The sequence below is a fragment of the Streptomyces sp. NPDC048353 genome (genome assembly GCF_055587165.1).
In genome coordinates this window covers 452,851-498,489 of record NZ_JBVJGU010000006.1, presented here as the reverse complement: position 1 = coordinate 498,489, position 45,639 = coordinate 452,851, and the positions used below count along the sequence as shown (strand labels likewise).

Annotated in this window: 37 protein-coding genes (1 of these 37 only partly in view); 17 read left to right on the top strand and 20 right to left on the bottom strand. The window is 71.4% G+C overall.

Features of this window, described 5'->3' with window-relative positions:
- Nucleotides 1–361: 361 nt before the first annotated feature.
- From ACZ6RC_RS24160 to thyX, 3 genes are all read right to left on the bottom strand, one after another.
- On the bottom strand, nt 362–2,047 hold the full coding sequence (locus tag ACZ6RC_RS24160) for a ribonuclease J (RefSeq protein WP_391138611.1): 1,686 nt from the start codon (nt 2,045–2,047) through the stop codon (nt 362–364).
- 153 nt (nt 2,048–2,200) lie between these two features.
- Nucleotides 2,201–3,100: a 4-hydroxy-tetrahydrodipicolinate synthase gene (gene dapA / locus ACZ6RC_RS24155; protein WP_391138613.1), complete on the bottom strand. Its 900-nt coding sequence runs from the start codon at nt 3,098–3,100 to the stop codon at nt 2,201–2,203.
- Nucleotides 3,101–3,278: 178 nt separating this feature from the next.
- Nucleotides 3,279–4,016 (bottom strand): FAD-dependent thymidylate synthase, encoded by a 738-nt coding sequence (thyX, locus tag ACZ6RC_RS24150; protein WP_391138615.1) that lies wholly within the window; start codon nt 4,014–4,016, stop codon nt 3,279–3,281.
- A 186-nt stretch (nt 4,017–4,202) separates the two neighbouring features.
- Here thyX and ACZ6RC_RS24145 point away from each other — a divergent pair, with 186 nt between their 5' ends.
- On the top strand, nt 4,203–4,442 hold the full coding sequence (locus ACZ6RC_RS24145) for a hypothetical protein (protein ID WP_391138617.1): 240 nt from the start codon (nt 4,203–4,205) through the stop codon (nt 4,440–4,442).
- 94 nt (nt 4,443–4,536) lie between these two features.
- On the top strand, nt 4,537–5,094 hold the full coding sequence (locus ACZ6RC_RS24140; protein ID WP_469586712.1) for a hypothetical protein: 558 nt from the start codon (nt 4,537–4,539) through the stop codon (nt 5,092–5,094).
- Here the strand turns inward: ACZ6RC_RS24140 and ACZ6RC_RS24135 are convergent.
- The 6 genes from ACZ6RC_RS24135 to eccD form a co-directional block, all read right to left on the bottom strand.
- Nucleotides 5,084–5,536: a hypothetical protein gene (locus tag ACZ6RC_RS24135; protein ID WP_469586709.1), complete on the bottom strand. Its 453-nt coding sequence runs from the start codon at nt 5,534–5,536 to the stop codon at nt 5,084–5,086. The two genes, ACZ6RC_RS24140 and ACZ6RC_RS24135, sit on opposite strands and share 11 nt — an antisense overlap.
- A 5-nt stretch (nt 5,537–5,541) precedes the next feature.
- The gene (gene dapB, locus ACZ6RC_RS24130; RefSeq protein WP_469586706.1) at nt 5,542–6,294 is read right to left on the bottom strand and encodes a 4-hydroxy-tetrahydrodipicolinate reductase; all 753 of its coding nucleotides are present in this window, start codon (nt 6,292–6,294) and stop codon (nt 5,542–5,544) included.
- 16 nt (nt 6,295–6,310) lie between these two features.
- Nucleotides 6,311–7,690 (bottom strand): M16 family metallopeptidase, encoded by a 1,380-nt coding sequence (locus ACZ6RC_RS24125; protein ID WP_469586704.1) that lies wholly within the window; start codon nt 7,688–7,690, stop codon nt 6,311–6,313.
- Nucleotides 7,687–9,909, bottom strand: coding sequence for a polyribonucleotide nucleotidyltransferase (locus ACZ6RC_RS24120; RefSeq protein WP_391138627.1), 2,223 nt, complete (start codon nt 9,907–9,909; stop codon nt 7,687–7,689). The genes ACZ6RC_RS24125 and ACZ6RC_RS24120 overlap by 4 nt, the downstream gene beginning before the upstream one ends.
- Before the next feature lie 275 nt (nt 9,910–10,184).
- Complete coding sequence (rpsO, locus tag ACZ6RC_RS24115) at nt 10,185–10,475, bottom strand: 30S ribosomal protein S15 (protein ID WP_147979976.1); 291 nt, start codon at nt 10,473–10,475, stop codon at nt 10,185–10,187.
- Nucleotides 10,476–10,703: 228 nt separating this feature from the next.
- The gene (gene eccD / locus ACZ6RC_RS24110; protein WP_453620088.1) at nt 10,704–12,182 is read right to left on the bottom strand and encodes a type VII secretion integral membrane protein EccD; all 1,479 of its coding nucleotides are present in this window, start codon (nt 12,180–12,182) and stop codon (nt 10,704–10,706) included.
- A 171-nt stretch (nt 12,183–12,353) separates the two neighbouring features.
- Here eccD and eccCa point away from each other — a divergent pair, with 171 nt between their 5' ends.
- The 6 genes from eccCa to ACZ6RC_RS24080 all read left to right on the top strand — a co-directional run bounded on the left by eccCa (nt 12,354) and on the right by ACZ6RC_RS24080 (nt 20,833).
- Nucleotides 12,354–16,307 carry a type VII secretion protein EccCa gene (eccCa, locus tag ACZ6RC_RS24105; protein WP_469586699.1) on the top strand — a complete coding sequence of 1,318 codons (3,954 nt, stop codon included), beginning with the start codon at nt 12,354–12,356 and terminating at the stop codon, nt 16,305–16,307.
- Nucleotides 16,308–16,599: 292 nt separating this feature from the next.
- Nucleotides 16,600–17,034, top strand: a complete 435-nt coding sequence (locus ACZ6RC_RS24100) for a hypothetical protein (RefSeq protein WP_469586696.1) — start codon at nt 16,600–16,602, stop codon at nt 17,032–17,034.
- Between the two features lie 11 nt (nt 17,035–17,045).
- A complete protein-coding gene (locus ACZ6RC_RS24095; RefSeq protein WP_469586692.1) occupies nt 17,046–19,217 on the top strand; it encodes a hypothetical protein in 2,172 nt (723 codons plus the stop codon).
- A 130-nt stretch (nt 19,218–19,347) separates the two neighbouring features.
- Entirely contained in the window at nt 19,348–19,863 is a 516-nt protein-coding gene (locus tag ACZ6RC_RS24090; RefSeq protein ID WP_469586691.1) for a hypothetical protein, read from the top strand.
- Nucleotides 19,864–19,874: 11 nt separating this feature from the next.
- Nucleotides 19,875–20,519, top strand: a complete 645-nt coding sequence (locus ACZ6RC_RS24085) for a hypothetical protein (protein ID WP_469586689.1) — start codon at nt 19,875–19,877, stop codon at nt 20,517–20,519.
- Between the two features lie 80 nt (nt 20,520–20,599).
- On the top strand, nt 20,600–20,833 hold the full coding sequence (locus ACZ6RC_RS24080; protein ID WP_453620093.1) for a DUF397 domain-containing protein: 234 nt from the start codon (nt 20,600–20,602) through the stop codon (nt 20,831–20,833).
- A 95-nt stretch (nt 20,834–20,928) separates the two neighbouring features.
- Here ACZ6RC_RS24080 and ACZ6RC_RS24075 read toward each other — a convergent pair whose 3' ends face one another.
- The 7 genes from ACZ6RC_RS24075 to eccB all read right to left on the bottom strand — a co-directional run bounded on the left by ACZ6RC_RS24075 (nt 20,929) and on the right by eccB (nt 27,684).
- Nucleotides 20,929–21,237 (bottom strand): WXG100 family type VII secretion target, encoded by a 309-nt coding sequence (locus tag ACZ6RC_RS24075; protein WP_453620094.1) that lies wholly within the window; start codon nt 21,235–21,237, stop codon nt 20,929–20,931.
- 19 nt (nt 21,238–21,256) lie between these two features.
- Nucleotides 21,257–21,583 (bottom strand): WXG100 family type VII secretion target, encoded by a 327-nt coding sequence (locus ACZ6RC_RS24070; protein ID WP_365721481.1) that lies wholly within the window; start codon nt 21,581–21,583, stop codon nt 21,257–21,259.
- Nucleotides 21,584–21,632: 49 nt separating this feature from the next.
- Complete coding sequence (locus ACZ6RC_RS24065) at nt 21,633–22,856, bottom strand: S8 family peptidase (protein ID WP_469586684.1); 1,224 nt, start codon at nt 22,854–22,856, stop codon at nt 21,633–21,635.
- Between the two features lie 13 nt (nt 22,857–22,869).
- On the bottom strand, nt 22,870–24,231 hold the full coding sequence (locus ACZ6RC_RS24060) for a WXG100 family type VII secretion target (protein ID WP_469586682.1): 1,362 nt from the start codon (nt 24,229–24,231) through the stop codon (nt 22,870–22,872).
- Between the two features lie 18 nt (nt 24,232–24,249).
- Nucleotides 24,250–24,720, bottom strand: a complete 471-nt coding sequence (locus ACZ6RC_RS24055) for a hypothetical protein (protein ID WP_469586680.1) — start codon at nt 24,718–24,720, stop codon at nt 24,250–24,252.
- A 92-nt stretch (nt 24,721–24,812) separates the two neighbouring features.
- Nucleotides 24,813–26,114, bottom strand: a complete 1,302-nt coding sequence (mycP, locus tag ACZ6RC_RS24050; RefSeq protein WP_469586676.1) for a type VII secretion-associated serine protease mycosin — start codon at nt 26,112–26,114, stop codon at nt 24,813–24,815.
- A 13-nt stretch (nt 26,115–26,127) separates the two neighbouring features.
- The gene (gene eccB, locus ACZ6RC_RS24045) at nt 26,128–27,684 is read right to left on the bottom strand and encodes a type VII secretion protein EccB (protein ID WP_391138656.1); all 1,557 of its coding nucleotides are present in this window, start codon (nt 27,682–27,684) and stop codon (nt 26,128–26,130) included.
- A 192-nt stretch (nt 27,685–27,876) separates the two neighbouring features.
- Here eccB and eccE point away from each other — a divergent pair, with 192 nt between their 5' ends.
- The 8 genes from eccE to ACZ6RC_RS24005 all read left to right on the top strand — a co-directional run bounded on the left by eccE (nt 27,877) and on the right by ACZ6RC_RS24005 (nt 39,566).
- A complete protein-coding gene (gene eccE, locus ACZ6RC_RS24040) occupies nt 27,877–29,193 on the top strand; it encodes a type VII secretion protein EccE (RefSeq protein ID WP_391139641.1) in 1,317 nt (438 codons plus the stop codon).
- Nucleotides 29,193–29,906 carry a hypothetical protein gene (locus ACZ6RC_RS24035; RefSeq protein WP_469586674.1) on the top strand — a complete coding sequence of 238 codons (714 nt, stop codon included), beginning with the start codon at nt 29,193–29,195 and terminating at the stop codon, nt 29,904–29,906. The genes eccE and ACZ6RC_RS24035 overlap by 1 nt, the downstream gene beginning before the upstream one ends.
- 235 nt (nt 29,907–30,141) lie before the next feature.
- Nucleotides 30,142–33,468 (top strand): SCO5717 family growth-regulating ATPase, encoded by a 3,327-nt coding sequence (locus tag ACZ6RC_RS24030; protein ID WP_469586671.1) that lies wholly within the window; start codon nt 30,142–30,144, stop codon nt 33,466–33,468.
- A gap of 178 nt (nt 33,469–33,646) precedes the next feature.
- Nucleotides 33,647–35,521 (top strand): ABC transporter substrate-binding protein, encoded by a 1,875-nt coding sequence (locus tag ACZ6RC_RS24025; protein WP_469586778.1) that lies wholly within the window; start codon nt 33,647–33,649, stop codon nt 35,519–35,521.
- Between the two features lie 4 nt (nt 35,522–35,525).
- The gene (locus ACZ6RC_RS24020; RefSeq protein ID WP_469586667.1) at nt 35,526–36,587 is read left to right on the top strand and encodes an ABC transporter permease; all 1,062 of its coding nucleotides are present in this window, start codon (nt 35,526–35,528) and stop codon (nt 36,585–36,587) included.
- Nucleotides 36,584–37,480, top strand: a complete 897-nt coding sequence (locus ACZ6RC_RS24015) for an ABC transporter permease (protein ID WP_391138664.1) — start codon at nt 36,584–36,586, stop codon at nt 37,478–37,480. The genes ACZ6RC_RS24020 and ACZ6RC_RS24015 overlap by 4 nt, the downstream gene beginning before the upstream one ends.
- Entirely contained in the window at nt 37,477–38,442 is a 966-nt protein-coding gene (locus tag ACZ6RC_RS24010; protein ID WP_391138666.1) for an ABC transporter ATP-binding protein, read from the top strand. The genes ACZ6RC_RS24015 and ACZ6RC_RS24010 overlap by 4 nt, the downstream gene beginning before the upstream one ends.
- Nucleotides 38,439–39,566 (top strand): oligopeptide/dipeptide ABC transporter ATP-binding protein, encoded by a 1,128-nt coding sequence (locus ACZ6RC_RS24005; protein ID WP_391138668.1) that lies wholly within the window; start codon nt 38,439–38,441, stop codon nt 39,564–39,566. Before ACZ6RC_RS24010 ends, ACZ6RC_RS24005 begins: the two co-directional genes overlap by 4 nt.
- A 99-nt stretch (nt 39,567–39,665) precedes the next feature.
- Here ACZ6RC_RS24005 and ACZ6RC_RS24000 read toward each other — a convergent pair whose 3' ends face one another.
- Complete coding sequence (locus ACZ6RC_RS24000) at nt 39,666–40,799, bottom strand: hypothetical protein (protein WP_469586662.1); 1,134 nt, start codon at nt 40,797–40,799, stop codon at nt 39,666–39,668.
- A gap of 95 nt (nt 40,800–40,894) precedes the next feature.
- The gene (locus ACZ6RC_RS23995; protein WP_469586659.1) at nt 40,895–42,031 is read right to left on the bottom strand and encodes a type III polyketide synthase; all 1,137 of its coding nucleotides are present in this window, start codon (nt 42,029–42,031) and stop codon (nt 40,895–40,897) included.
- 204 nt (nt 42,032–42,235) lie between these two features.
- Here ACZ6RC_RS23995 and ACZ6RC_RS23990 point away from each other — a divergent pair, with 204 nt between their 5' ends.
- Complete coding sequence (locus ACZ6RC_RS23990) at nt 42,236–43,456, top strand: cytochrome P450 (RefSeq protein WP_469586656.1); 1,221 nt, start codon at nt 42,236–42,238, stop codon at nt 43,454–43,456.
- A gap of 151 nt (nt 43,457–43,607) precedes the next feature.
- On the opposite strand, the gene ACZ6RC_RS23985 is transcribed toward ACZ6RC_RS23990, so the two are convergent.
- Together ACZ6RC_RS23985 and ACZ6RC_RS23980 are read right to left on the bottom strand one after the other, a co-directional pair.
- Entirely contained in the window at nt 43,608–44,573 is a 966-nt protein-coding gene (locus ACZ6RC_RS23985; RefSeq protein WP_391138676.1) for a bifunctional riboflavin kinase/FAD synthetase, read from the bottom strand.
- A gap of 31 nt (nt 44,574–44,604) precedes the next feature.
- Nucleotides 44,605–45,639: the 3' end of a trypsin-like peptidase domain-containing protein gene (locus ACZ6RC_RS23980; RefSeq protein ID WP_469586653.1), read on the bottom strand. The gene runs 3,180 nt beyond the window's last position; only the last 1,035 of its 4,215 coding nucleotides appear in the window; the start codon falls outside the window, past its right edge — the gene reads right to left on this strand; the stop codon is at nt 44,605–44,607.

The following is a 45,639-nucleotide window of genomic DNA, read 5'->3' as shown; positions in this document are numbered from 1 at the left end:
GTTGATTTTTGGCACGCTGTTGAGTTCTCAAGGAACGGACGCTTCCTTCGTACTCACCCTCTCGGGCTTTCCTCCGGGCTTTTCCCTTCGGTCTTTCGTGTTTCCAGCTTAGCAGATCCGATTTCCGTTTCCGCCACCCGCTGGAGCGGGTTTCGCCTTCTTGGAATTCGCTTTCGCGCTTTCCTTTCCGGCGGTTCCGACTTTATCAGAAGTTCTGAGTCGGAATTCCCGCCCCTCCCGGTTCACCCGTTCGTGCACACGAAGGTGCCGGGCTTCCCGTTCAGGCGGAGCCGTAAACGTACTGGAGCGGGGCGCCCCGATGCAAATCGAGGCGCCCCGCTCCTGGTTGGGGGGTCGAGGGTCAGACCTCGACGACCACCGGGAGGATCATCGGACGCCTGCGGTAGGTGTCCGAGACCCACTTGCCGACCGAGCGGCGGATGAGCTGCTGGAGCTGGTGCGGCTCGACCACGCCGTCCTGGGCGGACTTGTTGAGGGCTTCCTCGACCTTGGGGACCACGGCGCTGAACGCCGAGTCCTCGATGCCGGAGCCCCGGGCGTGGATGTTCGGGCCGCTGACGATCTTGCCGGTGGAGGAGTCCACGACCACGAAGACCGAGATGATGCCCTCGTCGCCGAGGATCCGGCGGTCCTTGAGGTGGACCTCCGTGACGTCGCCGACCGAGAGGCCGTCGACGTAGACATAGCCGGCCTGGACCTTGCCGACGATCTTGGCCTTGCCGTCGATCAGGTCGACGACCACGCCGTCCTCGGCGATGACGATGCGGTCCTTGGGGACACCCGTCATCGCGCCGAGCTCGGCGTTGGCGCGCAGGTGGCGCCATTCGCCGTGGACCGGCATGAGGTTCTTCGGCTTGCAGATGTTGTAGAAGTACAGCAGCTCGCCGGCCGAGGCGTGGCCCGAGACGTGGACCTTGGCGTTGCCCTTGTGGATGACGTTGGCGCCCCATCGGCTCAGGCCGTTGATCACGCGGTAGACCGCGTTCTCGTTGCCCGGGATGAGCGAGGACGCCAGGATCACGGTGTCGCCCTGGACGATCCGGATCTGGTGGTCGCGGTTGGCCATCCGGGACAGGGCCGCCATCGGCTCGCCCTGGGAGCCCGTACAGACGAGGACGACCTCGTCGTCCGGAAGGTCGTCGAGGGTCTTGACGTCGACGACCAGGCCGGCGGGCACCCGGAGATAGCCCAGGTCACGGGCGATGCCCATGTTGCGGACCATCGAGCGGCCGACGAAGGCCACCCGGCGTCCGTACTCGTGGGCCGCGTCCAGGATCTGCTGGATGCGGTGCACGTGGCTGGCGAAGCTCGCCACGATGATGCGCTTCTGGGCGTTCGCAAAGACGTTCCGCAGGACGTTGGAGATGTCCTTCTCCGGCGGGACGAAGCCCGGGACCTCGGCGTTCGTCGAGTCGGACAGCAGGAGGTCGATGCCCTCCTCGCTGAGCCGCGCGAAGGCGTGCAGGTCGGTGAGCCGGCCGTCCATCGGGAGCTGGTCCATCTTGAAGTCGCCGGTGGCGACGACCAGACCCGCGGGGGTGCGTACGGCGACCGCGAGCGCGTCCGGGATGGAGTGGTTGACCGCGATGAACTCGCAGTCGAAGGGGCCCAGGTTCTCCCGGTCGCCTTCCTTCACCTCGAGGGTGTAGGGGCGGATCCGGTGCTCCTGGAGCTTCGCCTCGATCAGGGCGAGGGTCAGCTTGGAGCCGATCAGCGGGATGTCCGGCTTCAGGCGGAGCAGGTACGGGACCGCTCCGATGTGGTCCTCGTGACCGTGCGTGAGCACGATGCCCTCGATCTGGTCCAGACGGTCCCGGATCGTGGTGAAGTCGGGCAGGATCAGGTCGATGCCGGGCTGCTCCTCCTCGGGGAAGAGGACGCCGCAGTCGACGATGAGCAGGCGGCCGTCGAATTCGAAGACCGTCATGTTGCGGCCGATCTCGCCGAGCCCGCCCAGCGGGGTGACGCGAAGGCCGCCCTTGGGGAGCTTCGGCGGGGCGCCGAGTTCAGGATGCGGATGACTCAAAAGACTCTCCTCACCACACGCGCCACGTACCGCTTCGGCACGTGGCGCGCATGACATTCGTGCACTTGCTGTTGTCTGTCGGAAGATCACGTCGGACGTCGGGTGTCGCTCGTCGCGTCGGACGGATCGGGTATTCAGTTGTGAAGTCCGTTGTCAGATCTGTACCCCGCCGGCGGCGAGATCGACCTTGAGCTGGGCGGTTTCCTCCGGGGAAAGCTCCACGAGCGGCAGGCGCAGGGGGCCGGCCGGGAGGCCCTGGAGGGCGAGGGCGGCCTTGGAGGTGATGACGCCCTGGGTGCGGAACATGCCGGTGAAGACCGGCAGCAGCCGCTGGTGGATCTCGGTGGCCTTCTGGACGTCGCCGTTCAGGTGGGCGTCCAGGAGGGCGCGGAGCTCGGGCGTCACCACATGGCCGACGACCGAGACGAAGCCGCAGGCGCCCACGGAGAGCAGCGGCAGGTTCAGCATGTCGTCACCGGAGTACCAGGCCAGGCCACTGCGTGCGATGGCCCAGCTGGCGCGTCCGAGGTCGCCCTTGGCGTCCTTGTTGGCGACGATCCGGGGGTTCTCGGCCAGCCGGACGATCGTCTCGGTGTCGATCGGGACGCCGCTGCGGCCAGGGATGTCGTAGAGCATCACCGGAAGCTCGGTGGCGTCGGCGATCGCCGAGAAGTGCCGGTACAGGCCCTCCTGCGGGGGCTTGTTGTAGTACGGCGTGACGGCGAGCAGGCCATGCGCGCCGTCACGGGCGGCGGTACGGGCCAGCTCGACGGAGTGGTGGGTGTCGTTGGTGCCGATCCCCGCGATGACGTGGGCGCGGTCGCCGACCGCCTCCAGTACCGCTCGTACGAGCTCCGATTTCTCCGCGTCGCTGGTGGTCGGGGACTCGCCGGTGGTGCCGTTGATGACGAGGCCGTCGTTGCCTGCGTCCACCAGATGGGCGGCCAGTCGCTGGGCACCGTCGAGGTCGAGTGCGCCGTCCGCCGTGAGGGGCGTGACCATGGCGGTGAGGACCCTCCCGAAGGGGGTCTGCGGAGTGGAGATCGGAGCCATGGGTCACACGCTACTCGTTGCTCGGCGTCCGGTGTCCCCTAGGGGGACGTGAGAAGAGGAGCCCGGCACTGCCTGCTCGGGGGTTCAAGCAGTGCCGGGTCCGTTTGATCAGCCTAGATGAACTTCGTGAAACGTCGCAATACGGACACTTCGCGCGAGGTGTTCGTACATCTGTGCCTCATGGGGCCATACGGCCGTTCTTGTTGAACGCGTCGTAGGTCAGCGGCATGAGCCGGGACCAGTGCTGCTCCATCTTCTCGCCGACCATCTCGATCTCCCGCTGCGGGAACGACGGCACCTTCGCCAGCTCGTGCTGGGTGCGCAGACCGAGGAAGTGCATCAGCGAGCGGGCGTTGCACGTGGCGTACATCGAGGAGAAGAGTCCGACCGGCAGGACCGCACGGGCGACCTCGCGGGCGACCCCCGCGGCCAGCATCTCCTGGTACCGCTCGTACGCCTGGATGTACGCCTCCTCCATGGCGGCGCCTGCGGTCTTGTACTGCTCCTCGGTGCCCTCGACGAAGACGTACTTGCCCGGGCGGCCCTCCTGGACCAGCTTGCGGTCCTGTCCGGGGATGTAGAAGACCGGCTGGAGCTCGCGGTAGCGGCCCGACTCCTCGTTGTACGACCAGCCCACGCGGTGGCGCATGAACTCGCGGAAGACGAAGATCGGGGCGCTGATGAAGAAGGTCATCGAGTTGTGCTCGAACGGGCTGCCGTGCCGGTCGCGCATCAGATAGTTGATGAGCCCCTTGGACCGCTCAGGGTCCTTGCTCAGCTCCTCGAGGGACTGCTCGCCGGCGGTGGAGACACGGGCCGCCCACAGCACGTCGGTGTCGGCGGCGCTGTGCTTCACCAGCTCGACGGTCACATCGCTGCGGAAACTGGGCTTCATGTCCTCGGGGGTGTCGCTCACCGGCGGGTGTCCTTCCATCGCGTCGCACGGGCGGCGCCCACTTTACGGGGAGCCACCGACAGTGGGCCCCGTGCACCCGCCCGGACGGCTTTGTTCGGTCGATTCGGGGAAAAGGGGCACCAAGACGTCGCTTTCGTCGTCTGTATCTGTGACACCGCCCACCACAGACCCAAGGAGTGCTTCCTCATGTTCAGCCGGCGAGAGCCCGTTCCGTTCGCGTTCGTGGCCGAGGCCGACCGCTTCCGCAGTAACGTCACTCCCCCGCCGAGGGAGCGCCTCAGCGTCTCCCAGCTCGCGGGCCGTACGCTGGTCGGGCTGACCGTCGTGGCCGGTCTCGTCGGGTCGCTGCTCTTCGGCATGCCCGCCATGGAGTCGGGCGCCGCCGAGGGCCACCGGCAGCACTCCGAGGCCTCCGACGGCCGCTGATCGTTTCGGCCCCCTGGGGTGGCCCGGTCGAGACCCCCTGGGTAGCCTCACCGGGCACAGCCCCTTCGAGCGTGCTTGTAAGTGAGGACCTGTCGTGCCCCTGCCCTTCCTGACGGCCGACCGCGCCTATGACGCGACCGACGATGTCGCGCTGCCGTTCGACGACCACGACCAGTGGCGTCGTCCGTACCGGCCAGGGCCCTGGCGGGTGGGGGCGGCGGCGCTCGCGCTGCTCCTCGCGTCGTTCGTGCTCTTCGCCGCGGTGATCGTCGCGGCGGCGGGAGCCCTGCCCGGGGCGGGGGCCACCTTCACGCTGGCCGCCGTGATCATCCTCTGTGCGCTGCGCATGCTGCGCGTGGGCACCTGGGTGAGCCGCCACGGCCTGCGGCGCGTCGGGTTCTTCTCGACGAAGACTCTGGAGTGGCGGCAGGCCGGCGACGTGCGCACGGTGCAGCAGCCGGTGCGCTGGCTGGGGCTCCCCCGCACCGTCCAGGGCCAGGCCCTCATCCTCGTACGGCAGGGCGGTGAGCGGATCACGCTGCTCACCGACCACAATGCCGACTTCCTGTCCCGCGTCGAGGCCTTCGACCGCGCCGCGGACACCATCGAGGCGTGGAACGCGGAGTACGGCGCGGTGACCGCTACGCGCTGACCGCGCGGCCCTCGTGGAGGGCGATGGCGCGCTGCATCGCCTTGCGGGCGCGCGGCGTGTCGCGGGCGTCGTGATAGGCGACGGCGAGCCGGAACCAGCAGCGCCAGTCGTCCGGGGAGTCCTCGGTCTCGGCGCGGCGCCTGGCGAACACCTCGTCGGCCGAGTCCCGGTCGATCCGGCCGCCCGCGGTGCGCTTCAGGTCGTCCACCGGCAGGCCGCCCTCGGCCTCCAGCTGCTGGGCGAGCCGCTGCGCGCGGCGGGCGAAGCGGGTGTTCTTCCAGAGGAACCAGCCGCCGACGCCGGGCAGCAGGAACGCCACCACGCCCATGCCCATGGCGGCCGGTTCCCCGGTCAGCACGAGCAGGACGCCCTCCATCGCCACCACGCCGAAGACGAGCACGAGGACTGTGGCGAGGAAGAAGTACGTGATCTTTCCGCCCATGGCCGTCAGCCCAGGTCCAGGAAGTGTTCCAGGCCGAAGGTGAGGCCCGGGGCGGTGGTCACGCGGCGGGCGCCCAGGAGGATGCCCGGCATGAAGCTGGAGTGGTGCAGCGAGTCGTGACGGACGGTCAGCGTCTCGCCCTCGCCGCCGAGCAGCACCTCCTGGTGGGCCAGCAGGCCCCGCAGGCGTACGGCGTGGACCGGGACGCCGTCGACGTCGGCGCCGCGGGCGCCGTCCAGGGCGGTGGCGGTGGCGTCCGGCTGGGCGCCGAGGCCGGCCTCGGCGCGGGCCGCGGCGATCAGCTGGGCCGTCCGGGTCGCCGTGCCGCTGGGGGCGTCGACCTTGTTCGGGTGGTGCAGCTCGACGACCTCGACCGACTCGAAGTACGGGGCCGCGATCTGGGCGAACTTCATGGTCAGGACGGCGCCGATGGAGAAGTTCGGCGCGATGAGCACGCCGGTCTCCGGGGAGGCGTCGAGCCAGGTCCGCAGCCGCGCGAGGCGCTCCTCGGTCCAGCCGGTGGTGCCGACGACCGCGTGGATGCCGTGGTTCACGCAGTAGTCGAGGTTCTCCATGACCGAGGCGGGGGTGGTCAGCTCGACGGCGACCTGTGCGCCCGCCTCGGCGAGCGTCTCCAGCTTGTCGCCCCGGCCGAGGGCCGCGACCAGTTCCATGTCCTCGGCGGCCTCGACGGCCCGGACGGCCTCGGAGCCGATCCGGCCCTGGGCTCCGAGGACCGCCACGCGCAGCTTGCTCATTGCTCTGAAACTCCCTCTAGGAGACGGATTCGTGCAGGCGTGCCGCCTGCTTGTCCTTCAGGGGCCCGATGACGGACAGCGAGGGGCGCTGTCCGAGCACCTCGCGGGCGACCTCCCGGACCTCGTCGGGGGTGACCGCGGCGATCCGGGCGAGCATGTCGTCCACCGACATCTGGCTGCCCCAGCACAGCTCGCTCTTGCCGATGCGGTTCATCAGCGCGCCGGTGTCCTCCAGGCCGAGGACGGTCGAGCCGGAGAGCTGGCCGATCGCGCGGCCGATCTCGTCGTCGGTCAGGCCCTCGGAAGCCACCTTGTCCAGCTCTGTCCGGCAGATGCCGAGCACGTCGTGGACCTGGCTCGGGCGGCAGCCGGCGTAGACCCCGAAGAGGCCGCAGTCGGCGAAGCCCGAGGTGTACGAGTACACGCTGTAGGCCAGTCCGCGCTTCTCCCGGACCTCCTGGAAGAGGCGGGAGGACATGCCGCCGCCGAGGGCGGTGTTCAGGACGCCGAGCGCCCAGCGGCGCTCGTCGGTGCGGGGCAGCCCCGGCATGCCGAGGACCACGTGGGCCTGCTCGGTCTTGCGGCCCACGACCTCGACCCGGCCCGCGGTGCGCAGGGCGCGGCGGCCCTCGCGGGGGCCGACGGGGACCGCGTCGGTACGGGTGAGGGCGCCGGCCTTCTCGAAGGCGCGGCGGACCTGGCGCACCACGGTGGCGTGGTCGACGTTGCCGGCGGCCGCGACGACCAGGTGGGTCGGGTCGTAGTGCTTCTTGTAGAAGCGGGCGATCCGGCCGCGGTCGAGGGCGTTGATGGTGTCGACGGTGCCGAGGACCGGGCGGCCCAGCGGGGTGTCGCCGAACATCGTCTGGGCGAAGAGGTCGTGCACGACGTCGCCGGGGTCGTCCTCGGTCATCGCGATCTCCTCGAGGATGACGCCGCGTTCGGCGTCCACGTCCTCCTGGAGGATCAGCGAGCCGGTGAGCATGTCGCACACCACGTCGATCGCCAGCGGCAGGTCGGTGTCGAGGACCCGCGCGTAGTAGCAGGTGTACTCCTTCGCCGTGAAGGCGTTCATCTCGCCGCCGACGGCGTCGAGCGCGGCGGAGATGTCGAGGGCGCTGCGTCGCGCGGTGCCCTTGAAGAGGAGGTGCTCGAGGTAGTGCGTGGCGCCGTTGAGGGTGGGCGTCTCGTCGCGGGAGCCGACGTTCGCCCAGATGCCGAAGGTGGCGGAGCGTACGGACGGCAGGGTCTCGGTGACGATGCGGAGGCCGCCGGGGAGGGTCGTACGGCGGACCGTGCCGATGCCGTCCCTGCCCGGGAGAAGCGTTTGGGTACGGGCGACGGCCCGCCCCTCCGAGGAGGGGCGGGCCGTCGTCGCGGAACTACGGGACGTCACTGGTCGGTGTCGTCCTTCGTGTCCTCGGCGGCGTTCTCGTCGTCCGCCATGACGGGGACGAGGGAGAGCTTGCCGCGCTGGTCGATCTCGGCGATCTCGACCTGGACCTTGGCGCCGACCGCGAGCACGTCCTCGACGTTCTCCACGCGCTTGCCACCGGCGAGCTTGCGGATCTGCGAGATGTGCAGCAGACCGTCCTTGCCGGGCATGAGGGAGACGAAGGCACCGAAGGTGGTGGTCTTGACGACCGTACCCAGGTAGCGCTCGCCGACCTCCGGCATGGTCGGGTTGGCGATGCCGTTGATCGTGGCGCGGGCGGCCTCGGCCTGCGAGCCCTGGGCGGCACCGATGTAGATGGTGCCGTCGTCCTCGATCGTGATGTCGGCGCCGGTGTCCTCCTGGATCTGGTTGATCATCTTGCCCTTGGGGCCGATGACCTCACCGATCTTGTCCACCGGGATCTTGACGGTGATGATGCGCGGCGCGTTCGGGGACATCTCGTCCGGAACGTCGATCGCCTCGTTCATCACGTCGAGGATGTGCAGACGCGCGTCACGGGCCTGCTTCAGCGCGGCGGCCAGGACCGAGGCGGGGATGCCGTCGAGCTTGGTGTCGAGCTGCAGCGCGGTGACGAAGGTCTTCGTACCGGCGACCTTGAAGTCCATGTCGCCGAACGCGTCCTCGGCGCCGAGGATGTCGGTGAGTGCGACGTAGTGCGTCTTGCCCTCGATCTCCTCGGAGATCAGGCCCATGGCGATACCGGCGACGGGGGCCTTGAGCGGCACACCGGCGTTCAGCAGCGACATGGTGGAGGCGCAGACGGAGCCCATGGACGTCGAGCCGTTGGAGCCGAGGGCCTCGGACACCTGACGGATCGCGTACGGGAACTCCTCGCGCGTCGGCAGCACCGGCACGATGGCGCGCTCGGCGAGCGCGCCGTGGCCGATCTCGCGGCGCTTGGGCGAGCCCACGCGGCCGGTCTCGCCGACGGAGTACGGCGGGAAGTTGTAGTTGTGCATGTAGCGCTTGCGGGTCACCGGGGAGAGGGTGTCCAGCTGCTGCTCCATACGGAGCATGTTGAGGGTGGTGACGCCCAGGATCTGGGTCTCGCCACGCTCGAAGAGCGCCGAGCCGTGCACGCGCGGGATGGCCTCGACCTCGGCGGCGAGCGTACGGATGTCCGTGATGCCGCGGCCGTCGATGCGGACCTTGTCCTTGATGATCCGCTCGCGGACCAACTTCTTGGTCAGCGCGCGGTAGGCGCCCGAGATCTCCTTCTCGCGGCCTTCGAAGGCCGGGAGGAGCTTCTCGGCGGCGAGCTCCTTGACGCGGTCGAGCTCGGTCTCGCGCTCCTGCTTGCCGGCGATGGTGAGCGCCTGGGCGAGCTCGCTCTTGACGGCGGCGGTGAGCGCCTCCAGGACGTCGTCCTGGTAGTCGAGGAAGACCGGGAATTCGCCGGTGGGCTTGGCGGCCTTGGCGGCGAGGTCCGACTGGGCCTTGCAGAGGGCCTTGATGAAGGGCTTCGCGGCCTCGAGACCGGCGGCGACGACCTCCTCGGTCGGCGCCTCGGCGCCGCCCTTGACGAGCTCGATCGTCTTCTCGGTGGCCTCGGCCTCGACCATCATGATCGCGACGTCGCCGTCCTCGAGGACGCGACCGGCGACGACCATGTCGAAGACGGCGTCCTCGAGCTCGGTGTGCGTCGGGAACGCGACCCACTGGCCCTTGATCAGGGCGACACGGGTGCCGCCGATCGGGCCGGAGAAGGGCAGGCCGGCCAGCTGCGTGGAGCAGGAGGCGGCGTTGATGGCGACCACGTCGTACAGGTGGTCGGGGTTGAGCGCCATGATCGTCTCGACGATCTGGATCTCGTTGCGCAGGCCCTTCTTGAAGGAGGGGCGCAGCGGGCGGTCGATCAGGCGGCAGGTGAGGATCGCGTCCTCGGAGGGCCGGCCCTCACGGCGGAAGAAGGAGCCGGGGATCTTGCCGGCCGCGTACATCCGCTCCTCGACGTCCACCGTCAGGGGGAAGAAGTCGAGCTGGTCCTTGGGCTTCTTGGACGCGGTGGTGGCCGAGAGGACCATCGTGTCGTCGTCCAGGTACGCGACGGCGGAGCCGGCGGCCTGCTTGGCCAGGCGGCCCGTCTCGAAGCGGATGGTGCGGGTGCCGAACGTGCCGTTGTCGATGACGGCCTCGGCGTAGTGGGTCTCGTTCTCCACTATGGGTTTCTCCTACGTGTTCGTCTTTTCGTCCGTCGGCCCGTGTGGCCGGGGACGGTCATGGAGGAGAAGCGCGCCTTCGGTGCGGGCCGGTCTTCGATCGAAGCACCCGGGGGTATGGGTCCGGGGGCCACTACCGAGGACCGGCGGCGGGCCGGCGGCTTCTCGCTCGTGTGTGGCGTTGTGTGACCAGACTAAGTGCCGGTCGGCACATCGCGCACGTACAGCAAAGGGAGCGGCCCCCTAAAGGTGGGAACCGCTCCCTTCACGGCGTCTTACTTGGCGCCGCCGGCCGCACCGCGGCGGATGCCGAGGCGGTCGACCAGGGCGCGGAAGCGCTGGATGTCCTTCTTGGCCAGGTACTGCAGCAGGCGGCGACGCTGGCCGACCAGGATCAGCAGACCACGACGGGAGTGGTGGTCGTGCTTGTGCTGCTTGAGGTGCTCGGTCAGGTCGGAGATACGGCGCGACAGCATCGCGACCTGGACCTCGGGGGAGCCGGTGTCGCCCTCCTTCTGACCGAACTCGGCGAAAATCTGCTTCTTCGTAGCGGCGTCGAGAGACACTCGGTACTCCTCTTGGTGTTCGTGCGCCGACGAGTGCCCCTGGTCTTGGTCTCAGGGGAGCTTCGGTGACTCGACAGGCGAAGGTCCGATGGGCGCAGCTTCCAGAGGAGGTCCTGATCCGGGGATCCGGGTCGATTCCGGGAGCGCGTACACAAACGGCCGTCACCCAGCGTACCAGCCCGGGGGAGGCCCCCTGGCCGGGGGGCCCGGGGCGTCCGGCCGGGCTCCCTACTTGCTGGTGAGGGAGCGGGCCGCCATGAAGACGTCGAGGACCGCGAGGCAGAGCGGGACCAGGGAGAGCAGGACGAAGCTCTCGGCCAGGTCGAGCAGCCGGCCCCAGAAGGGCGAGAGGCCCTTCCTGGGGATGATCAGGCCGATGGCGGTGACCAGGGCGGCGCCGGCGGCGACGGCCGCGGTGAGCCAGATCGTACGGATGTCCAGGCCGCCGCGGTCCCCGTACATGAGGAGGTCCTTGACCAGGTCGGCCGGCGGGTTCAGGGAGAGGCCGAGGATCAGCAGGGCGATCGCGGCGATGCCGGCGACCAGGACGCAGGCGACCTGCGAGGTGTAGCGGAAGAGACGGGCGCGCAGCAGCATCGCGAGGCCGGCGGCCAGGGCGAGGAGCTGGCCCCAGACGTTGCCGGCGAAGCCGAGGACGGCCGCCGAGCCGACGACGACGGCGGCGCAGCCGCCGACCAGGCCGAGCAGCATCTCGTGGCCGCGGCGGGCCTGGAGCGCGATGCGCTCGCCGTCGACGGGCTGGGCCTCATCGGCGGCGGGCTGGTTCGGGTCGGCGTGGAACTCGTCGTCGGCGGCGCTGCGCGGGGCGGCGTAGCCGATGGGGAGCCGGGCGAAGCGGGCCGAGAGGCCGGGCAGGAAGGCGACGAGTCCGATGGCGACCGGCGCGCAGACCGCAGCGGTCTCGGTGGCGGAGGCCTCGGTGAGGATCGCGAGGAAGGTCGCGAGGGTGCCGACGGCGGCGAGGAAGGTCGCGGCGACGAAGGGCGCGTCCCCGCTGGGGGTGAGCGCGACCAGGGCGACGGAGGCGACCAGGACGGTCACGCAGCCGAGCAGGAACTGGAGGCGTCCGGGGCCGTGGCCCGCATCGGGGCCGACGATCCCGGAGCCCGCGATCAGCAGCAGCGGCAGGGCGCCGAGGCCGAGGGCGACGGCGGTGGCGCGGTCGGCGTAGACCCGGGCGCGCACTCCGGCGAAGGCGGTCAGCAGCACGCCGGCGGCGCCGGCGACGATGCCGGGAAGGCTGTGCATGTCGTGGCGGACCGGGTCGGCGAACCACAGCACGAAGCCCATCAGGACCAGGAGCAGCACCCCGCCGACGAGTCCGGCGCCGCGCAGCAGGTCGTCGCTCCACAGGTGCCGGTCGCGGGTGACGGCCGAGGCGACGGCGTCGGAGACGTCGTCGAAGACGGCGGGCGGCAGCGACTGGGCGAAGGGGCGCAGCGAGAGCACCTCGCCGTCGAGGATCTGCTGACCGGCGAGGGTGCGGGCGCCGTCGAGGACCGATCCGTCGCGGCGGACCAGGTGGTAGCCGGTGGGAGCGCCGGCGGCCTGGGTCTGGCCGGTGAGCCGCAGGATCTCCGGATAGACGTCGGCGACGGCGATGTCCTCGGGGAGTGCGACGTCGATGCGGCTGTCCGGCGCCACGACGGTGACGCGGCAGAAGCCGGTCGCTGCGGTCGTACTCACGTGTCTGGACCCCCTGATTCGCGGTTGCGCACAATGCGCGGGCCACCCTACCGGGGACGGGTGGGAGTGGCTGCACGTAGGATCGCCGTCCTGGGGGAGGCCGTCGCCGACGGGGGCGCCGGTGCGGAACTCCCGCACGAAGTCGGCCCGTAACGAGGGATTGATGCGCCGGTGAGCCAGATCGTCGTCAAACGCCCGCCGAGGTCCCTTCCTCCGGAAGTGCCCAGCGAGGAACTGGTCCTGGAGCCTCCGCCCGAGCTGCCGAGAGGTCAGCAGGAGGGCATGCTGATGCAGCTCCTGCCGATGCTCGGCATGGGGTCGTCGGTGGTGTTCTTCTTCATGCCGGGCGCCCATCCGTTCATGCGGATCATGGGCATCCTGATGCTGGTCTCGACGGTCGGCATGGTCATCGCCCAGCTGGTGCGATTCCGTCGGGGTACGCAGGGGCAAATTGCCGATGTCCGGCGCGACTACCTCAAATACCTCGCGCAGACGCGGCGTACGGTCCGGCGTACGGCGCGCAAACAGCGGGACGCGCAGCTGTATCTGCACCCCGCGCCCGAGCAGTTGTGGTCGGTGGTGGCCGAGGGCTCGCGCGTGTGGGAACGCCGGGTCGGCGACACGGACTTCGGGCAGGTGCGGCTCGGTCTCGGCGCGCAGCAGCTGGCGACGCCGCTGGCCGCGCCCGACACGGCTCCGGTGGACGAGCTGGAGCCGCTGTGCGCAGGCGCGATGCAGCAGTTCCTGGCCGTGCACGGTTCGTTGGACGGGCTGCCGATGGCGGTCTCGATGCGCGCCTTCTACCACGTGACGGTCTCCGGTGAGCCGGAGGCGGCCCAGGCGGCGGCGCGCGCCCTGGTCTCCCAGCTGGTGACGCTGCACTCCCCCGACGACATCATGCTCGCGGTGGTGGCGGCGCGCGGTGCGCAGGAGCGCTGGGACTGGACGAAGTGGCTGCCGCACACGCAGGTGCTCGGGCAGGTCGACGGGGCGGGCAGCCGACGGCTGATCGGCGACGACCTCGGCGAGCTGGAGCAGTTGCTGCGGGCGCGGCTCGACGGGCGGCCGCGGTTCAGCCGGGACAGCCAGCCGGTGCTCGACCAGCCGCACGTGGTGGTCGTCCTGGACGGCGGGATGGTGCCGCCGGACTCGCTGTTCGCGGCGCCGGAGGGCGTGCAGGGCGTGACCATCGTCGAGGTGGTCTCCGGTGAGCTCGACGAGCCGCGCGGCGGACTGTCCGTGGTGGTACGGCCAGGGCGGCTGCGCCTGGAGTCGGGTGGCGGTTTCGCCTACGAGGGCGTGCCGGACGGGATCTCGCTGCCGGCCGCCGAGGCGCTGGCGCGGCAGCTCGCGCCGCTGCGGATGGGCGGCGGGGACGACGACGAACCGCTGCTCGCCAACCTGGACTTCACGGATCTGCTGAATCTCGGCGACGCCGCGTCGGTGGACGTGGCGCGCACTTGGCGGCCCCGTTCGACGGCCGAGCGGCTGCGGGTGCCGATCGGTGTCGGCGAGGCCGGCGAGCCGGTCATGCTCGACCTCAAGGAGGCCGCGCAGGAGGGCATGGGCCCGCACGGGCTGTGCGTGGGCGCGACCGGTTCCGGCAAGTCGGAGCTGCTGCGGACGCTGGTCCTCGGTCTGGCGGTGACGCACTCATCGGAGACGCTGAACTTCGTCCTCGCGGACTTCAAGGGCGGCGCGACCTTCGCCGGGATGTCGCAGATGCCGCACGTGGCGGCCGTCATCACCAACCTCGCCGACGACCTCACGCTGGTCGACCGCATGGGCGACGCGATCCGCGGTGAGCTGCAGCGCCGGCAGGAGCTGCTGCGGTCGGCGGGCAACTACGCCAACATCCACGACTACGAGAAGGCCCGGGCGGCCGGCGCGCCGCTCGAACCGCTGGCCTCGCTGGTCCTGGTGATCGACGAGTTCTCCGAGCTGCTGACCGCGAAGCCGGACTTCATCGACATGTTCATCCAGATCGGCCGGATCGGCCGTTCGCTGGGTGTGCACCTGCTGCTGGCCTCGCAGCGCCTGGAGGAGGGCAAGCTCCGCGGCCTCGACACGTACCTCTCGTACCGCATCGGTCTGCGGACCTTCTCGGCGGCCGAGTCGCGTACGGCGATCGGTGTCCCGGACGCCTACCACCTGCCGTCGGTGCCGGGTTCGGGCTACCTGAAGTTCGGCACGGACGAGATGACCCGCTTCAAGGCGGCGTACGTCTCCGGCACGTACCGCACCGGCGGTCCCCGGCTCACGGCCGGTCAGATGCCGATCGAGCGGCGGCCGGCGCTCTTCACGGCGACGCCGGTGCCGGTGGTGTACGCGGCGCCCGACCCTGCGTATCTGACGGCACGGCGCGAGGAGGAGGACGACGCGCTCGCGGACACCGTCCTCGACGTGATCGTGCGCCGGCTGGAGGGGCAGGGCGTGCCCGCCCACCAGGTGTGGCTGCCGCCGCTGGACCAGGCACCGTCGCTCGACCAGTTGCTGCCGGGGCTGGCGCAGACCGCGGACCGGGGGCTGACGGCGACGGAGTACACGCGTCCGGGCGGTCTGACCGTGCCGCTGGGCCTGATCGACAAGCCCTTCGAGCAGCGGCGCGAGGTGCTGTACCGGGACTTCTCCGGCGCGGCCGGCCACATGATGGTCGTCGGCGGTCCGCAGTCCGGCAAGTCGACGCTGATGCGGACGCTGATCTCGTCGTTCGCGCTCACCCACACCCCGCGCGAAGTGCAGTTCTACGCCCTGGACTTCGGCGGCGGCGGCATGGTGTCGCTGGCCGACCTGCCGCACGTCGGCGGGGTGGCGTCCCGGCTGGACCCCGAGCGGGTGCGGCGGACGGTCGCGGAGGTGCTCGGCGTACTGAACCGGCGCGAGGAGTTCTTCCGCGCGAACTCCATCGACTCGATCGCCACCTACCGGCGCAAGCGGGCCGCGGGCGAGCTGCCCGGCGAACCCTGGGGCGACGTCTTCCTGGTCATCGACGGCTGGGGCGGCTTCCGCAACGAGTACGACATGCTGGAGGGCGTCGTCTCCGACATCGCCGCGCGCGGTCTCGGCTACGGCATCCACGTCGTCATCACGGCCGCCCGGTACATGGAGGTCCGCGCCGCGATCAAGGACCAGATGCTGAGCCGTCTGGAGCTGCGCCTGGGCGACGTCATGGACTCGGAGTTCGACCGGAAGGTCGCGGCCAACGTGCCGACCGGGGTGCCCGGCCGCGGGCAGGTGCCGGAGAAGCTGCACTTCATGGGCGGCCTGCCGCGGATCGACGGGGCGGGATCCGCCGGGGACCTCTCGGAGGGCACGGCGGCCTTCGTGGAGGCTGTGCGCGGCGCCTGGAACGGTCCGGCCGCGCCCGCCGTCCGGCTGCTGCCGCACAAGGTGCCCGCGGACCAGCTGCCGAAGGGCTTCGAGTTCCCGCAGCACGGCATCGCGATCGGCATCGACGAGACGCGTCTTGAGCCGGTGTTCGTCAACTTCGAGACGGACCCGTTCTTCCTGATCTTCGGCGAGAGCGAGTCCGGCAAGACGAACCTGCTGCGCCTGATCGCGAAGCAGATCGCGGAGCGGTACTCCCCCGACGAGGCGAAGTTCGTCGTGGGCGACTACCGCCGGGCGCTGCTCGGCGCGCTGCCGGAGGAACACCTCCTGGAGTACGCGCCGATGGCCAGCTCGATGCAGATGCACATGGAGGCCCTGGCGGGTGTCTTCTCGCGCCGCCAGCCGCCGCAGGACGTGACCCCGCAGCAGCTGCGGGACCGCAGCTGGTGGTCGGGGCCGCAGGTCTTCATCATCGTGGACGACTACGACCTGGTGGCGACCAGCTCGGGCAATCCGCTGGCGGCGCTGGCGGAGTACCTGCCGTTCGCCCGGGACACGGGCGTCCGCTTCATCATCGCGCGCAACTCGGCGGGCGCCTCCCGCTCGATGTACGAGGCCTTCATGCAGCGCATCAAGGAGCTGGGCGCCCAGGGCGTGGTCCTCTCCGGCGACCCGAACGAGGGCGACCTCCTCGGCAACGCGCGGCCGCGGCCGCTGCCGGCCGGGCGCGGCTACTTCGTCTCCCGCCGGGGCGCGGCGTCGCTGGTGCAGACCGGGCGGCTGCCGGGGCTGTGAGGGCGCCGGGGCTCGTCGGCGGGGCTTTTGTAGGCGGGCGCCGGTCTCGTGGACGGGGCGCCGGTCTCGTAGAAGGGCGCCGGTCTCGTAGACGGGCTTCGGTTTCGTGGTCGGCGCGGGGCTCGTGGGCCGGGCGCCCGGTCACGTGGTCGGCGCCGGTCTCGTCGGCGGGCGCCCGTCTCGTGGGCCGGGCGCCGGTCTCGTGGCCCGCGCCGACGGAGACGTGGCTCTGCCGATGGACGTGAGCACTTCAAAACTGCAAACATCGCCGTAATCCAGCAAGGGGGAACGAATGTCCTTCAAGGACGAGTGGGCGCAGGACAAGAGCGCCGCGATGGAACGCCAGTCCTCGAGCATGCAGCTCAACCAGGTCCCCAGCGACCCCGGTGGCGGCGGTGGGCCGGGCAATCCTGACCTGGCGACCACGCCCGCGCGGAAGAAGAAGGCCGCGAACACCATCGAGACGACGATCCAGCCGGACGTGAAGTCGGCCGCCGACTCGGCCGACGAAGGCACCAACGGCGCCGTCACCGAGTTCAAGGGCTGGGACACGGCGGCGGGCCTGAAGAAGGCCCACGAGCACTGGGACAGCCAGGTGAAGCGGCTGATGGCGCGGCTGGACGGGGAGAAGGTCGCGCTGCGGAACACGTCCACGCTGTTCAGCAACAACGACATCGTCACGGGGTCGGGCTTCGCCCCGGCGCAGTCCAAGGTTTCGGGAATCTAGGGGGATACGCGGTGCCGACGTACCAGGAGATCATGCAGACCTCCTTGAGCAAGCTGAACACCGCCGCCGACGGCTGGAAGAGCATGGCGGAGAAGTTCAAGAAGGTCGAGGACCTGTACGAGAAGGAAGTCCAGAGCATCGCGACGGGCGGGCCGCTGTGGACGGGCCACAGCCAGGCCGTGGGCTTGAACAACTTCAACATGACCCGGAGCGAGCTGGACTCGGCGCAGAAGGAAGCGCTGGCGATGGAGTCGCTGCTCCGGGACGCCTTCTCCACGTTCACCGAGCTCAAGGGCCGGGTGACGACGGCGGTGAACGAGGCCGTCACCGCGGGCATGAAGGTCTCCGAGTCCGGCAGCGCGAGCTTCGACTTCAGCAAGGTCAGCGACAAGGAGGCCTACACGATCCGCCACGACCCGGGCCTGCGCGACGTCGAGATGTCGTACACGCAGAAGATCGGCGACGCGGTCAAGGCGGTCAACGAGTTCGACGCGGACGTGAAGGTCGCCCTGCTGAACGCCTCGGGCGCCGACGGCACGGCCCCGCTGGGCTTCAACTCCAAGCCGGTCAACGACGTGGAGGCCGTGGAGGCGCTGGCGCTGTCGGAGAAGGTCCGCGAGGGCAAGGCGTCGAGGCAGGAGCTGGAGCACTACCGCGACCTGCTGAAGGCGAACTCCGACGACAAGCACTTCAGCGAGGCGTACCTGAACGGCCTGGGGGCCGAGAACACGCTGAAGATCGCGGACGCGATGAACCTGGCGGCGAACGAGCGGGGTGTCTCGGAGGCCGACAAGAAGTTCTACAACTCGATCAACGCGGGCCTGGCGGACACGATCGCCTCCGGGACGAAGGACCCGAACAGCTACGCGTACAAGCCGTTCGTGGACGGTCTGAAGGCCATCGGCGACGACAACATCACGGGCAACCTCAGACCGTCGCACGGGTACCAGCACCTGGTCACGCTGATGTCGCAGGGGAAGGGGGACTACGGCAAAGAGTTCCTCAACGAAATCGGCAACGACATGATCAAGGTTGAGAAGGACAAGGAGAACATCTGGGCGCACCACTTCGACGGTCAGCGTCCGTACCTGATGCACGATCCAGTGGACGGTCTACTCAAGATCATGAGCCGGGATCCGGGGGACGCGGAATACTTCCTCGACCCGCAGGCGCCCGGCAACGCCAACAACCACTTGGAGTACCTGCTCACGGACCGCAAGTGGGTCGACCCATGGATGTCGGCTCCCGGCCACGTCTCGGATCTGCCGAATCCGACCAAGGCGGAGGGACTCGGCGCGGCCATCGAGGCCGCGGCGACCGGCCATGCCCCTGGCGAGAAGCCCGGTGACGTCGGCCTGCACGCCCAAGGACAGGCTCGTGTCATGCACGAGACCATCCAGCTCCTCGACAAGGACAAGGGCGGCGACGAACTCTCCGAGGACCTCAAGAACATCCAGAAGCCGGTGGCGAGGGCGCTCGCGGACTACGTGGCCGACACCCACGTCATCCTGGGCGGCCAGGAATCCTCGTACGGCGGAATCAACGGCAACGACTCCATCACCACCCGCCACGGCCCCGGTGACACATCGAGCCTTGCCGTGGGCCAGGGAAGTCTCGTCCGTGTCATGCGCGGTCTCGCCGACGACAGCGAATCTTACGCACTGCTGTACGAGGCGGAGCGTTCGTACGCGGCCGGTCAACTCGCCGGGGTGCCTTCGTTCCAGGGCGACAAGGTCCACGGTTCGAGCGCGGAATGGAACGATCGCGGCCGGGACGTCGGTGCGGCGATGGGCGCTCTCAACGCTATCGGTGCCGACGTGTACCGGGACAAGATGGACGACAAGGTCGAGTGGGCCGAAGATACCGCCGAGTACTCGGCGAACGGTGTCAACAGTGTGGTGGGAGAGATCCCGTTCGCGGGTTCGGCGGCCGGTGCCATCGTGGACACCATCAAGTACGACTGGACCAAGGACGTCGTCGAAGCGGCCGAGTCGCAAGGCAAGAAGGATGCCAGCGAAAATTACGCGAAGGGTATGGAAGGCACCAACCGCCTGCTCGACGCCTGGGGGGAGAAGAGTGGAGTCCAGGGAGACGGAGTATGGAAGGAGGCCAAGAACAGTGCCAACGACGGCTACGACGCCGGGCGTAACGCTGCCACGACTCACCTGCGCCAAGGTGAGTAGGTTCCGGGCATGGCCGGCCGTACTCGTAGTAACAGCCCTGGCCGCGACCGCGTGCGGGGGCGGTGAGGATTCTGCTGCGCCCGTCGATCAGCCGTGCGACACGGCTGCCGGCTCCGCCGAGGCGAAGCTGTTGCACGAGGTGCTCGGCACGGGCCAGCTGGAGACGACGATCTTCGCGAACACGCCTGACCTCGCGAAGCGACTGCGAGATGACCTGCGCCAGTCCACCCCTGGAAGGGCCACGTCCACGGCTGACGCGTGCCGTTTCAAGCCCAAGGACGCGACGGGGAGCAGATCGGCCCGACTGGAGTTCTTCTGGGTGCCGAAGAACGACACAAGCCGCCCGCTTCCGACGCCGGTAAGCCGTTATGACGTGAGCGGCGTGCAGGGCGAGGCGAACGACATCACCTCGGTGCTGCGCGTCCCGTGCGTGCTGCCCGGAACGGACGCGAAGGCATCCAGCGAGGTCCTGCTCCGGACCGAATTCTCGAACACCGTACTGATGGGGACCAAGGTCAGCGAGGGGACGAAGGAGCAGCAGCTCTCCCTCACGTTTCTCCTCGCACGAGGGGTCGCAGAGGCCCTGGGCTGTGAGGGGAACCCGCTGAAGCAAGACCCCGTCGTCCGAAGCGAAGGAACCCGATAGTGAAGCGAGTCATGCGACGCTCGGCCCACGCGGCTGGCGCCGTCGTCCTGTCCGCCCTGGTTGGCTGCGGAGGGACCAACGCCGGGGGCGGGGACTCCCTGAGCGTGGACCGGCTGATCACGCTCGCGGAGGAGGACGGGAAGGGCGGGTCCGACAGGTGCCCTCTCCCGTACGACGCCGGCAAGGCCGCCGACGCGGCGAAGGTCGAAGAGGCCATCGAGCCGGGTGCGGCCGGGGCGGGGGCGGGCGAGCCCGTCGCCACGGCCGAGGGCGGGAAGACCACGGATCCGCAGTCGGCGTGGGCGGGCAAGGGCGGTGCGCTCGTCACCTGCTCGTACCACGTCGGCAAGGAGGACCTGAAGGTCCTCACCGTCGGTGCGGAGGCGGGGAACAGCGTCAACATCATGCTGCCCACCATCCAGATGGCGGGCGGCATGAGCATGGACGAGGTGAAGCGCTACGCCGAGGCGGCCACGCAGGCGGAGACTGGAGAGGCCGTGCCCAGCCAGGGCGGAAACGTGGTGATGGTCCGGCTCGACTCAGGCGGCAAGGGCGACGTCGCCATGACGTTGACCGCCGGCGAGTCCGGCAAGACCTCGCTGAAGCCCGAGCAGGTCCTGGAGCTGGCGCGGACCTTCGCCGCGCAGGCGAAGTGAATCTGTTCGTCCGTCTGACAGCGGCCCGCCCGGGCCACGATCATTGACCCGCAACGACGCTGACGAAGGAGTACGGCCTGATGGGCACTCAGCAGGAGAAGGACGAGCTGTACGCGCTCGACATCAGCGGGGTGGAGTGGCTGGGCGCCCCGGGCACCAGCCCCGACGAGGAGCGCGTCGAGATCGCCCACCTGCCGGGCGGGGCGGTGGCGATGCGCTCCTCCCTGGACCCCGACACGGTGCTGCGCTACACCGAGGCCGAATGGACGGCGTTCGTCCTGGGTGCCAGGGACGGCGAGTTCGACCTGAAGTAGGCGGCCGGCCGGTCGGGTCGGAGACATGCGGAAGGGGCCCGTTCCCGGAGGAACGGGCCCCTTCCGCTACGTCGGCGAGGCCGAGACCGGTGAGGTCAGTAGGACTCGGTGAACAGCCGCGACGCCTTGACGTCCGTGGCGCGGTAGCTGTCCTTGCCCTGCTCGATCTGCTTGGCGACGAGCTCGAGGCGGTCCTTCATGTCCTCGGCACGCTTCTTGTACTTGCCCTGGAGGATGACGTACTCGCGGTGCGCGTCACCGTCCCAGGTGTCGGTGACGACCCGGAGGGCGGAGTTCATCTCCTCGAGGTCCTTGATGATGTTCTTCGAGACGATCCGGAGACGGTTCGCCATCTCCTGGACGCTCTCGTACTTGACCTTGGTGTTCTGATCGATGCCGGACATCGTGGTGTTCTCCTCGGACTCAGACGTTGTTCAGCGCGGAATTGTTGGCCTTGAGGGTCTGGAACACCTCGTGGTCATTGGCGTTGCTGAGGTTCTTCGTCTCGCCCACCGCGTTGAGCAGCACGTTGAGCAGCCGGCGGATGGTGTCGTGGTCCTCGTTCAGGGTCGACTGGGCCGTCTTGAAGCCCGCCGCACCGGCACCCGTCCAGCCCGCGCTGACGGTCTCGAGGATGTTGGCCATCTCGCGGGCCTGCTTGGAGACCTCTTCACCCGTCTGCATGATCTTGTTCTTGGCCTGGGTTACCGGATCGTCGGCAAGTCCGAACCCACCTGCGGGCGTGCTCATGTGCTGCTCCTCATTGTCGGATGAAGTTCTTCACGCGCGTTGCTCGTAGCTACGCTCTCCTGTTGCGTATACCTGCCGCCACGACGACGCCGATGACGGCGACGACCGCGACGGCACTCGCGACGATGCCCCAGAGCGGAAATCCGCTCTCGTCGGGCCGGGCTGCCGACTCGGGCTTGTTCGGAGCCTGAGCCTGCCCGTTGCCGCTTGCCCCCGTGCTGTCAGGAGAGGGGGAAGTCGAAGGGGTGGGTGACTGACGCTTCTGCGCGGCGAGCAGCGGGTTCACGTTCGGGTCACCGGGGTTGCCCTTGCCCTCCAGGAGGACCTGGGCGGGGCGGACGGAGCCGTAACCGATGTACTTGCTGGGCACGGCGCCGACATGGCCGGCGGTCTCCATCATGACGCGGAGGACCTGGTTGGCGGTCCAGTCGGGGTGGGCGGACCAGATGAGGGCGGCGGTGCCGGAGGCGATGGCGGTGGCCTGGCTGGTGCCTTCGAAAGCGCAGTATTTCGTCTTGTCGTTGGTGCAGCGGCCGGGGATCTCGACGCCTGGAGCAGCAATGGCGAGGTGAGACCCGTAGTTCGAGAACTTGGCGACCTTGCCCTTGGTGTCGAGCGCGCCGACTGCGATGACTCCGGGGATGGCGGCCGGGTACAACGGGATTTCCTTCCCCTCATTCCCAGACGCTGCGAAGATCAACGCGCCCTTCTTCTGGGCATAGTCGACAGCCTGCTGCCAGCCCCGGTCCTCGGCGTCGTCGGCTGGACCAGCCGAGGAGATGTTGATCACGCGAGCCCCGTTGTCCACGGCGTAGCGAATCCCCTTCAGCGTCATGCTGTTCCCGAAGACGACGTAGTCACCGGTCTTGACCGGAAGGATCTTCGCTCCGGGGGCTATACCCTTCACTCCACCGTTGGTACCGCTGCCCGCGATCGCGATGGCCATATTGGTGCCGTGGCGATCGTCGTCCCGCCCGTCGATGCGGCCCGGTCCTCCTCCCGCGTCGGAGAAGTTCCGGCCTGGCAGCACCTTGCCTCGAAGCTCCGACACCGTGGAGTCGACGCCGGTGTCGAGGACAGCGACTGTCACGCCCTTGCCCGCTGCCACCTTCCACAACTCGTCCGCCTTCATGGCGTCCAGATACCACTGGCGCGACCGCATGTCCTCCGCCATCGCGGCCGGCGCCGCGACGGTCCACGTCGCGACGACGGCTGTCATCGCGCCGAGCAGGCCGACCGCACGGCGGCGCATGAGACGGGCAAGCGGGGACATCGGCGAAAGACTCCTAGTCGATGACGGGCGGGACGATCTGGCGCTGGCCCGGGGCCCACGTCTCCTCGTCCTCGGTCAAGTAGTCGGGGCGACGGCGCGACGACCGCCGCTCCTCCTGGCCGGGCTCGGTGGAGCCGGGCGGGCGGACGAGGCCGGTGCCTCCCGGTGTGAACGCGGAGCGCCCACTGGCACCGGACGCGCCCGGAGCCCCTACGGTTCCGCCTGGCTGAACGGCCAGACGGCGGCCGACGGCGTTACCCGTGCCTCCGCCCGGCGCTCCCTGCATGCCGGCACCGGGGCCGTGCATGCCTCCCGCGCCGCGCGGGATCTGACTGCCGCGCTCCTCGCCCACGACGGGGCCCATGGGCAGCCTCGGGGTGGCCAGGCCAGGACGACCGGGCACCTGACGGCCGCCCGTGATGCCCTCCACCGCGCGGGGCGGAGTGCCAAAGGGGCCGGTCGGGCCGGTCAGACCGGGACGCAGGGGCCCTGTCGAACCCATCGGCCCCGGGGTGGCGGGGCGAAGGACCGGACCACCCGTCGTCTGAGGGCCGACCGGCGGCGCCATAGGCGGAAGGGCGACCGGCGGAGGCCCGCCCGTCGTCACCGGCGGCGTGTTGGGCGGCTGCACGGTCGGACGGGTCGGTGTCTCCGGTGTAATCGTCACGGAGTCGAGGTTCGTGTCGACCTGTGACTCCGGCGGCAGCGCCACGGGCGGCGTCGGCGGGAGGATCACCCGGTCGGGGAAGTCCTCGGTACGGGCCGGAGAGCGCTTGTCGGCGCTGCGGAGCGACGCGGAGTCGCCATGCGTCGTGCCCGTTCCGTCAGAGGAGGCATAGTTCCTCTCGCTCCCGCCCGTACCGTAGGCACGTTCACCCGCATCTCGCCGGAACTCGACGGGCTTGAAATCCGGCTCCCGCTCCGCCGCCATCCGGTTCCGCGTCGCGTCGTAGTACGACGACAGCCGCTCCAGCTGCTGGATCGCCTCCTGGAGCTTCGGGCCGGTCTCCGACTCGAGACGGGCCTTCTCCTTCTCCGGGTCGGCGAAGCACATGCCCGCCGGCTTCGGCACCGCCGACTTGGCCTCGGACAGCGCCTGGCCCGCGCGCTGCATCTCGCTGGACACGACGCTGGTGTAGTCGCCGAGCACCAGTGTCTCGGAGACCATCCCCGCGCCCCAGGTGCGGAAGGCGGTGGCTCCTTCACCCTCCCACTGGACGCGGCTGATGTACGACCGCAGGTCGGCGGCGATGTCGAGAATCTTCGGCACCGCTGCCGACAGAGCCTGGGCGGTGGAGGTGATCTCCTCCGGCTTGGCCGACGCGATCATCGCGTACAGGGCGTCCAGGGACTTCCCCTCGAACTCTCCTGCCATGTTGCTGCAACTCCCCCGTTAGCTGAATCCGCCGGAATCCCCGGTGCCGCCCGCGTCCTTGGCAGGCTGCTGCGGCTTGTCGTCGCCCTGGCCGCCGGCCTGGCCGTCGGTGCCGTTCCGCTTCTCGTACTCGTCCTGATGGCGCTTCTGGATCGCGGCGTAGCGCTCGCGCTCCTCTTCGTCCACCCCGGTGTAGCCCTTGTCGGCGATGTTGGCCGCGATGCCCATCGCCTCCAGCGTCTCGCCGAAAATCCTCGTCAGCTCTTCCAGCCTCGTCCGGACCTTCTCGTACGACGTGTGCAGTTCCGTCGCCGCGGCGAAACCCGTGCCGTACGACGCCGCCGTGACCTTCTGCTCGCCGATCTTCTTGTGCTCGGCGGGCGAGCCCTTCAGTTCCTCGACGAGCTTCTGCATGCGGGTGTAGAAGCTCTGGAGAGTGACCTCTCCGACCTCAAGACCCTGCTTGCCGCCCCCGATCGGCGCTTCCACCTCAGTGCCCCCTCGTCACGTGAACTCTTGAACCACTCTAGCCATTTGGTACGACAGTTCCAACTGCAAAGCGCTGTTCGTCGGGACCCGGCTCACCGTGCCGGGCCGTGGCGGCGTCGGCTGTCGCGGATCACCGTCGCGGTCCCGGCGACCACCGCCACCAGTACTCCACCGATGCCCAGGGCGTAGGTGGCCAGCCGTTCCGTCCGTTCCTGCGGCGTCTCCGTCAGGGCCAGGTGGGCCGGTTCGGGGGCCGGGGGCTTCGGAGGGCCGGGGTCCGCTTTCGGGGCCGACTGGCGGACGGCGCCGTCGGCGAGGGCGCGGACCGGGTCGACGACTCCCCAACCCACGTGGTTGTCACGGCCGTTGATGGACCGTACCGCCGTCTGCTCGATACGGGCGACGATCTCGGCCGCGGTCCAGTCCGTGTGCTTGGCGCGCAGCAGGGCCGCGACGCCGGCGACGTACGGGGCGGAGAAGCTGGTGCCGTTGTCGACGCACTGGCCGCCGCCGGGGACGGTGGAGACCATGTCGACGCCGGGGGCGGCGACGCCTACGAAGGCCCCCGACTGGGAGAACGCGGCCCGTTCGTTGTTGCGGTCGGAGGAGGCGACGGCGAGCACCCCGGGGAAGGCCGCGGGGTAGGTGTTCTTCTGTTTGCCGTCCATACCGTCGTTGCCCGCGGAGGCGACGACGACGATGTCCTTCGCGAGCGCGCGGGCGACGGCCTTGGCCATCGTCGACTCGAGGCTCAGCGGCTGGGTCGTGTCCTGCGAGATGTTGATCACGTGGGCGCCCTTGGCGACGGCGTGGTCGATCGCCTGCGCCATCGTGTCGGACTTGCCGCTGTTCTTCTCGTCGTTCTGGCGGATCGGGATGATCGTGGCCTCGGGCGCGAGCCCGACGAAGCCGGTCCCGGCGCGGGGGCGGGCGGCGATGATGCCGGCGACCTTGGTGCCGTGGCCGACCTCGTCGACCGTGCCGTCGGTCTTGCCGCGCTTGTCGTCGCCGGGGCTCGGGTTGTCCTTGTCGGGCTTCAGATAGTCCTTGCCCGCCTTGGCGTCCACCGCCGGCTTCAGCTGGGGGTTGACGTCGTCGACTCCGGTGTCGATGACCGCGACCCGGATGCCCTTGCCCTTGGTGTCCTGCCACAGCTCGTCCAGGAGCACCCGCTGGAGCGACCAGGGAATGCCCTCGATCTGCTTCTTCATGGGGAAGGTGCACTCGCCGCTGCCGTCGAGGCGAGGACCGTCCACGGCCGGGCGGGGAGAACCGTCCCCGGCCGCGCGGGCAGGACCGGCGTCCGCGGCGTGGGCCGTCGCGGGGGGCAGGGCCAGCAGGCCCGTCAGGGCGGTGGCGGTGAGGAGGGCCGCCTTCCGGTACCGGTACGTCACCACTGCCACTCCCCTACGAACCCTGCGGCTGACGGGCGCTGTTGGTGTCGAGTCGCGGCCCCTTGGACAGGAACTCGGACCACGCGATCGGGACGAGGACCGGTGTGACCTTCTCGTAGCCCAGACGCGTCTGCGCCTCGCTCGGTTCCGGGCGGCCGTCGGTCTGCTTCTGCTGGTCGCCGGTGCCGATGTCGGAGCGGGCGGCGTCGCTGTCGCCGTTGGCCTGGACCGCGTAGCGCAGTCCGGTGTCGGTGACGAGGAAGAGGGAACCGTCGGGCCGGGTCTGGTTGCCCTGGACCTGGGTGTAGAGGAGGCCGCTGCCGGGCGTCACGTACGTGCTGGTGCCGCCGGCGGTGATCTCGGCCGGGTACTTCGTGCCCGCCCAGGTGGTGAGGGTGGTGGCGCCCTTGTCGTCCACGCTGTTGAGGACGCTGCACACGGTGTCGCGGGCGCCCGCGCCGCTGACGGCGTTGACCTGGGTGGACTTGCGGGACGGCCAGCGGTACTGGGCGCCGAAGGTGGTGGCGTCCGGGGTGAGGGAGGCAGCGTCGACCGCGGTGGCCTTGCCGTCCATGTCGAGGGTGTCGGTCTGCGGGGAGTTGATCAGCAGCCAGGCGGCGAACTCGGAGACCGGCTGCGCCTTGCCCGGCATGACGACGTAGTGCTGCGGCCCCGAGCCGGTCTGCGCCAGCAGGACCATGCCGACCCGGTCCTCGGTCCTGCTCAGCCCGCCGCCGAGGCCCGCCGGGTCGCCGACCTTGCCGGCGATCCGCGGGAACTCCAGGGGGCTGCCGGTGTGCAGGGTGGCGAGCCAGTCGTCGGTGACGGACTGGGGTTCCTTGTGGAGGCCGACGAGTGCGGTGGTGAGGCCGGCCGACTCGTCGGGCGTCCCCGGCACCAGGTACTTCGTACCGGTGTGGTCGATGAGGTAACGCGCGCTGTCCTTCTGCCCCTTGACGTACATGACCTGGCCGTCGGCGAGCTTCTGGCCCGCGCCCTCGGTGCGGGCGAAGTCGCGCTGGGAGAAGACGAAGGTGGCCTTCTGGACGCTGGAGCCCGCGCCGCCGCCGGGCTGTTCGCAGACGGCCCAGCGCTTGGGGGTCCCGGCCTCGCCCGCGGCGGGCAGCCGGTCGGGGGCGTAGGGGATGCCGAGGATGGGTCCGCGCGGCGGGTTGCCCTTGTCGAGCGTCGCGTCGTCGACCTGGATGACGGAGAACTTCTGCGGGGTGAGGAGCAGCCGGGCCGAGGCGAGGTTGAGGACGGGGTGCAGCAGCGTCTTCCTGTTCTTGCCCTTGCCGGTGGAGAGCACGACATAGCGGGTGGTCGACTGCTTGCCGACGATCACCTTGGTGCCGGGTTCGTCCCAGCCCTTGGGCGCCTTGGGGCTGAACATGCCCCAGGCGCCGAACCCCGCCAGCACCAGCGCGCCGATGACGAGGCCGGGGACGACCGCGCGCAGCGGCTTCGGCGCTCCCTCCTCCGTCCCCGAGGGAGAAGGTTGGAGGAATGCGGCCACCGTGCGCTTCTTCGCAAAGGTGTACGCGTTGAGCTCATCCCGCCGTGATGCCATGAGTCCCCATTTATTCGTCAGACGCAGTCTTCACACGAGAGCCCGGGGAGCATGGCACCCGGGCTCCGGCTGTCGGACCGGCCCCCTACTATGCCTGCTGTCCGGTGGCGCTTGTGGGGCGGGTAGGGTGATCCAGCCGCCAAAGCCCTGGCGGGCCAGGGTGATCGGGACGAATTGGGGGGATTCTCCATGATGGCATCCGCGACGCGGACGCGGCACGCGGCGGCCGCGGCCCCCGCCCCCGTCCCGGGGCACGCGGCGAGCGGAACGCCCGCCGCCGCCTCGGTCTCGCCACGGCTCCAGGCGCGGCCCGGACACTTCGGATCGTTCCGATTGCAACAGCTCGTCCTGATCGAGGTCGCGGCGGCGCTGCTGCTCGTGGCCTGGGTCGTCGAGCCGTTGCTCCTGGTCCCCGCCGGTGTGGTCGCCGCGCTGCTCGTGCTGCTCGCGGTGGTGCGCCGGCACCGCCGTTCGATGCCGGAGTGGCTGGGCACCTTCCTCGCCCTGCGCGCGCGGGCCCGGCGGGCCGCCTCGTTCGTCGTGCCGGAGGGCACCGAGCCGGGTCTCGCGCCGCTGGTGGAGTGCGATCCGGCGCTGCGGACGTACGCGTACAGCGACCGGGACCGGCGTCCGGTGGGCCTGATCGGGGACGGCACCTTCCTCACGGTGCTGGTGCGGGTCGAGTCGGAGGCGACGGCGCTGCGTCCGGACCGCTCGGCGCGGCCGCTGCCGGTGGCGCTGATACGGGACGTGCTGGAGGTGGACGGCATCCGGCTGGAGTCGGCGCAGATCGTCCAGCACACCCAGCCGGCGCCCGCCCCTCACCTGCCCGCGCAGTCGATGGCGGCCCGCAACTACGGTCCCCTGCAGGCGCAGACCGGCTCCCCGGCGCTCCGTATCACCTGGATCGCGCTGAAGCTGGACCCCGAGCTGTGCCCGGAGGCGGTCGCCGCGCGCGGTGGCGGCATGGAGGGCGCGCAGAAGTGTGTGGTGCGGGCGGCGGACCAGCTGGCGAGCCGGCTGGCGGGCGCCGGGTTCAAGGCGACGGTCCTCACCGAGCAGGAGCTGACGGCGGCGATCGCCACGTCGTCATGCGCGAGCCCGATGGCCATCGCGCAGGCCGGCCGTGGGCAGGCGCAGGCGCGCCGCACCCAGGAGACGGCCCGGACGTGGCGGGTGGACGACCGGCGGCACACGACCTACTGGGTGGGGCGCTGGCCCCAGCTGGGCGGCGGGGGCGCGGGCGCGTCGATGCCGCAGCTGGTCGCCCTGCTGACCTCGCTGCCCGCCCTGGCGACGACGTTCAGTCTCACGCTGAGCGGTGGTGACCGGCAGGAGGTGACGGTGGCCGGGCACGTACGCATCACCGGGCGCAGCGACGAGGAGCTGGTGGCCGCCCGGCACGAACTGGAGCGCGCGGCGCGCGGGGTACGGACCGGCCTTGTGCGGCTGGACCGCGAACAGGTGCCGGGGATGCTGGCCTCGCTGCCGCTGGGAGGTGCGCGCTGATGTCCCTGACGAAGCCTCGGTTCGGGTTCGGTCTCATCGGGCCGCGCCGCGACCGTCACGCGGTGCCGCTGGAACAGCTGGGCGCCCTGGGTCTGCCGGTCGGTGACGACGGCATGGTCATCGGCGTGGACGCCGAGGGCCGCCCCGCGGTGCTGGGCATCAACCGCCCCACTCCGTACGACGTGACGCTCATCGGCGGCCTGTGGACGGCGCAGGTGATGGCGCTGCGCGCCGCGGCGACGGGGGCGCGGGTCGCCGTGGAGACGGGCCGGGCGCCCGCGTGGACGGCGCTGGCGCAGGCCGCGGGCGGCGGTCAGCCGTGCATCACGCTGCATGACGTCGGGCGGGTCCCGCCGCAGGGCGCCTCGGCCGGCAGCCCGGTGGTCGTGGTGCGGGACTGCGGGATGCGGCCGCCGCGCGGCCGGGTGGTGTCGGGGCCGTGGCAGTCGGTGGTGACGCTGCTGCCGTACCTGAGCCCGGTGGCGCCGCGTCTGCTGGAGAAGTCCTCGCTGGTCGGTGTGCAGCGGGTGTCCCCGGACGAGGCCGTGCAGATCGGCCGCATCATGGGGCTGCCGCGCGGGGAGTCGGAGGCGCTGTCGACGCTCGCCGACGGTGTGACGCTCTGGTGCACGGCGGGCGACCGGCAGTTCGTCATGACGCAGGCGACGGACGCCGAGACCGGATTGTTGGGCAGCGCCCGACGCATGGACTGACCCCGGCCGGATCCGCACGACTTCTTCACGTACGTCCGTCTTCTTGCCCATGTTCCTCACCGTTCGGCCATCCCGAGGCTCACTCCGCGATGTGGGGAGGTCACATGGGGGCGGGACGTGACCTGCGGGTGGGCGGGGGCGGGACTCCGCCCTGCCCCATCGACTCTGTTGGCGATTAGGGTGGGAAGGCCCGCCCACGACGGCACACGGGTGCGCGACCACACCAGGAGGCAAAGTGAACGGCGATCGGGACGAGATCCGCGGGGGCTGGAATCCGCCCGTCGACGATCAGTCCGACGCGGATCCCGCCGAGATGACGGGTGAGTTCACCATCGACTACACCCCTCCGGCGTGGTACACGCAGAACGCGTCGGGCAGCGGAGGTGCGGCGGGCGCGGCCCCGCCGCCGCCCACCGGGGCGCCGGTCGCGGTGCCGCGGATCCCTTCCGGCAGCGGTTACGAGTCGCAGTGGTCGCCGGCGCCGGCTCCGTCCACGCCTCCGGTGGCTCCGCACGCTCCCGTTCCGGCCCAGGGCCAGGACCAGGACCAGGACCAGAATCAGGACCAGGCGTCGACTCCGTCCCCGGCTCAGGCCCCTGCCCCTGCCCCTGCCCCTGCCCCTGCCCAGGTTCAGCCCCCGGCTCAGGCTCCGGCGGACGGCGGCTCGTTCGGGAACGGGGATCTGGAGAGCGGCGCGACGATGCGTTTCTCCCCCGCCTCGCTGAAGCGTGAGATGGCGGAGATCGCCGACCGCGCGGAGAAGGCCCGCGCCGAGGAGAACACCTCCCCGGGCCCGTCGGCGGAGGGCGGGGCGCCCGTCCCGCCGCCCGCGGCCGAGGCGTCCACCGCTTCCGACGCCGCCTCGGCGCGGCCCACGGAGGAGAACCCCGCTCCGGCGGGCTCCCCGGTGGACTCCCCGATGGTGGCCGCCACCCCTGGCGCCGCCTCCGAGAGCGGCACGGACGCCGCCGCGGGGGGCCTCGACACGACGGCCCCCGCCGAGGCGTCCGGCGTGCCGGAGCAGCCCACCGAGGGTGACGGCCCCGAGGCCGCCGCCGAGGACGAGCGGACCGCCGCGTCCGCCGACGACGAGGCCGCCCCGGCCGCCGCCGGGCCCGCGCCCGAAGAGCCGGGCAGCTCCGACCACTCCGCCCCGGCCGAGGCGCCCACCGCCGCACCGCAGGACGCCGTCCCCACCACCGCCGACGCCGCCCCTTCGGCCGAGCCCGCGGCCCCGCAGGACGGTGCTCCCGCCGCGCCCGCCGCCGCGCCCGAGCGGTGGAGCCCCGGCGCCGCCCCGCAGGGCGCGGGCGCCGGACTGCCGCCGCTGCCGCCGTCGTTCCAGCCCGCGGCGCCCACGGCCGCGCCGCAGTGGCCCGCACCGCCGGAGGGCGGTGCCGTGCCGCCCGCCGCGCCCCTGCCGGCCGCCGCGTCCTGGCCCCCTCCGACGACGCCGGGTGCCCCGGCGCCCGTACCGCCGCAGGCCGCGCCCGGCGGGTACGGCTTCCCGCACCCCGGCGCCCAGCCCCTGCCCGCGCCGGCTCCCGCGCCCGTGCCCCAGCAGGCCTCGGCGCCGGACCCCAACGCGTCGGTGCCTCCGGGCGGTTACGGCTTCCCGCCGCCCGGCCCGGGACAGCAGCCCGGCACACCCGCGGCCCCGGCTCCGGCTCCCGCCGGTTACGGCTTCCCGCACCCCGGGACCGCCCAGCAGGCCGGCACCGCCCCGGCGCCCCAGGGCGGTTACGGCTTCCCGCCGCCCGGCCCGGGACAGCAGCCCGGCACACCCGCGGCCCCCGCTCCGGCCCCGGCCGGCTACGGTTTCCCGCACCCCGCCGCGGCCCAGCAGCAGCCCGGCGCCCCCACGGCCCCCGCTCCGGCCCCCGCTCCGGCCCCCGCCGGCTACGGCTTCCCGCATCCGGGGGCCCAGCCCGGGCCCGGGCAGATGCCGCCGGCCGCGCAGCAACCGGCCGCGCACCAGGCGCCCCCGCAGCAGGCGACGCAGCAGCCGTCCGTACCCCACCAGTCGGGTCAGCCGCAGCCGGATCAGCAGGGCCACGGCCCGCAGCCGCCGGTGGACCCGCGGACCGGGGCGGCCTGGCCCACCGCGGTCACGCACGACCAGCGCGAGCGTTCCGTGCCGGGCGCCCCGCTCGGGTACAACGCCGCCGTGGAGCTCTCCTCCGACCGGCTGCTGCGCAACAACAAGCAGAAGGCCAAGTCGAGCCGGACGCCCGGTGCCGCCTCCCGCTTCAAGCTCGGCGGCAAGAAGGAGGAGGCCGAGCGGCAGCGCAAGCTCGACCTGATCCGTACGCCGGTCCTGTCCTGCTACCGCATCGCGGTCATCTCCCTCAAGGGCGGTGTCGGCAAGACCACGACGACCACCGCGCTGGGTGCGACGCTCGCCACCGAGCGGCAGGACAAGATCCTGGCCATCGACGCCAACCCGGACGCCGGCACGCTCGGCCGCCGGGTGCGGCGCGAGACCGGGGCCACCATCCGTGACCTCGTGCAGGCGATCCCGTACCTGCATTCGTACATGGACATCCGCCGCTTCACCTCGCAGGCGCCCTCCGGCCTCGAGATCATCGCCAACGACGTGGACCCGGCCGTCTCCACGACGTTCAACGACGAGGACTACCGCCGGGCGATCGACGTCCTGGGCAAGCAGTACCCGATCATCCTCACCGACTCGGGCACCGGCCTCCTCTACAGCGCGATGCGCGGTGTGCTCGACCTCGCCGACCAGCTGATCATCATCTCGACGCCCTCCGTCGACGGCGCCTCCAGCGCCTCGACCACGCTCGACTGGCTCTCCGCCCACGGGTACGCGGAGCTGGTGCAGCGCTCGATCACGGTGATCTCGGGGGTCCGCGAGACCGGCAAGATGATCAAGGTCGACGACATCGTGCAGCACTTCCAGACCCGCTGCCGCGGTGTCGTCGTGGTGCCGTTCGACGAGCACCTGGCGGCGGGCGCCGAGGTCGACCTCGACATGATGCGGCCGAAGACCCGCGAGGCGTACTTCCACCTGTCCGCGATGGTCGCCGAGGACTTCGTCCGGGCGCAGCAGGCGCAGGGGCTGTGGACCGGTGACCCCCAGGGCGGCATGCCGCCGCACATGGCCCCGCCGATGCCGGGTCAGCCGCAGCCGTATGCGCAGCAGGTGCCGCAGCCGGGGGCGCCCGTCCCGGGGCAGCCGTACGCGCCCCAGGCTCCGCAGCCGGGACAGCCGTACGGCGCCCAGCCGGGCCACCCCGGACAGCCGTACGGCGCCCAGCCGGACGGGCACGGACAACCGGGGGCACACGGGCAGCCGGGACTGCCGTACGCCCAGCAGGGGCCGGCGCAGCCGTACGCCCCGCAGCAGCCCTACCCGCAGCAGCCGGGCGGGCAGGCTCCGCACCCCGCGCAGCAGCCCGGCGTGCCCCAGGGCTGGCAGCAGCAGCCTCCGGTGGCGGCGCAGCCGGGGGCCGAGGTGCCGGACGGTCAGGTCCCGCCGGCCGGGTGGCAGCAGCAGCCTCCGCAGGCGCCCCCGCAGGCGCCGCCAGCCCCTCAGCAGTAAGGCGTCAGAGGTTTGGACCAATGAGGCTCCGCATCGGCTCTCCGGTGCGGAGCCTCTTCGCATTCCCGCAGTACACAAGGGGTTTGAGTCATCGTTGACGCCGCTCGGCCACGCTGATAGACCTTCGCTTCACCAGTTGGCGCCCAAAGATCCACGACGCGAGGTCACGTCCATGGTCATGGTCACGAAGGTTCCGCCCCGCCCGGTAGCCCCCCGCCGACGCCCCAGACCTCCCCGGCTCCGCCGGCTCCTCCTCGCCGCCGGCGTCGCCGCCACCGTGCTCGCCGTCCCGCCGGCAGCCGCCCAGGCCGCCCCGCCCGCCGCGGACGATCCGAAGGCCGGCGGCACCACGCTCACCCTGGCGGTCTCGCAGAGCGTCGACTCCCTGAGCCCGTTCCTCGCCCAGAAGCTCGTCTCGACCACCGTCCACCGGCTGGCCTACGAGTACCTCGTCAACTACGACGCGAAGGACGCCACGCCCATCCCGGGCTTCGCGACCGCGTGGAAGTCCTCGCCCGACAAGCTGACCTGGACGTACACCATCCGTACGGACTCGAAGTGGTCCGACGGGAAGCCGGCGACGGCGGAGGACGCCGCCTGGACCTTCACCACGATGATGACCGACGAGAACGCCGCCACCGCGAACGGCAGCTTCACGTCCAACTTCAAGAAGGTCACGGCCCCCGACCCGCGGACGCTCGTCATCGAGCTGAAGAAGCCGCAGGCGACGATGACGGCGCTCGACGTGCCGATCGTGCCCAAGCACGTCTGGGAGAAGGTCGGGGACTTCTCGACGTTCAACAACGACAAGAAGTTCCCGATCGTCGGCAACGGCCCCTTCGTCATCACCGACTACAAGGTCGACCAGTACATCAAGCTGAAGCCGAACAAGGGCTTCTGGCGGGGTGCGCCGAAGTTCGACGAGCTTGTCCTGAAGTACTACAAGGACGGTGACGCGGCCGTCGCCGCGCTCCAGAAGGGCGAGGTGTCCTTCGTACCGAACCTGACGCCCGCTCAGGCCGCGGCGCTGAAGTCGGCGAAGAACATCAAGGTGAACGACGCTCCCGGTCGCCGCTTCTTCGCGCTGGCCACCAACCCCGGGGCGCGGGCGAAGGACGGGAAGACCTTCGGCAACGGCCACAAGGCGCTCCTCGACCCGGCCGTCCGCAAGGCGCTGTTCCTGGCCGTAGACCGCACGACGATCGTCGACAAGGTCTTCCAGGGACACGCCGTCGAGGGCGAGGGGTACATCCCGCCGCGCTTCGGGCAGTACTTCTGGAAGCCCGCGGCCGGGCAGCGGCTCGGCTACGACCCGGCGAAGGCGGCGCTCCTCCTCGACCGGGCCGGGTACCGGAAGAACGCCGACGGCAAGCGGGTCGGCAAGGACGGCAGGCCGCTGGACTTCCGCATCCTGTGCCACGCCACCGACCCCAACGACAAGGCGGTCGGGAAGTACCTCCAGGAGTGGTGGGGCGCGCTCGGCATCGGGCTGAAGGTGGAGTGCCTCGACAACGTCGGCGACCCGTGGACGAAGGGAGACTACGACCTCGCCTTCGACGGCTGGTCGGTCAACCCGGACCCGGACTACGTCCTGTCGATCCACACCTGCGGCACGCTGCCCGCCACGCCGAAGGACACCGGGGCCACCGACAACTTCATCTGCGACCCGCGGTTCGACGCGCTCTACGCGCGGCAGTCGGCGGAGTACGACGCCGCCAAGCGGGCGGATCTGGTCAAGGAGATGCAGTCACGGCTGTACGACACCGGGTACATGAACGTCATGGCGTATCCGAACGCCCTCGAGGCGTACCGCACCGACCAGATCGCGTCCCTCACGACCATGCCGGAGGCCGCCGGCAATCTCTGGGGGCAGGACGGCTACTGGAGCTGGTGGTCGGCCGTGCCGGCCTCCACAACGGCCGGTGCCGAGGGCTCGGAGGCGGGCTCCTCGACCACGCTCTGGCTGGTCCTCGGCCCGGCGGCGCTCGTCCTTGTCGCCGTCGGCGTCTGGGCCGGCGTCCGGCGCCGTGCCACCGCCGACGACCGCGAGTAGCGGCGTGACGACGGCAGGCGCCCCCGCCGACGTGGCGCGGACCGTACCGGTCCGCGCCGCGGAGGGCGGTTCCCGCACCGGTTCCGCCCTCGGCTATCTCCGTCACGCGGCGGGCAAGCTGGGCGGCGCGCTCATCTCGCTGCTCGCCGTGCTCGTCACCAGCTTCTTCCTCTTCCGGATCATCCCCGGTGACCCGGTCAAGGCGATGACGCACGGCGTACCGACGTCGGCCGAACAACTGGCGACTCTGCGCCGGCAGTTCGGGCTCGATCTGCCGCTGTGGCAGCAGTTCACGGAGTACTGCGCCAAGGCGCTGAGCGGCGACCTGGGGACCTCGTACCAGTTCCACGCCCCGGTCGGCGAGCTGATCGTCCAGAAGCTGCCCGCGACGCTGCTGCTGACGGGCGTGGCGGTCACGCTCTACTCCGCGCTCGGGCTCTGGCTGGGCACCCGCTCCGCGTGGAACCACGGCCGGCTCGGCGACAAGCTGAACACCGGCCTGGCGCTGACCCTCTGGTCGGTGCCGTCCTTCTGGCTCGGCCTGCTGCTGATCATCGTGTTCTCGGTCGGCGTCGGCCCGCTCCCGGGGCTCTTCCCGACCGGCGGCATGGAATCCGGCACGGGCGAAACCGGCTTCGCGTACGTCCTTGACGTCGCCCACCACATGGTGCTGCCGGTCCTCACCCTGGTCGCGGTCGGCTACGCCCAGACGCTGCTGGTGATGCGCTCCTCGCTCCTCGACGAGATGGGCGGGGACTATCTGACGACGGCCCGGGCGAAGGGGCTGCGCGACGACGCCGTGCGCCGTCGGCACGCCGTGCCGAACGCCCTGCTGCCGACCGTCACCATGGTCTTCATCAACCTCGGCCATGTGGTGGCCGGCTCGATCCTGGTCGAGACGGTGTTCTCCTGGCCGGGTCTGGGAGGGCTGTTCTACCAGGCGCTCAGCGTGCCCGACCTGCCGCTGGTGCAGGGCCTGTTCGTGGTGTTCGCGGGGGCGATGATCGTGGCGAACCTCGTCGCCGACCTGCTCTATCCGCTGCTCGACCCCCGGGTGGGCCGATGACGACCTCCGTCCCTTCTCTGACCTGGGCGCGGCGGCGGAACGCCGTGTCCCGCTTCTGGCGGCAGTACCGCGGCCACCGCGCCGGGCTCTACGGCCTGGCGGGGCTCGCCCTGATCGCGGCCCTGGCCCTCCTCGCGCCGCTGACGGTCGGCGCCGACGTGCAGTCGGTGACGAACGCGCCGGGCACGGCCATGGAATCGCCGAGCGCCGCGTTCCCGCTCGGGACGGACCAGTTCGGGCGCTCGCTGCTCGGGCTGCTGGTCTGGGGGGCGAGGATCTCGCTCCTCGTCGGGCTGCTGGCGGCGGCGCTCTCGGTCGCCATCGGCACGGTGGTCGGCATCGTCGCGGGCCACTACGGCGGCTGGTTCTCGACGGTGGTCATGCGGATCACCGACTGGTTCCTGGTGATGCCGACGCTCGTCCTGGCGATCGTGCTGGCGACGGTGATGTCCCGGTCGATGTGGACGGTGGTCCTGGCGATCGGGGTGACGAGCTGGCCGACGACCGCCCGGCTGGTGCGCGCGCAGACCATCGCGGTGGAGTCCCGCCCGTACATCGAGCGGGCCCGGGCGCTGGGCGGCGGGCACGGGCACGTCATGAGCCGGCACGTGCTGCCCAACGTGATGCCGCTGGTGCTGGCGCAGACCACGCTCGGGATCTCGACGGCGATCCTGACGGAGGCGACGCTGGCTTTCCTGGGGCTGGGCGATCCGACCGTGGTGTCGTGGGGCGGCATGCTGCAGGACGCGCGGGAGGCGGGCGCGGTCTCGTCCGGCCACTGGTGGTACCTGGCCCCGCCGGGTGTCGCGATCGCGCTGGTCGCGCTGGCCTTCACGCTGTGCGGCCGGGCGATCGAGTCCGTACTCAACCCGAAGCTGGGGGTGGGGCGTTGAGCCTGCTGGAGATCCGCGATCTGAGGGTGACGTACGGGTCGGGGGCGTCCGCGGTCCCCGCCGTCCGGGGGGTCGACCTGTCGCTGGCCGCCGGGCGGAAGCTGGGGGTGGCGGGCGAGTCGGGGTGCGGGAAGTCGACGATGGCGCTCGCGCTGCTGCGTCTGCTGCCGCCGTCGGCGCGGCTGACGGGCGAGGTCCTGCTCGACGGCGAGGACGTCCTGACCATGCGGTGGGGCCGGCTGCGGGCGGTGCGGTGGGCGGGGGCGTCGATCGTCTTCCAGGGCGCGATGCACTCGTTGAACGCGGTGCGGCGGATCGGCGAGCAGATCGCCGAGCCGATGCTGGTGCACGGGCGCGCGACGCCGGCGGCGGCGCGGACGCGGGCCGGTGGGCTGCTGGAGCAGGTGGGACTGCCGGCGGCGCGGGCGGCCGCGTACCCGCACGAGCTGTCCGGCGGGCAGCGCCAGCGGGTGATGATCGCGATGGCGTTGGCCTGCGATCCCCGGCTGATCGTGGCGGACGAGCCGACGACCGCGCTGGACGTGATGATCCAGGCGCAGATCCTGCGGCTGATCGGGCGGCTCGTCGACGACGAGGACATCGGCCTGCTGATGATCAGTCACGATCTGGCGGTGCTCGCCGACACCTGCGACCGGCTCGCGGTGATGTACGCCGGCCGGGTGGTGGAGGAGGGCCCGGCGCGGTCGGTGTACGACGCGGCCGAGCATCCGTACGGGCGGGCGCTGTCCTCGGCGTTTCCGAGGATCGGCGACCCGGCGTCGCGGCGGGCGCCGCGCGGGCTGCCGGGCGATCCCCCCGATCCGGCGGAGCTGCCGGGCGGGTGCGCGTTCCATCCGCGCTGCCCGGTGGCGGTGGAGGTGTGCGGGGAGCGGGACCAGGAACTGCGGGAGGCGGGCGCGGAGCGCCGGGCCGCCTGCGTGCACGTCGGGAGTGGCTCATGAAACCGCTGAAGCCGGACACGTCGCCGCTGGAGTCCTCGCCGTCGGGGGCGGTGCCGCTCCAGGAGGCCGCGGCGGGCCCTGAGGCCGGGGCGGCCACGGTCCCTGAGGCCGGGGCGGGCCTGGCTCCGGAGGCGGCCGGATCGCGTCCGCTGCTCTCCGCGCGCGGGCTGCGGATCGTCTTCCCCGGGCGGCGCGGCGGGCCGGCCGCGCGGGCCGTGGACGGGGTGGACCTGGACATCGGCGCGGGCGAGATCGTGGCGCTGGTCGGCGAGTCGGGGTGCGGCAAGACGACGCTGGCCCGGTCGCTGCTCGGCCTGGTGCGGCCCACGGCCGGGACGATCGAATTCGCCGGTGAGCCGCTGTCGTACGGCTCCCGCGCCCTGAGGGCGTACCGGAAGCGGGCCCAGCTGGTCCTACAGGATCCGAGCGGTTCGCTGAATCCGCGTCACACGGTGTACGACGCGGTGGCGGAGGGGCTGCGGATCCACCGGTACGGCGGGGACGAACGGGCCGCCGTCGCCGAGGCGCTCGCGCGGGCCGGGCTGCGGCCGCCGGAGCGCTTCTTCCTGCGCTATCCGCACGAGCTGTCGGGCGGGCAGCGGCAGCGGGTCGTCATCGCGGGGGCGCTGGTGCTGGAGCCCGAGCTGATCGTGGCCGACGAGCCGGTGGCCTCCCTGGACGCGTCGGTACGCGGGGAGATCCTGGCGCTGCTGCTTCGGCTGCGGGACGAGCTGGGCCTCTCGGCGCTGGTCGTGACGCATGACCTGGGCCTCGCGTGGAACATCGCGGACCGGGTGGCGGTGATGTATCTGGGGCGGATCGTGGAGACCGGCTCGGTGGAGTCGGTCCTGACCGCGCCGAGGCATCCGTACACCCGGGCGCTGCTGTCGGTGCTCCCGGAGTCCGGGGGCGAACCGGTGGTGCTGACCGGCGAACCCCCGGACCCCTCCCGGATCCCGTCCGGCTGCCGCTTCCACGCCCGCTGCCAGGTCCTCGCCTCGGGCGAGGCCTCCCCGGTCGCCGACCGCTGCCGCACGGAGGACCTCCCGGTCCTGCCCGGCGGCGGCGGTGGACGCCGGGTGGCGTGCCACTGGGTGACGAGCCAGGGCCCGCCGGAGGACTGACCCCCGGCCGCCGGGCGGGCCGGGAGGCGCGCCGGACGGAGGGGTGTTCCGGCGGGCGGGGCCGTACGGGATCGCTCCCGCGGGCGGTCGGGCGGGGGCTTACGGCTGGGTCGGCTTCTGGTTCGCGGGGGCGACCGGCCGGGACGGGGCGTCAGGCTGGGAAGCCGGACCGGTGGGCCGCCCGCCGGCGGGGGCGTCGGGCTGGGAGCCCGGACCGCTCGGCCGCCCACCCGCGGGAGCGTCAGGCTGAGAAGCCGGACCGCTCGGCCGCCCACCCGCGGGAGCGGCAGGCTGAGAAGCCGGACCGCTCGGCCGCCCACCCGCAGGGGCATCGGGCTGGGAAGCCGAGCCGGTCGGCCGCCCGCCCGCAGGGGCGTCGGGCTTGGACGTGCTCTCCCCCGCCGCCGCGGGAAGCGTTTCGCAGGAGCTGATGGACGTGCGCGTGGAGACCGACTTCACGAGGCAGGTGTCCTTGCCGACGCCGGCGTCCACGGTCCCCCAGTGCTCGCCGACGACCAGGGTCGCGCCGCCCGGGCCGCTGATCCTGTCGTCGCCGGGGCCGGCCTGGATCAGGCCGCCCGACTCCGGGCCGAGGGCCTGGGCCTCGATGGTGTCGTTCTCGCTGCCGCCGAGGACGCGTCCGGAGAAGTCGATGATCCCGGTCCGGATGGTGTCGACGCCGTCGTTGCCGGTGACGATCCCACCGCCGCGGTTGAAGGTGCCGGGGGCGCCGGACACCGAGCCGGTGGTGATCCTGTCGTCGCCGTCGTCGCCGTGGACGATCGCGCCGAGCCGCGCCCCGTCGCCGCGCACGCTGGCCACGCGGATGACGTCGTTGCCGCGGTTGCCCCGGACCATGCTGAAGGTGGTCTGGGGAACCAGGTGCTTGGTGCGGATGGTGTCGTCGCCCTCGCCGCCGGTCACGGCGGAGTCGATGACCAGGCCGCGGACCTCGATGGTGTCGTCGCCCCCGCCGCCCGAGACGGTGACGCCGTTCAGGTCGCTGTCGCAGAGGATGTCGTCGCCCCGCGGGGTGCCGTCGACCTGGTCCCCGGCCGGGGCGGGGACGCCGTTCACCCAGCACTGGTGCATGGGGACGCGGCCCTGGTGCGGTGCCGACGCCTGCGCGGGCGCTCCGGCCACGGACACGGCGACGACGCCCGCGAGCAGCGCGGTCATCGCGGCGGGACCGCGGACGGCCTTGCGGAGGGGCGACGGGGTGACGTCGGACATGGCGTGGGTCTCCTTCGCGGAAGGACGGGACGGGCAACGGGGGAACGCGCGGTGCCAGGGCCAGGGCCCGCGAGCCGGCATGCTCCGGACACGACCTAGGTGGCCGGGACGGCCGCGGGGCGCGCCGCGGGCGGGTGGCCGATGATCCGGCGGGCGTTGAGGTCGGATTCCAGGGAGGGCGCGGGGGGCCTGGTCCACCGTCCGAGGCACATCTCCGCGGTGATGCCGGGGCCGAAGCCGGCCATGATGCCGCGGGCTCCCTCGGACAGGCCGCCTTCGTCGAAGAGCCGGCGCGCCGCGTCCAGGACGACGGCGCTGGCGATGTTGCCGTACTCCGTGAGGGTGGCCCGGCTGAACCGGAAGGCGTCCGGCGGGACTTCGAGGAAGTGGCTGAGGTCGTCCAGGATCCTCGGGCCGCCCGCGTGGATGAGGTAGAAGTCCAGGTCGCCGGCGTCCCAGCCGTGCGTACCGGCGATCTCCCGCAGCGCCGGGGCCAGCGGCTCCATGGTGGTCGGCACCCGCTTGTCGAGGAGGAAGTGGAAGCCGGTGGATCGGACGCTGTACGCGATCCAGTCCTCGGTGTCGGGGACCAGGTAGGAGGTGTTGCGCTCCAGGGCGATCCCGGTGCCGCCGCGGCCTCGTACGACCGCCGAGGCGACCGCGTCGCCGAAGAGACCGTTGCAGAGCAGCGAGCCCACGTCGAGGTCGGTGGGCTGGTAGCAGAGCGAGCAGAACTCGCAGGAGACGATCAGGACGTTGGCGTCCGGGTACGCGAGGCAGAAGTCGTGGGCCCGGTTGACGGCTGCGCCGCCGGCCGCGCAGCCGAGCTGGGCGATGGGCAGCTGCCGGGTGTTGCCGGGAAAGCCCATGGTGTTGATCAGCCAGGCCGTGAGCGAGGGCATCATGAACCCCGTGCACGACACGTAGACGATCATGTCGATGTCGGCGGGGCGCAGCTCGGCGTTGCGCAGGGCCTCCTGGACGACGCTCGGGACGCGGGCCTTCGCCTCGATCTCGTAGCGCTCGTTGCGTTCCTGGAAGCCGGGGTGTTCCAGGGTCGCCTCGATGGGCTGGACGAGGTGCCGCTGGGCGACGCCGGTGTTCTCGATCAGCCGGAGCGCCAGCGGGAGTTGGGGGTGATCGGCATGACGCGAGCGGGCGAGGTCGAGCGTCTCCTCCCTTGTGATCACGTACTCGGGCACGGCCACCGCGGGCTTGCACAGAGTCACCACGAGACTCGCTCCTTTGCAGGTCTACCGAACTGCCGCCACACTCGCCCGGGGCGTGCGGCCCCGCAACCGCGCGGGCCGCCGAAATCTCACGGAGCGTCACCCGACCGGCCTCCCCGGGCAGCCGGCCCACCGGCCCGTCCTCCGTTCAGGGGGCTGTGGGCGCGCGGCGTATCGGCGCCTCCCGCACCCGGGAACAGCCTCCCCATGACCCCCTCCGAATCGGCGGCCGCGGTACGGCCGGTACGCACCTGGGCGGTCGACGACCTGCCCGCGCTGGACTTCGACCCCCTGCTGACCGAACTCCTCACCGAGGAGCCGGTGGCCCGCATCCGTCTGCCCTTCGCCGCCGACAACGAGGCGTGGCTCGTCACCCGGTACGAGGACGTCCGCCTGGTCACCTCCGACCCGCGGTTCAGCCGGACGGCTCTGCTCGACCGCGAGGTGACCGGCATGACCGGCCACATGGTGGCCTCCAAGGCGGCCTTGAACTACGCCGATCCGCCGTACCACACGCAGCTGCGCAAGGCTGTGACCAGGACGTTCACCGGGCAGAGCACCCGTCGGCTGCGTCCGGCGGCGCAGGCGACGGCGGACCGGCTGCTCGACGGCATGGAGGAGACTGGCCGGCCCGCCGACCTGATGAGGCATCTGCACGGGCCGCTGCCGATGGCCGTGGTCTGCGATCTGCTCGGCATCCCCGACGAGGACCGCGCGCAGCTGGCCTCCTGGCCCGATCTGATCCTGTCCTCGGGCCCCGGCCCGGAGAGCAGCAGGGCGGCCAAGGCGCAGATCCGCGGCTACGTCACCCGGCTGCTCGAACAGCGGCGCGCGGAGCCGCGGGACGACCTCGCGGGGGAGCTCGCGGAGGCCCTCGGCGAGGGGCGGATCAGCGAGGACGAGGCCGTGTCGCTGGCCATGGCGATCCTGATCAGCGGCGCGCACGCCGTCCGCAACAACAGCGCCAACATGGTGTGGCTGCTGCTCACCCGTCCGGAGCTGATGGCGCGTCTGCGGGCGGAGCCGGAGCTGCTCCCCCGGGCGGTGGACGAGCTGCTGCGCTGGATCCCGCACCGCAACGGCGTGGGGCTGCCGCGGATCGCGACCGAGGACGTGGAGGTCGGAGGCGTGCTGATCCGGGCGGGTGAGGCGGTGTACGCGTCGTACCTCGCCGCGAACCGGGACCCGGAGGTCTTCGCGGACCCGCACGACGTCGACTTCGACCGGACGGGCACCGGTCATCTGTCCTTCGGGCACGGCCCACACCACTGCATGGGCGCCATGCTCACGCGGATGGAGTCGGAGGTGATGCTGGAGACGCTGCTGCGGCGCTATCCGGAGCTGCGCCTCGCGGGGGCGCCGGAGGAGACGGTGTGGCAGGTGAAGGGGCTGATCCGCGGCCCGAAGGAGCTGATGGTCACCTGGTGACGGCGGGCGGGGGCCCGATCGGCCGTCCCGCGCCGGGCCGGGCTCAGGCGGTCCGGCGGAGCTCAGATGTCAGGCGGGGCTCACATGTCCGGTGACACTCAGATGTCCGGCCGGTCCAGATCTCCGGCCGGGCGGAGGTGTCCGGCCGGGCTCAGGCGGCCGGGTGCTCCCGGTCGTACGTCTCGGTCAGCTCACGGCAGCGCTTGACGTCCCCGGCCATCGCTTCGAGCAGGTCGTCCAGCGTGTCGAACCGCAGCATGCCGCGGACGTACGCCAGGAAGTCCACGGCCACGTGCAGCCCGTACAGGTCGAGGCCCTCGCGGTCGATCGCGTACGCCTCGACCGTCCGCTCCGTGCCGTCGAACTGCGGGTTCGTGCCGACGGAGATCGCCGCCGGCATGCGCTCGCCGGCCGCCGTCAGCCACCCCGCGTACACCCCGTCGGCGGGGATCGCGGTGTGCGGCAGGGTCTCGACGTTCGCCGTGGGGAAGCCGAGCTCGCGGCCGCGCTGGGCGCCGCGCACGACGACGCCCTCGACGCGGTGCGGGCGGCCGAGGATCTCGTGGGCGCCCGCCATGTCGCCCTCGGCGACCAGACGGCGGGTGAGCGTGGACGAGAAGGGGTCGCCGCCGCCGGCCGTACCGCTGACGAAGAGGTCGACGACCTCCACCTCGTAGTCGTACGTGCCGCCGAGCTCGGCGAGGAAGGCGACGTTGCCGGCCGCCCGGTGGCCGAAGCGGAAGTTGGGGCCCTCGATGACGGCCTTCGCGTGCAGCTTGTCCACGAGGACCTTCACGATGAAGTCCGCCGGGGACAGCTGCGAGAACTCGGCCGTGAACGGCAGGATCAGCACCGCGTCCACGCCCAGCTCCGCCATCAGCTCCGCGCGCCGGTGGTGCGGGGCGAGCAGCGGCGGGTGGCTGCCGGGCCGCACGACCTCGGAGGGGTGCGGGTCGAAGGTGACGACGACCGAGGGGACGCCCAGCTCGCGCGCCCGGTCCACCGCCCGGCCGATGATCAGCTGGTGCCCGCGGTGTACGCCGTCGTAGGAGCCGATGGTGACGACGCTGCGCCCCCAGTCCTGGGGGATGTCCTCCAAGCCACGCCAGCGTTGCACTGTGACCGCTCCTCGTCCGCCTGTTCGCCGATTACGCAGGTCTAAGACTGCCATGTCCCAGGCTTTCGGTTCGCATCGGCATGGAACTGCCGAGGGTCTCGACGGTCCTGCGGGTCTCGGGGCCGACGAGCGCGGCCCACGCGGCGGGCCCGTCGGGCGGGCCGTCGGCCAGCAGGGCGGCGAAGCCGGGGACTTCGCGGGCGAGCTCGGCGATCCGCCGGTCGAGGCGGGCCGCGCCGTCCGGGGTGCGGACGAGGAGCAGTCCCGTGCGGTGGACGAGGTCGCGGGTGCGGACGTCGGGACGGCGTTCGCAGCCGCGGGCGGCGGCGCGCAGCAGCGCGTCCAGGACGGCCGGGCCGCTGGGCGCCTCGGCTTCGTACCGCAGGAGTACGTCGAGGAGTTCGCCCCGCAGGAGGCGGGAGGCGCCGGTGCCGGGCGCGGCGAGGACGGGGGCGAAGGCGGCGCGGAGGTGCGCGGGGTGGTCCCGGAGGAGGCCGGTGACCAGGGGGAAGAGGACGGCCCGGGCGGCGGGGCCGTGCTCCAGCCGGCGGTCGGCGTACGCGGCGGCGTGCCGGGCCGGCCCGGGCCCGGGGTGGCGGTCGACGTACTCGCGGACGAGGGCGGCGGCGCGGCGGGCGAGCGCGGGCGCGGTGATCTCGGCGAGGGCGGCCAGGACCTCTCCGGCCGCCTCTTCGGGGCCGTCCAGCCGGTCACGGAGGGCGGCGAGCACCGGCTCGGGGTCGGTGGGGAGCGCCCGGACGAGGGCCCGCGCGGGCACGCCGGGCTCCGCGAGGGCCCGCGGGAGGTGGCGTGCCCGGGTGAGCGGGTCGCGGATCAGGATCCCGAGGGCCCGCCCGTGCAGCCCGGCGTCACGGGGCCGGGCGAGCAACGCGAGGGCGGCGTAGCGCAGGAGCTGCCGATCGTCGCTGGTGGGGCGCGGCGGGGCGTCGGCCGTGCGGTGCGCGGCGTCGGGATCGGGCGGCCGAAGGGGGACCGCGAGCGACGGGGAGGGGACCGGATGGAGGGCGGCGCCGGCCGGGGAGGGCCCGGCGACGGTCGACGGCGG

Excerpts from the sequence above, each read along its gene's own strand:
- ACZ6RC_RS24080 (WP_453620093.1), top strand. The coding sequence starts at position 20,600 with ATGGGCACTCAGCAGGAGAAGGACGAGCTGTACGCGCTCGACATCAGC.
- ACZ6RC_RS24015 (WP_391138664.1), top strand. The coding sequence starts at position 36,584 with ATGACGACCTCCGTCCCTTCTCTGACCTGGGCGCGGCGGCGGAACGCC.
- ACZ6RC_RS24075 (WP_453620094.1), bottom strand. The coding sequence starts at position 21,237 with ATGTCCGGCATCGATCAGAACACCAAGGTCAAGTACGAGAGCGTCCAG.
- ACZ6RC_RS24145 (WP_391138617.1), top strand. The coding sequence starts at position 4,203 with ATGTTCAGCCGGCGAGAGCCCGTTCCGTTCGCGTTCGTGGCCGAGGCC.
- eccE (WP_391139641.1), top strand. The coding sequence starts at position 27,877 with ATGGCATCCGCGACGCGGACGCGGCACGCGGCGGCCGCGGCCCCCGCC.
- eccB (WP_391138656.1), bottom strand. The coding sequence starts at position 27,684 with ATGGCATCACGGCGGGATGAGCTCAACGCGTACACCTTTGCGAAGAAG.
- ACZ6RC_RS24065 (WP_469586684.1), bottom strand. The coding sequence starts at position 22,856 with ATGTCCCCGCTTGCCCGTCTCATGCGCCGCCGTGCGGTCGGCCTGCTC.
- ACZ6RC_RS24085 (WP_469586689.1), top strand. The coding sequence starts at position 19,875 with ATGCGACGCTCGGCCCACGCGGCTGGCGCCGTCGTCCTGTCCGCCCTG.
- dapB (WP_469586706.1), bottom strand. The coding sequence starts at position 6,294 with ATGAGCAAGCTGCGCGTGGCGGTCCTCGGAGCCCAGGGCCGGATCGGC.
- ACZ6RC_RS24060 (WP_469586682.1), bottom strand. The coding sequence starts at position 24,231 with ATGGCAGGAGAGTTCGAGGGGAAGTCCCTGGACGCCCTGTACGCGATG.
- ACZ6RC_RS23990 (WP_469586656.1), top strand. The coding sequence starts at position 42,236 with ATGACCCCCTCCGAATCGGCGGCCGCGGTACGGCCGGTACGCACCTGG.
- ACZ6RC_RS24135 (WP_469586709.1), bottom strand. The coding sequence starts at position 5,536 with ATGGGCGGAAAGATCACGTACTTCTTCCTCGCCACAGTCCTCGTGCTC.
- ACZ6RC_RS24070 (WP_365721481.1), bottom strand. The coding sequence starts at position 21,583 with ATGAGCACGCCCGCAGGTGGGTTCGGACTTGCCGACGATCCGGTAACC.
- dapA (WP_391138613.1), bottom strand. The coding sequence starts at position 3,100 with ATGGCTCCGATCTCCACTCCGCAGACCCCCTTCGGGAGGGTCCTCACC.
- ACZ6RC_RS24035 (WP_469586674.1), top strand. The coding sequence starts at position 29,193 with ATGTCCCTGACGAAGCCTCGGTTCGGGTTCGGTCTCATCGGGCCGCGC.
- ACZ6RC_RS24005 (WP_391138668.1), top strand. The coding sequence starts at position 38,439 with ATGAAACCGCTGAAGCCGGACACGTCGCCGCTGGAGTCCTCGCCGTCG.
- ACZ6RC_RS24025 (WP_469586778.1), top strand. The coding sequence starts at position 33,647 with ATGGTCACGAAGGTTCCGCCCCGCCCGGTAGCCCCCCGCCGACGCCCC.
- ACZ6RC_RS24000 (WP_469586662.1), bottom strand. The coding sequence starts at position 40,799 with ATGTCCGACGTCACCCCGTCGCCCCTCCGCAAGGCCGTCCGCGGTCCC.
- ACZ6RC_RS24100 (WP_469586696.1), top strand. The coding sequence starts at position 16,600 with ATGTCCTTCAAGGACGAGTGGGCGCAGGACAAGAGCGCCGCGATGGAA.